This is a genomic window from Bradyrhizobium sp., assembly GCF_052389815.1.
Lineage (GTDB): Bacteria > Pseudomonadota > Alphaproteobacteria > Rhizobiales > Xanthobacteraceae > Bradyrhizobium.
In genome coordinates, this window is the sequence record NZ_JBQTHN010000068.1 from 1 (window position 1) to 51,010 (window position 51,010).

The 51,010-nt window shown below is 65.0% G+C and carries 46 protein-coding genes; 24 read left to right on the forward strand and 22 right to left on the reverse strand.

The annotated features are described in order from the left end of the window. Positions 1-604, reverse strand: a 604-nt coding sequence (locus ACT4OC_RS11730; RefSeq protein ID WP_444839153.1) for a cupin domain-containing protein, incomplete at its 3' end; no start/stop codon positions are given. A 98-nt stretch (positions 605-702) separates the two neighbouring features. Between ACT4OC_RS11730 and ACT4OC_RS11735 the strand changes: the two genes are divergently transcribed. Then, positions 703-1,464 (forward strand): GntR family transcriptional regulator, encoded by a 762-nt coding sequence (locus ACT4OC_RS11735; protein ID WP_444839154.1) that lies wholly within the window; start codon positions 703-705, stop codon positions 1,462-1,464. 2 nt (positions 1,465-1,466) lie between these two features. On the opposite strand, the gene ACT4OC_RS11740 is transcribed toward ACT4OC_RS11735, so the two are convergent. Together ACT4OC_RS11740 and ACT4OC_RS11745 are read right to left on the reverse strand one after the other, a co-directional pair. Next, a complete protein-coding gene (locus ACT4OC_RS11740) occupies positions 1,467-2,354 on the reverse strand; it encodes a sigma-70 family RNA polymerase sigma factor (RefSeq protein ID WP_444839155.1) in 888 nt (295 codons plus the stop codon). A 14-nt stretch (positions 2,355-2,368) separates the two neighbouring features. Then, a complete protein-coding gene (locus ACT4OC_RS11745; RefSeq protein ID WP_444839156.1) occupies positions 2,369-2,677 on the reverse strand; it encodes a hypothetical protein in 309 nt (102 codons plus the stop codon). Between the two features lie 190 nt (positions 2,678-2,867). Between ACT4OC_RS11745 and ACT4OC_RS11750 the strand changes: the two genes are divergently transcribed. After that, positions 2,868-4,142, forward strand: a complete 1,275-nt coding sequence (locus tag ACT4OC_RS11750) for an NAD(P)/FAD-dependent oxidoreductase (protein ID WP_444839157.1) — start codon at positions 2,868-2,870, stop codon at positions 4,140-4,142. Positions 4,143-4,298: 156 nt separating this feature from the next. Here the strand turns inward: ACT4OC_RS11750 and ACT4OC_RS11755 are convergent, their stop codons facing one another. Genes ACT4OC_RS11755 through ACT4OC_RS11765 form a run of 3 tightly spaced genes read right to left on the reverse strand, consistent with a single transcriptional unit; the run spans position 4,299 to position 7,096 of the window. Continuing rightward, positions 4,299-5,510, reverse strand: a complete 1,212-nt coding sequence (locus tag ACT4OC_RS11755; protein WP_444839158.1) for an ABC transporter substrate-binding protein — start codon at positions 5,508-5,510, stop codon at positions 4,299-4,301. A 28-nt stretch (positions 5,511-5,538) separates the two neighbouring features. Further along, positions 5,539-5,862 (reverse strand): 2Fe-2S iron-sulfur cluster-binding protein, encoded by a 324-nt coding sequence (locus tag ACT4OC_RS11760; protein ID WP_444839159.1) that lies wholly within the window; start codon positions 5,860-5,862, stop codon positions 5,539-5,541. A 10-nt stretch (positions 5,863-5,872) separates the two neighbouring features. Continuing rightward, a complete protein-coding gene (locus ACT4OC_RS11765; protein ID WP_444839160.1) occupies positions 5,873-7,096 on the reverse strand; it encodes a cytochrome P450 in 1,224 nt (407 codons plus the stop codon). A gap of 80 nt (positions 7,097-7,176) precedes the next feature. Here ACT4OC_RS11765 and ACT4OC_RS11770 point away from each other — a divergent pair, with 80 nt between their 5' ends. After that, complete coding sequence (locus ACT4OC_RS11770) at positions 7,177-7,707, forward strand: MarR family winged helix-turn-helix transcriptional regulator (RefSeq protein ID WP_444839161.1); 531 nt, start codon at positions 7,177-7,179, stop codon at positions 7,705-7,707. Between the two features lie 253 nt (positions 7,708-7,960). Here ACT4OC_RS11770 and ACT4OC_RS11775 read toward each other — a convergent pair whose 3' ends face one another. Beyond that, positions 7,961-9,166 (reverse strand): ABC transporter substrate-binding protein, encoded by a 1,206-nt coding sequence (locus ACT4OC_RS11775; protein ID WP_444839194.1) that lies wholly within the window; start codon positions 9,164-9,166, stop codon positions 7,961-7,963. A gap of 140 nt (positions 9,167-9,306) precedes the next feature. Between ACT4OC_RS11775 and ACT4OC_RS11780 the strand changes: the two genes are divergently transcribed. Continuing rightward, positions 9,307-9,795 carry a MarR family winged helix-turn-helix transcriptional regulator gene (locus tag ACT4OC_RS11780; RefSeq protein ID WP_444839162.1) on the forward strand — a complete coding sequence of 163 codons (489 nt, stop codon included), beginning with the start codon at positions 9,307-9,309 and terminating at the stop codon, positions 9,793-9,795. A gap of 45 nt (positions 9,796-9,840) precedes the next feature. Here ACT4OC_RS11780 and ACT4OC_RS11785 read toward each other — a convergent pair whose 3' ends face one another. Then, positions 9,841-11,520, reverse strand: coding sequence for a tannase/feruloyl esterase family alpha/beta hydrolase (locus ACT4OC_RS11785; RefSeq protein ID WP_444839163.1), 1,680 nt, complete (start codon positions 11,518-11,520; stop codon positions 9,841-9,843). A gap of 165 nt (positions 11,521-11,685) precedes the next feature. Beyond that, the gene (locus ACT4OC_RS11790; RefSeq protein ID WP_444839164.1) at positions 11,686-13,542 is read right to left on the reverse strand and encodes a feruloyl-CoA synthase; all 1,857 of its coding nucleotides are present in this window, start codon (positions 13,540-13,542) and stop codon (positions 11,686-11,688) included. 241 nt (positions 13,543-13,783) lie between these two features. Here ACT4OC_RS11790 and ACT4OC_RS11795 point away from each other — a divergent pair, with 241 nt between their 5' ends. Next, a complete protein-coding gene (locus tag ACT4OC_RS11795; protein WP_444839195.1) occupies positions 13,784-14,200 on the forward strand; it encodes a MarR family winged helix-turn-helix transcriptional regulator in 417 nt (138 codons plus the stop codon). A gap of 8 nt (positions 14,201-14,208) precedes the next feature. Here ACT4OC_RS11795 and ACT4OC_RS11800 read toward each other — a convergent pair whose 3' ends face one another. After that, positions 14,209-15,351 (reverse strand): hypothetical protein, encoded by a 1,143-nt coding sequence (locus ACT4OC_RS11800; protein ID WP_444839165.1) that lies wholly within the window; start codon positions 15,349-15,351, stop codon positions 14,209-14,211. A 353-nt stretch (positions 15,352-15,704) separates the two neighbouring features. Between ACT4OC_RS11800 and atzF the strand changes: the two genes are divergently transcribed. Beyond that, entirely contained in the window at positions 15,705-17,498 is a 1,794-nt protein-coding gene (gene atzF / locus ACT4OC_RS11805; protein ID WP_444839166.1) for an allophanate hydrolase, read from the forward strand. Positions 17,499-17,579: 81 nt separating this feature from the next. Here atzF and ACT4OC_RS11810 read toward each other — a convergent pair whose 3' ends face one another. The 8 genes from ACT4OC_RS11810 to ACT4OC_RS11845 all read right to left on the reverse strand — a co-directional run bounded on the left by ACT4OC_RS11810 (position 17,580) and on the right by ACT4OC_RS11845 (position 25,872). Next, on the reverse strand, positions 17,580-18,320 hold the full coding sequence (locus ACT4OC_RS11810; RefSeq protein ID WP_444839167.1) for a GntR family transcriptional regulator: 741 nt from the start codon (positions 18,318-18,320) through the stop codon (positions 17,580-17,582). Continuing rightward, positions 18,317-18,718 (reverse strand): oxalurate catabolism protein HpxZ, encoded by a 402-nt coding sequence (gene hpxZ / locus ACT4OC_RS11815; RefSeq protein ID WP_444839168.1) that lies wholly within the window; start codon positions 18,716-18,718, stop codon positions 18,317-18,319. The genes ACT4OC_RS11810 and hpxZ overlap by 4 nt, the downstream gene beginning before the upstream one ends. Before the next feature lies 1 nt (position 18,719). Next, the gene (locus ACT4OC_RS11820) at positions 18,720-20,096 is read right to left on the reverse strand and encodes an AtzE family amidohydrolase (protein ID WP_444839196.1); all 1,377 of its coding nucleotides are present in this window, start codon (positions 20,094-20,096) and stop codon (positions 18,720-18,722) included. Between the two features lie 28 nt (positions 20,097-20,124). Continuing rightward, positions 20,125-20,307, reverse strand: a complete 183-nt coding sequence (locus ACT4OC_RS11825) for a DUF4089 domain-containing protein (RefSeq protein ID WP_444839169.1) — start codon at positions 20,305-20,307, stop codon at positions 20,125-20,127. A gap of 20 nt (positions 20,308-20,327) precedes the next feature. Next, the gene (locus tag ACT4OC_RS11830) at positions 20,328-22,097 is read right to left on the reverse strand and encodes a dipeptide ABC transporter ATP-binding protein (RefSeq protein WP_444839170.1); all 1,770 of its coding nucleotides are present in this window, start codon (positions 22,095-22,097) and stop codon (positions 20,328-20,330) included. Between the two features lie 94 nt (positions 22,098-22,191). Next, positions 22,192-23,094: an ABC transporter permease gene (locus ACT4OC_RS11835; RefSeq protein ID WP_444839171.1), complete on the reverse strand. Its 903-nt coding sequence runs from the start codon at positions 23,092-23,094 to the stop codon at positions 22,192-22,194. A gap of 9 nt (positions 23,095-23,103) precedes the next feature. Beyond that, entirely contained in the window at positions 23,104-24,117 is a 1,014-nt protein-coding gene (locus ACT4OC_RS11840; protein ID WP_444839172.1) for an ABC transporter permease, read from the reverse strand. A gap of 135 nt (positions 24,118-24,252) precedes the next feature. Beyond that, positions 24,253-25,872, reverse strand: a complete 1,620-nt coding sequence (locus tag ACT4OC_RS11845) for an ABC transporter substrate-binding protein (RefSeq protein ID WP_444839173.1) — start codon at positions 25,870-25,872, stop codon at positions 24,253-24,255. A 637-nt stretch (positions 25,873-26,509) separates the two neighbouring features. Between ACT4OC_RS11845 and ACT4OC_RS11850 the strand changes: the two genes are divergently transcribed. Next, entirely contained in the window at positions 26,510-27,223 is a 714-nt protein-coding gene (locus ACT4OC_RS11850) for a hypothetical protein (RefSeq protein WP_444839174.1), read from the forward strand. A gap of 97 nt (positions 27,224-27,320) precedes the next feature. Here the strand turns inward: ACT4OC_RS11850 and ACT4OC_RS11855 are convergent, their stop codons facing one another. Together ACT4OC_RS11855 and ACT4OC_RS11860 are read right to left on the reverse strand one after the other, a co-directional pair. Further along, entirely contained in the window at positions 27,321-27,977 is a 657-nt protein-coding gene (locus tag ACT4OC_RS11855) for a tetratricopeptide repeat protein (protein WP_444839175.1), read from the reverse strand. Further along, positions 27,967-29,760 (reverse strand): ABCB family ABC transporter ATP-binding protein/permease, encoded by a 1,794-nt coding sequence (locus ACT4OC_RS11860; protein ID WP_444839176.1) that lies wholly within the window; start codon positions 29,758-29,760, stop codon positions 27,967-27,969. Before ACT4OC_RS11860 ends, ACT4OC_RS11855 begins: the two co-directional genes overlap by 11 nt. Positions 29,761-30,246: 486 nt before the next feature. On the opposite strand from ACT4OC_RS11860, the gene ACT4OC_RS11865 reads away from it, so the two are divergent. The 3 genes from ACT4OC_RS11865 to ACT4OC_RS11875 are packed head-to-tail and all read left to right on the forward strand — an operon-like array spanning position 30,247 to position 34,967. Further along, the gene (locus ACT4OC_RS11865; protein ID WP_444839177.1) at positions 30,247-33,501 is read left to right on the forward strand and encodes a type 2 lanthipeptide synthetase LanM family protein; all 3,255 of its coding nucleotides are present in this window, start codon (positions 30,247-30,249) and stop codon (positions 33,499-33,501) included. 50 nt (positions 33,502-33,551) lie between these two features. Next, positions 33,552-33,755, forward strand: coding sequence for a hypothetical protein (locus tag ACT4OC_RS11870; RefSeq protein ID WP_444839178.1), 204 nt, complete (start codon positions 33,552-33,554; stop codon positions 33,753-33,755). Positions 33,756-33,791: 36 nt separating this feature from the next. Continuing rightward, positions 33,792-34,967: an acyltransferase family protein gene (locus tag ACT4OC_RS11875; protein WP_444839179.1), complete on the forward strand. Its 1,176-nt coding sequence runs from the start codon at positions 33,792-33,794 to the stop codon at positions 34,965-34,967. A gap of 14 nt (positions 34,968-34,981) precedes the next feature. On the opposite strand, the gene ugpB is transcribed toward ACT4OC_RS11875, so the two are convergent. Further along, a complete protein-coding gene (ugpB, locus tag ACT4OC_RS11880) occupies positions 34,982-36,283 on the reverse strand; it encodes a sn-glycerol-3-phosphate ABC transporter substrate-binding protein UgpB (protein ID WP_444839197.1) in 1,302 nt (433 codons plus the stop codon). A 261-nt stretch (positions 36,284-36,544) separates the two neighbouring features. On the opposite strand from ugpB, the gene ACT4OC_RS11885 reads away from it, so the two are divergent. The 14 genes from ACT4OC_RS11885 (at position 36,545) to ACT4OC_RS11950 (ending at position 50,392) form a co-directional block, all read left to right on the forward strand. Beyond that, a complete protein-coding gene (locus tag ACT4OC_RS11885) occupies positions 36,545-37,540 on the forward strand; it encodes a TRAP transporter substrate-binding protein (RefSeq protein ID WP_444839180.1) in 996 nt (331 codons plus the stop codon). 35 nt (positions 37,541-37,575) lie between these two features. Further along, a complete protein-coding gene (locus ACT4OC_RS11890) occupies positions 37,576-39,630 on the forward strand; it encodes an ATP-binding protein (protein WP_444839181.1) in 2,055 nt (684 codons plus the stop codon). After that, positions 39,600-41,342 carry an ATP-binding response regulator gene (locus ACT4OC_RS11895; protein WP_444839182.1) on the forward strand — a complete coding sequence of 581 codons (1,743 nt, stop codon included), beginning with the start codon at positions 39,600-39,602 and terminating at the stop codon, positions 41,340-41,342. The genes ACT4OC_RS11890 and ACT4OC_RS11895 overlap by 31 nt, the downstream gene beginning before the upstream one ends. Beyond that, the gene (locus ACT4OC_RS11900) at positions 41,339-42,076 is read left to right on the forward strand and encodes a response regulator (protein ID WP_444839183.1); all 738 of its coding nucleotides are present in this window, start codon (positions 41,339-41,341) and stop codon (positions 42,074-42,076) included. The genes ACT4OC_RS11895 and ACT4OC_RS11900 overlap by 4 nt, the downstream gene beginning before the upstream one ends. 249 nt (positions 42,077-42,325) lie before the next feature. After that, a complete protein-coding gene (locus tag ACT4OC_RS11905; RefSeq protein ID WP_444839184.1) occupies positions 42,326-42,937 on the forward strand; it encodes a sigma-70 family RNA polymerase sigma factor in 612 nt (203 codons plus the stop codon). Between the two features lie 177 nt (positions 42,938-43,114). Then, complete coding sequence (locus ACT4OC_RS11910) at positions 43,115-43,315, forward strand: hypothetical protein (RefSeq protein WP_444839185.1); 201 nt, start codon at positions 43,115-43,117, stop codon at positions 43,313-43,315. Between the two features lie 290 nt (positions 43,316-43,605). Then, positions 43,606-44,295 carry a cytochrome c biogenesis CcdA family protein gene (locus ACT4OC_RS11915; RefSeq protein ID WP_444839186.1) on the forward strand — a complete coding sequence of 230 codons (690 nt, stop codon included), beginning with the start codon at positions 43,606-43,608 and terminating at the stop codon, positions 44,293-44,295. A 17-nt stretch (positions 44,296-44,312) separates the two neighbouring features. Continuing rightward, a complete protein-coding gene (locus tag ACT4OC_RS11920; RefSeq protein WP_444839187.1) occupies positions 44,313-44,867 on the forward strand; it encodes a thioredoxin family protein in 555 nt (184 codons plus the stop codon). A gap of 63 nt (positions 44,868-44,930) precedes the next feature. Beyond that, complete coding sequence (locus tag ACT4OC_RS11925) at positions 44,931-45,932, forward strand: hypothetical protein (RefSeq protein WP_444839188.1); 1,002 nt, start codon at positions 44,931-44,933, stop codon at positions 45,930-45,932. An 84-nt stretch (positions 45,933-46,016) separates the two neighbouring features. Further along, positions 46,017-47,423 carry a cytochrome ubiquinol oxidase subunit I gene (locus tag ACT4OC_RS11930; protein WP_444839189.1) on the forward strand — a complete coding sequence of 469 codons (1,407 nt, stop codon included), beginning with the start codon at positions 46,017-46,019 and terminating at the stop codon, positions 47,421-47,423. Beyond that, positions 47,420-48,430, forward strand: a complete 1,011-nt coding sequence (cydB, locus tag ACT4OC_RS11935; protein ID WP_444839190.1) for a cytochrome d ubiquinol oxidase subunit II — start codon at positions 47,420-47,422, stop codon at positions 48,428-48,430. Before ACT4OC_RS11930 ends, cydB begins: the two co-directional genes overlap by 4 nt. After that, on the forward strand, positions 48,430-48,558 hold the full coding sequence (locus ACT4OC_RS11940) for a DUF2474 domain-containing protein (RefSeq protein WP_444839191.1): 129 nt from the start codon (positions 48,430-48,432) through the stop codon (positions 48,556-48,558). Before cydB ends, ACT4OC_RS11940 begins: the two co-directional genes overlap by 1 nt. A gap of 142 nt (positions 48,559-48,700) precedes the next feature. Further along, positions 48,701-49,294: a L,D-transpeptidase gene (locus tag ACT4OC_RS11945; protein ID WP_444839192.1), complete on the forward strand. Its 594-nt coding sequence runs from the start codon at positions 48,701-48,703 to the stop codon at positions 49,292-49,294. 60 nt (positions 49,295-49,354) lie between these two features. Then, positions 49,355-50,392: an amino acid ABC transporter substrate-binding protein gene (locus tag ACT4OC_RS11950; protein WP_444839198.1), complete on the forward strand. Its 1,038-nt coding sequence runs from the start codon at positions 49,355-49,357 to the stop codon at positions 50,390-50,392. Positions 50,393-50,680: 288 nt separating this feature from the next. Here ACT4OC_RS11950 and ACT4OC_RS11955 read toward each other — a convergent pair. Beyond that, on the reverse strand, positions 50,681-51,010 hold a 330-nt coding region (locus ACT4OC_RS11955), incomplete at its 5' end, for an acyl-CoA dehydrogenase family protein (RefSeq protein WP_444839193.1).

Here is a 51,010-nt window from a genome sequence, read left to right on the forward strand (position 1 = left end):
CGACCTCCTGCTGCATCTTCGGGTGCACCGCATAGAAATTGGCCTCGAGGCAGTTCACCAGGGGAATGTCGAGACCGTCCTGCCAGATGCAGGGCGTGCCGTCGCCGGCGACGCCGTGCTCGTGCCAGGTACCGTTCGGCGTCAGCACGAAGTCGTTGGCCCCTAACGTCAGCTTATGCCCGTCGACGACGGTGTAGGCGCCCTCGCCTTCCATGATGAAGCGCAGCGCGGATGCTGAATGAGCGTGCGCGGACGCCACCTCCCCCGGATGCATCACCTGCAAGCCGGAATAGAGCCAGCCGACGGCGGCCGCGTGTTCGCGCCGTCCCGGATTGTTCAGATAGATGACGCGGCGGCCGGCCTTTTCCGGCGACACCAGTTCGACCGAGCGCAGCACATGCCGGCGCAGGTCCTCATAACGCCACAGCACCGGGACCGACGAGGATTTCGGCTGCCACGGCTCGATCTTGTTGGCGACGGTCCAGAGCGCGCCGGCATCGAGGCCTTCGAGCTCGTCGTAATAGGCGAGCAGCTCCGGCGTATCCTCGACATTGGCGCGGCCGGCGACGTTTTCCCGATGGTTTTCGCGGCGTGCTGTTGCCATCTCGCTCTCCCCGGATATAGGATCATATAAAATCAATTCCATTGTGGACGCAAGATAGAATTTTCGAAAATATGGCTTCTAATCGAAAGACTGGCCGCATGGTCCGGGACCAACCGGCCGGGGCAAGCGGACACCGAACGGCCAGCGAGGGCGGCGGCGAGCCAGCCACGTTGGGCGAGATGGCCTATCAACGGCTGCGCGCCGACATCGTCGTCGGTACGTTCACGGCCGGAGAGCCGCTGCGGCTGGAAGCGCTGCGGCAGCGTTACGGGCTGAGCTTCTCGCCGCTTCGCGAAGCCTTGATGCGGCTGCAATCGGAACGGCTGGTGCTTTCGACCGCGCTCCGCGGCTTCTCGGTTGCACCGTTGTCGCGCGAAGAGATCGAGGACGCGACGGAAACGCGCATCCTGATCGAAAGCGAGGCGCTGCGCCGGTCGATGCGCAGCGGCGACGACGACTGGGAAGCCGGCATCGTTGCCGCCTTCCACGCGCTGAACCTGCAGGTCGAACGGCAATCGCGCGCTTCCGGAAAGGTAGAGACGGCCGACCTGTTCGCGATGGAGGAGCGGCATCATCATTTCCATCGCGCGCTGATCGCGCGTTGCGCCTCGCCGCGCCTGCTCGATCTCGCGGACCAGCTCTATGTCGAGACGCAGCGCTACCGTCTGCCGAACTATTTCGGCGGCGTGCTGGGCAAGCGACGGCGCGACGCCGCGGCCGAACACCGGGAGATCATGGACGCCACGCTGCGCCGAAGCGAGGACGCGGTCCGCCTCCTGGCCGAGCACTATCGCAAGACGGCCGCCATCATCGAGGCCTCGATCGAGTGGCCGTCGCCTCCCGGCGCGACTGCCAGGTAACGTCACACGCTGTATTCGGCACCGTCGAGGATGTAGCGCGCGTAGCGGAAATCGCGGATGGTGGCGACCATGTCGCCTTCCCAGCCCAGCAACATGAAATATTTCGGCGGCGCGTCGCCCGCGCTCGGGTCGAACACCAGGATGGCCGGACGGCCCTCGACCAGTCCCGGCACCAGGCGCCAGTCGCCGGCGCTCGAGTAATTGCCGAAATATCTGCCGACCTCGGCCTTGCCGCGCATGCGCGTCCTGCCCACGAGCTCGAGCCTGACGTCGTCGGCGATCATGGCGCGGATGGCGTCGAAATCGCGCGCGTTGAAATGGGCGACATAGGCGGCAAGCTGCGCCCGCCCGGAATCGGACAGCACCGGCTGCGGCGCATCCTCGGGCTCCCCCGCGATCTCGCGAAGTTTCGCGCGTCCGCGATGCAGCGAGGCTTTTACCGCAGGCAGGCTCGCATCCATGACGTCGCAGACCTCCTGCAGCGAGCAGCCGAGCACGTCCGCCAGAATCACGCAGGCGCGCTGGGTCTCCGGCAGCCGCATGAAGGTACGCAAGGAGGCACTGGCAATCTGGCGGCTCGTGACCGCATCGAGCTCATCGGCGACCATGTCCAGCTCCGCTCCAACGAAAATCGCGGCCTGCCGGCGCTTCCGGCGCAGGAAGTCCAGCGCCGTGTTGTGCGCGATTTTGAACAGCCAGCCTTCGGGATGTTGCAATGGCCCGGCGGCAGAAAACACCTCGACGGCCTTGACCAGCGCATCCTGCAGCACGTCCTCGCCGTCGATGACCGAGCCCACCATGCGCGCGCAATAGCGATGCAGTCTTGGCCGCATCGCGGTCAGGAAGCGGTCGAGATCGACCGGGGCCGGTACTTGCGCAGGCGAGGTCATGGCATCCCTCGGCATCACGTCTCGTTCAACATTCGATAGTTGCCAACGACCGCAGCGCCGCGCGGCGCCGGCGGTTCCAGGCAACGATCGCGGATTCCGTTCTGGAACTGCTGGAACGCCTTCAGCTTCGGAATCGGACTGGTGCCGTCGTCCGCCGCGGTCTCGACGACGTGCACAAAACTGTCGTCGTCGAGCCGCAGGGTAAGATAGCGCACGCCATCGGGCCTGGCAGCCTGCAATTCGGCAAACACCGCCCTCACCAGCTCGGCATTGCGCTCGGCCGCCTCGGGCTTCGTCTTGTAGCGGATCAGGGTTCGTCGCATGGCCGTCTCCTCGTGTTGCTCACCCCAAGGACGTTTGAGGGGATGAAAAGGATTCGCGGCCGCAATCTTTTTTTTGCCCGGGTGGCCGAATACCGGACAATAGCGGTTCGCTATCGACCCATTGGCGAATGCGCCTTGGAACCGCCCCGCCGATCCATGCATAATCGACCGCGAAGAGGAGCAGGAATCGATGAACGAAACGCCGTCAAAACCCCACCACGTGGTGATCGTCGGCGCCGGCTTCGGCGGGCTGGAGACCGCGTTCCGCCTGAGTGGCGCGCCCGTGACGATCACCATGATCGACCGCCGCAATCATCATCTGTTCCAGCCCCTGCTCTATCAGGTTGCGACCGCTTCGCTGGCCACCTCCGAAATCGCCTGGCCGATCCGCTATCTCCTGCGCGACAGGCCTGAAGTGACCACGCTGTTTGCCAACGTCAACGGCGTCGACGCCGGCGGCAAGCGCGTGCTGCTGGAAGACGGCGGCGCGATCTCCTATGACACGCTGGTGCTCGCCACCGGGGCGCGCCATGCCTATTTCGGCCACGACGAATGGGAGCCGTTCGCACCCGGGCTGAAGACGCTGGAAGACGCCACGACGCTGCGGCGGCGCATCCTCGTCGCCTTCGAGCGCGCCGAGCGCGAGAGCGATCCGGCCAAGCGCGCGGCGCTGCTCACCTTCGTCATCGTCGGCGCGGGACCTACCGGCGTCGAGATGGCCGGCACCATCGCCGACATGGCGCGCGACACGCTGCCGCGCGATTTCCGCAACATCGACACGCGCAGCGCGCGCGTCGTGCTGATCGAGGCGGGGCCACGCGTGCTGGCCGGATTTCCCGAGGATCTCTCGGCCTATGCGCAGCGCTCGCTGCAAAAGCTCGGCGTCGAGGTGTTGCTGGGCGAAGCCGTCACCGAATGCTCGGCGGAAGGCGTGGTCTATGGCGGCAAGCGGCTGGCGGCGCGCACGCTGATCTGGGCCGCGGGCGTGCGCGCCTCGCGCGCCGCCGAATGGCTCGAGGCGCCGCACGATCGCGCCTTTCGATTGCAGGTCGAGCCCGACCTGACCGTGCCCGGCCATCCCGACATCTTTGCGGTCGGCGATACCACGACCGTCAAGGCGCCCGACGGCAATCCGGTGCCCGGCATCGCGCCGGCGGCGAAACAGCAGGGGCGCTATGTCGCATCGCTGATCAAGGCGCGGCTGGCCGGCAGGACGCTGCCGCCATTCCGCTACAAGCATGCCGGCAGTCTCGCGCAGATCGGCAAGCGGCTCGCGGTGATCGATTTCGGCAGCTTCAAGCTGCGCGGCACGATCGCGTGGTGGATCTGGGGCATCGCCCACATCTACTTCCTGATCGGCCTGCGCCACCGGCTCGGCGTCGCCTTGAGCTGGCTGTGGATCTACATGCGCGACCAGCGCCCCGCGCGGCTGATCACGCAAGGCAGCAGCAAGGTGACGAGCTAGTTCGCTCGGTTACCCTTCATGGTGAGGAGCGAGTTCGCGTACCGCGCATCGTCATGGCCGGGCTTGTCCCGGCCATCCACGTCTTTCCTCCACGGACAGAAAGAACGTGGATGCCCGGGACGAGCCCGGGCATGACGGCTGTTGTTGCGGAAACAGCTACTTCACCAATGAACACCCGCCGTCGTTCAGCGGGCGAAACGCCTGCTCGGCGGGAATGGTCGAGATCAGCTTGTAATAATCGTACGGATATTTCGACTCTTCCGGCTTCTTCACCTCGAACAGGTACATCGGGTGGATGACGCGGCCGTCCTGACGAATGGTGACGTCGCCGAACAGCTTGTCCTTGCCCCGAAACTTCTTCATCTGCGGCACGACGTTCTTGGCATCGTCGCTGCCGGTAGCGGCAACCGCGTTGAGATAGGCGAGCGTCGAGGCATAGACGCCGGCCTGGTTGGCGCTCGGCATCTTGCCGTTCATGCCCGGCCGGGCGGCAAAGCGCTTGGCGAAGGCGCGGGTGTCGCCGTCCATGTCCCAGTAGAACGCTTCGAGGATCTGCAGGCCCTGGCCGACCTTCAGACCCATGCCGTGGATGTCGTTCACGAACAGCAGGAACGCCACCATGGTCTGGCCGCCCTGCTGCAGGCCGAATTCGGCAGCCTGCTTCACCGCGTTGACGGTGTCGCCGCCGGCATTGGCAAGGCCGATCACCTTGGCCTTCGAATTCTGCGCCTGCAGCAGCAGCGAGGCGAAATCCGAAGTGTTGAGCGGATGTTTGGCCGAGCCCATCACCTTGCCGCCGTGCTTCGCGATGTAATTGGTGGCTTCCGCCTCGATGCCCTGGCCGAGCGCAAAATTCACGGTGACGAAGAACCACTCCTTGCCGCCGCGCGCCATCATCGCCGCCGCGGTGGCGTTGCCGGTGGCCCAGACGTCGTTGACCCATTGGATGGTGTTGGGCGAGCAGGCCTTGCCGGTGAGGTCGGAGCTGGCCGTCGATGACGCGAGGAACGTCATCTTCGTGTCGCGCACCAGCGAGTTGATGGTGAGGCCGACCGCCGAGTTGGGCACGTCGACGATGGCATCGACGCCATCGACGTCGAGCCATTTGCGCGCGATGGCGGAGCCGACGTCGGCCTTGTTCTGGTGATCGGCGTAGACGATCTCGACCTTGATGTTCTTGCCCCCGCCATTGAAATCTTCAGCCGCCATGCGCGCGGCCTCGACCGAGCCCATGCCGTTGGTGTCCTGGAAGATGCCGGAAATGTCGTTGAGCACGCCGACGCGCACGACATTGGCGGATATCTCCGCATGCGCGAGCGACGCAACGCAGGCCAGCGCGAGCGCGCTGCATAGTCCAAGTTTCTTCATGGTTCCCTCCCCTCGATGTCAGTTGTTGTCAGGCCTGCCGTTCCGGCAGGTGCAGCACCAGGCCGTCGAGTTCGGCCGAAGGCTTGATCTGGCAGGACAGGCGGCTGCTCGCGCGCCGTTCGGCCGCAGTGCCGTCGAGCAGCGCGTCCTCGTCGTCGGCCATCGCAGGCAGCCGCGACAGCCAGGCGTCATCGACATAGACGTGGCAGGTGGCGCACATGGCGTTGCCGCCGCATTCGGCGAGGATGCCGCCGATGTCGTGGCGCGTTGCGGCCTGCATCGCGGTTTCGCCGGCAGTGGCCGAAATGCGCTGCTCGCGACCGTCGGGATGGATGAAGGTGATGGTCGTCATGATCGGCCCGTCAGGCTGGCTTGATGGTGATGGGCAGGCTTTCGAGACCGCGCAGCGTGTTGTTGTAGCGGCGCTTCACCTCGCCCGAGATTTCGATCGATCCGACCTTGCGCGCGAGCGCTGCGAGCATCACCTCGCCTTCGAGGCGCGCGACGAGCTGGCCGACGCACATATGGATGCCGGAACCGAAGCCGACATGGCCCGACGTACGGCGGGCAATGTCGTAGCGGTCCGGATTCTCCCAGCGCCGCGGATCGCGGTTGGCGGCGCCCAGGAACATCAGCACCTTCTCGCCCTCGCCGATGCTGTAGCCGCCGAGCTCGACCTCGCGCGTGGTGGTGCGGAAGAAGGTCTGCACCGGGCTTTCGAAGCGGATGGCCTCCTCGAAGGCATTGCGCGCCAGCGTCGGGTCGCTGCGCAGCTTCGCCAGCTGCTCGGGATAGCGCGCCAGGCAATAGACCGCGGCGCCAATGCCGTAGACGGTGGTGTCGAGTCCCGCCGACAGCAGCGAGCGCACCAGCAGCGGCGCCTCCTCATGGGTGATGTCGCCGGCAGCGGCGCGCGCATGGACGCAAGCTCCGAATCCTCCGGGCGCGAGATTCTCGCGGCGGCATTGTTCGGCGACATAGGCCTGATGCGGCGCCGAACGCTCGATCGCCTCCTGACGCAACCGGTTCGGCGGACCGAACGAGTTGAACACCAGGCTCGCATAGGGCAACAGATGCTCGCGGCCTTCCCGCTTCAGGCCCAGGGCGTCCGGAAAGACCGACAGCGGATAGGCTTCGGCGAGATCGGCGATCGCATCGAAGCTGCCGCGCGCCAGCAGCTCGTCGACCTTGGCTTCGGCGAGATCGGTGAAATGCCCGCGCAGCGGCTTCATCGCGGTCGCCGACAATACCTGGCTCAATACCGCCCGGGCGCGAGTGTGCGCCGGCGGATCCGCCTCCAGGATGATGCTTTGCGGCCGCCATGCCTTCTCCTTAGCGAAATCGCTCAAACCCACGCCACGGCTAGAGCAGAACGTCAGGGGATCGTTCAGCACGGCGTGCACTTCGGCGTGGCGTGCCACGCCATAAACGCCATATTTGTCGAGATAGACGACCGGACCCGCCTCGCGCAGCCTCTCATGCGTCGGGAAGGGATCGGCGAAGAACTCGATCGAGAACGGATCGAAGTCGAGATGCGGCACGTCCGGCGCGGGGCCGCGTCCGGGGGGTATGGCGGTCGCAGTCACTGGGGGCCTCCTGCATAATGTACTTGCGGAGCGGTGCGGGGTGTCTCTATGTCTGAAGACGCAGGAACGTTCGGAAAGCCATGAGCAGCAACAGACAGGCGCGCAACTTGCGGTCTCCCGCGACAGGCCGGGACCCGAAGGTCGAGCTGGTGCTCGATCTCGACCGCTACGTTCCGGCGCTCATCACCTTCATCGCCAACAAGCTGTCGCGCAGCGCGACAGCTCTCTACCAGAAGCGGTTCGGGGTGAACGTCACGGAGTGGCGGATTCTGGCGCTGCTGGCGATCGAGCCGGAAATTTCCGCCGCGCGCATCTGCTACGTCATCGGCTTCGACAAGGGTCCGGTCAGCCGCACGCTGGCGGCGATGGAAGCGCGCGGGCTGGTCGCGATCCGGACCGACCGCGAGGACGGGCGCACCTATTCGATCTCGCTGACCGCCAAGGGCGCGGCGACCCACGACAAGGTGATCGCGGTCGCGCTGGAGCGCGAACGGCGTGTGCTCTCCTGCCTCAGCAAGGCGGAACGCGAAGCCCTGATCGTGCTGCTGCGGCGCGTCCACGGCAATCTCGATGCCGTGACGGGCGCAGGCGGGATCGGCAATCCTGACTGAACGCGTCGCGCCAGCCGTAACCGCGGTTGCGACCCTGTCATCGACGCAGAGATGCGCGCGCGACATCGCGTCGTCGCGCGGGCTGGCGCGCCCGGACATCATTCCCTCCCCTGAGACGACCGGGCCCTTTCGCTTGTCTGCTCAGCCTCGGTCGAAAATCAGTCTCTCACGAATTAGTTGCTTTGGCAACATATAGCGCAAAGAAAAACCGGCGGACCGCGAGAGAGGTTTCGCGGCCGCCGTTCCCGCCCGCCTACTTCTTGACGAGCGGGCAGTTTCCTTCGCTCTCGGGACGAAAGGCCTGATCTCCGGGAATCGTCGCGACGACCTTCAGGAGATCCCACTTGGATTTGGATTCCTCGGGCGACTTCACCTGAAGCAGGTACAGCGGGTGGATCTTGCGCCCGTCGGCGCGGATGACGCCTTTGCCGAACAGGACATCGTCGGTCGGCGTTGCCTTCATCGCCGATACCACGGCCTTGCCATCGGTGGCGCCGCCGACCTTGTCGACCGCTTTCAGGTAATGCAGCACGGAAGCATAGACGCCGGCCTGCATGTCGTTGGGATAGTTGTTCTGCGGATGGCGCTCGGCGAAACGCTTGGCGAAGGCACGGGTGCCGTCGTTGAGATCCCAATAGAAGGGATTCATGATCTGCGCGCCCTGCGCGGCCTTCAGCCCGAGCGCAGGAAGGCCGTTCATGCCGAGGATGAGGCCGACCAGCTTCTGCTTGCGGGTCAGGCCGAATTCCGCCGCCTGCTTCATCGAGGTGATGGTATCGTCGCCGGCGTTGGCAACGCCGACGATATCGGCGCCGGAAGCCTGCGCCTGCAGCAGGAACGAGGCGTAGTCGGCCGTGCCGAGCGGATGGCGCACCGCGCCGAGCACCACGCCGCCGGACGCCTTGACGCCTTCGGCAGCCTGCTTCTCGAGATCGTGGCCGAAGGCGTAGTCGGCGGTGATGAAGAACCACTTCTTGCCGCCCTGCGCGACGACCGCCTTGCCGAGGCCCCGACCATACGCATAGGTGTCGTAGGTCCAGTGCACCGTATTCGGCGTGCACTTCTCGCCGGTGAGCAGCGCCGTGCCGGCGCCGGAGCCGATGAACACCTTGTTCTTCTGCTCGCTCATGCCGGCGACGGCGAGAGCAATCGCCGAGTTGGGCAGGTCGAAGATGGCATCGACACTCTCGGTGTCGTACCAGCGGCGCGCGATACCGACGCCGACGTCGGTCTTGTTCTGGTGGTCCGCGGTGATGACTTCGACGGGCTTGCCGGCGGCCTTGCGGCCGTAGTCCTCCACCGCCATCTGCGCGGCGATCACCGAGCCCACGCCCTGATAGGTCGAAAACACACCGGACTGGTCGTTGAGCACGCCGATCCGGACTTTTTCCTGGGCCTGTGCGGCGCCGGCGAACATTGCGCCGAAGGCTGCGGCGGCCAGCATTACCCTGCGAAACATCTGTCGCATGCTTTCCTTCCCCTATACAAAAGGCAGCCTGAGGGCCGCTTCGAAATTACTTATAAAATATAAGTACTTTTCGGAGATGTCAATTCGCGCGTGAAGGTGCCCGCGCTTTTCAGATCGGAAGGACGGCCAAAGTGCTGAAACGCAAGGGAAACGGCGAGGAGCCGGCTTCAACCCGGGAACTCGATCTCACCAAACTGGAGCAGACGCCGGGCTTCATGATCCGCATCCTGCAGCTGGAAAACTTCGAGGCGTTCTACCCGCATTTCCAGCAACTGAAACTGTCGCCCGTGGAGTATGCGATCCTGGTCACGCTGCGCGACAACGAGGCGGTGACGCAGAGCGAGCTAGCCGGCGTGCTGAAGATGCAGCTGCCCAACCTCGTGAAGATCCTGTCGCGCATGGAGGAGGCCGGCACCATCAGGCGCAAGCGTTCGGCGCGGGACAAGCGCGCCGTCGAGCTTTCGCTCAGCGCGGCCGGCCGCAAGCGGGCCGACGAGGCCAGCCGGCTCGGCGTCAGCTTCAACGCGAAGACGCTAGCGCCGCTGGACAAGCAGGAGCGCGCCGCGTTCCTCGACATGCTGGCTCGGCTGGTCGAGGGATACAAGGCCTCGGCGCCTTGAGCCGCCGGCGAGGATATCGCCGCCCGGCGCGTGTTCGGACACCGCCTACTTGCAGACGAAGCTTGTCGCGTCCTCGATGCTGCCGGATCCTGAAAAGGCAGCATAGGTGGGATAGGGACAAAGCGGCCGCGTTCGGGCCGGGCTCCACGAAGCCGGGATTTCCTTGTTGGCGGGATTGATCGAGGCAATGATCTGGTCGGGGGCCTTGCCTTTCTCTACCCAATCGGTCAGGGCAGTCAACGCGTCGAACTTTTCGAGCGTAATGCCGCCGCCGCAATGTGTGCCGCCTGGCAACGTGAAGAGGCGAACGGAGCCGGCGGCTTCGCCCTTCAGATTGGCGTTCAGTTTCTCGTACCATCGAATCGTGTCGTTGACCGAGAACACCGGGTCGGCCTGGCCGTGATAGATGATCATCTTGTGCCCGGCCTTGCGAAGCGCCGCCAGCTTGGGATCGTCGACCTCCGGGGGCGCCATGAAGTCCATCGCGGACTCCTTGAACATTTCATTCCTGGCGTAGATTTTCGGCGCGTCCTTGTCGAAGTCGTACTTTAGCAGCGCCTCGATCAGCTTGCCGCTGCTTCCTTCAACCGCGATCGGCGGGGTTGAAAAGATGTAGTTGAGCGAAGCCGCCCCCATGGTCGCGATGATGGGATAATTGTTCCAGGGCGCAACCGGGCTCTCCACCTTCCAAGCCCGCCAGTTACCGGTGCCCACGCCGCCATCGGCCGGCCAGTCGGAATAGAGCGCCTCGCCTTTTGAATTTTTCGGTCCGGCAAAGATAGTCTTCAGCGCATCGACCTTGGCCTCGGAGAGGCAACCTTGGGTAACGCCGGATGCACAGGTCAGGCTCTTGAAGTCAAACGCCTTCTGGCACGCCGCCATGTTCGACGTCAGACCATCCTTGATACCGTCGAGGGCGTCACAGGCTTCGATGATTCTGGATGAAATCAGCCGCGCATCGTCCCTGGTGATGGACTTGCGGATGTCGGGGTCGGCTTTCACGAGCGCTTGCAAATCCCAAGCGTGCTGGATCGCGGCACGCGGCAGGTCGAAGCCGGGATTACCCACGAGGAAGCCGTCATAGCTTTCTGCCATTCGTTCGGCCGCAACCATGGTATGGCGTCCGCCGTTGGAGCATCCCGCCATATACGAGTATTCGGGCTTCTTGCGGTAGTGCGCGGCGATGATCTTCTGCGCGATGGGCGCAAGCGTCATGTCTGCGGCGTAGCCGTAGTCGCGCCGCGCCTGCGGATCGAGGCCGAAGGCTGCGCCAGCGGCCAGCCCAAGGGAAGTGTTCGCGGGATCGGAGCCCGAGTGGCCGCTGTCGGAGGACAGCACGGCGAACCCGCGCGCCAGCGGGACCGTCCCGCCGGACGCCATGCCGTCCCGCTTGTCGCCGAGCGCGGGCACGACGACGCCGTCATTGCCTCCATTCACCTGATGCAGGAAGCGGCCGTTCCATTCGACCGGCAGCCGCAGTTCGAACCGGATGGCGTAGGATTTCCCATCCGCACCAACTCGCTGGTTGGCGAGACCGGTAACGATGCAGTGCTTTGGCAGGCCGCTGCCCGCCTCTTGCATTTTGGACGAGCTGATCTCGGCCCCGGCAGTTTCGAGCGTTGTCGTCGCAACCTGAGTGCAGACTTCGCCGTCCGCCTGCGCCGCGGCCGGCAAGCAGGCCACCATCGCGAACGCACCCATCCGCATCCATCCCATGGCGTTCATGCAGGCCTCCCCAGTAACATTGGTTATATTTTATAATTATTACATCAGCCGGCTTCCTTGACAAGTATGGAACGGAATAAGAGCGAATCGAGCGAGGTCGGACGGCCGCACCTGACCGGCCGCCGCGGCCGGTCAAAGATTTCGGCGCGTCGCGCAGGCATGGCCTCAACGACCGCAGGCGATCCAATGTTTGGAAGCGTCGTCGTTGACTTCCACCACTGCCGCCGCCCGCCGCGTCAGCACGGCGCGCTGATTGATATAGCCCTTGTCGGTAATCTCGCCGCCATCGACGGACGCAGGCTCGGCCATCAGCAGCGCACGTGTCGCGTGGCCGGAAGAATTCGGCGTTTGCGCCTTCAGTTTCGCCAAGCCCTGCGCGATTGCTTCGCGCACCTTGTCATGGCCGATCACGTCGTCGGCGCTGGCCGCGTCCGGCAACCCGGCGTGGCTGCGGCAGGCCGCAATGTTCGGGAAGACGAGGAAGCGCACCTCGTCGCCATCGTGGCCGGTGACGACGATGTCCTGCGCCAGCGGCGCGAGCGCAGCAATGCCGGCAACGCGCAGCGTGCCGACACTGACCCAGGTGCCGGAATTGAGCTTGAAATCCTCCGCGACGCGGCCGTCGAAGAACAGCCCGAGCTCGGGATGCGCGGGATCGGCGAACTTCACGGCATCGCCGATCAGGTAGAAGCCTTCTTCGTCGAAGGCCTGCGCCGTCAGCTCCGGCGCCTTCCAGTAGCCGGGCGTGACGTTCGGCCCGCGCACCCGCACCTCCAGCTTGTCACCCGACGGCACCAGCTTCAATTCGGTGCCGGGAATCGGCACGCCGATGTTGCCGGATCGCTTGGCGAGGAAGTGGCAGTCGGTGGCCAGCGGCGAGGTCTCGGTCGAGCCCCAGGCCGACACCATCGGAAGCTTTCGTCCGACGGTCTGCAGCGAAAGCTCTTCCAGCGCGTCCCACAGGTTCTGCGGCAGTGCTGCGCCGGCATAGAAGGCGAACCTGACGCCGCCGAAGAATTTCCTGCGCAGCTCCTCGTCGCCGCGCAGCGCCGCGATCAGCATGTCGAAACCGCGCGGCACGTTGAAATAGACCGTCGGCACCACGCTGCGCAGGTTGGCGAGCGAGGTATTGAACAGCCCTGGCGCCGGCTTGCCGCCGTCGACATAGAGCGTGCCGCCATTGCGCAGCACGAGGTTGAAATTGTGGTTGGCGCCGAAGGTGTGGCTCCAGGGCAGCCAGTCGAGGATGACGAGGTCTTCGCCCGCATCCTCGAGAAAAGTCCAGGTCTGCGCCTTGGCCTCTTGGCTCGAGGTCAGCATGCGCTGGGTGTTGATCACGGCCTTCGGCGTACCGGTCGAACCCGAGGTAAAGAGAAACTTCGCGATCGTGTCCGGCGTTATCGCCGCGAACGCCTTTGCGACGTCAGGCGTTTCCGCCGTCGAGGCGACGTCGGTGAAGGCGATAGCGTCGCCATCGGAAGCACCGCTGACGATCCTGGCCTGATGCAGCGGCTGGATCGCCGCGAGCGCCGCGGCAAACGGCTTCGTTGCGGAGACATAGATCGCGCCGGGCTGCAGCAGCGCGATCATGCTCTTGAGCTTGTCGAAATCCCTGGACATCAGCGAATAGGCGGGCGAGATCGCCGCCACGGGCACGCCGGCATGCATCGCGCCAAGCGCAAGCAGCGCATGATCGACGCTGTTGTCGGACAGCACCGCCAGCGGACGTTCCGCGCTCAGCCCCTGCGCCAGCGCCCAGGCGGCGACGGAGCGCACCTGCCTGAGCGCATCGCGATAGGTCACCGTCGTCCACGGCGCCTCGCGCGTGCGCTCGCCGAGGAAGGCGCGATCCGGCGCCGCGCGCGCCCAATGCTCCAGCCAGTCGCCGACGCAGCGCGCCGCAGGCTTCAACGGGGTCGTCGACCTGACGAGGGTGGCGCCATCGGCGCGGCGCGCGGCGACGATGGCGGGTGTCGCAAACAGGCTGGCGGGATCATCACCGCGGACGGCGGCCATCGTCATGATTTCCTCTCCTCGCCCCGGGGGGCTTGCAGTCTCGTCGCGGGCTGCCTGGCTATAATGTTGGTCAGAACAATTGTTGTCGTCAACAACAATCTTTTCCTCCTGGCGCCGGTGCGCTACAAGGAAACAACGCCGGAGGAAACAATTGTCCAGCCATGCCGTCCACCCGGGAACGGGAATTCCGCTTCGCAAGAAGCGGTCTGCCAAGGGTCAACCGCGGCGGACCGAGCCGGACGAAGCGATCGGCCTTGACGCGCTGGTGGGGCATGCCGGCTACGCCGTGCGGCGCTTCCAGCTCTGGATCTTCCAGGATTTCATCAAGACGCTTGCCGCGGTCGACATCAGGCCGACGCAGTATTCGGTCGTGACCGTGATCGGCGCCAACCCCGGGCTCACGCAGGCGGCGGTCGCCAAGCGGCTCGGCATCGAGCGCGCGCGGCTCGTTCACCTGCTCGACAGCCTGGAGCAGCGCAAGCTGGTCAAGCGTGTGCCATCGGCCACCGACCGGCGCTCGCATGCGCTGCATCTCACCGCGCAGGGCGAGGAGCAGCTGCGCAAGTTCAAACGGCTTGCGGCCGAGCATGAGCGGCATGTCGCCGAGAAGATCGGCAAGGAGAACCGCGAGCGGCTGCTGCAGATTCTTGCCTGCTTCACCTGACGGCGCGATCAGGCCGGAAGGATATCCCCGATCATGGCCCGGCCCTTCTGAACGGCCTGCGCGAGGCGCTCCTTCAGCGATTGCGCCGGACGCAGATCGCCGGAGGCCAGCACATGCGTCAGGGTTCCGACATTGGTCCGGCTGCGTTCGACCTCTTCGTCGAGCGCCGCCGCCACCGCCGCCATCTGCTCGCTCAGCCGCTTGCCCCAGTCGGAATTGCCAAGCTCGATCTGCGTCTTCAGCGCACCCTCGATCGCGTAAATCCCCTGTAGGATGCCCTTGGCGACAGTGACGCGATTGCTTTTCAGGGCAACGGCCAGCAGCAGCCGCTTCTCGTCGATCTGGTCGAGCGCCATCGAAACCACGAGCGCATAGGGCGTTGCCGCGACAGCGGCGGGAGCCTTGCTATCGACCGCCTTGGTCGCGAGATGCAGCAGGTGCCAGGGTGTCGCCAGTCGTCTTGCAACGATCGTCAGGGCGAACGGTATCGCGTCGGCATTCGCCGCCTTCAGCGCCTTCAGTTGGTCGAGGACCTTGGTGAGCGCCGCTCCTTCGAGCTTTACAATCTTCGGCGGAAGACCCTGGCCGAATTTGGTCAACGCCTCGCTGGCGCGAAACACCGTGAACACTTTTGCGAGATCGTCGAAGATCGCCGGCGAGCTCGTGTACATGCCAAGCGCAGAACGCACCATGTGGCTGCCCTCGCTCGAGCGCATGGTGCCGTCCAGATAGCCCAGCGCCTTCTTCTGGAAGCTGAGCGCCAGCTTTTCCGCTTCCTTGGGATTGGCGAGAGCCTTGCCGACATTGGCGATATATTCCCGCGACATCGTCGTCAGCAGCTCGGTCTTCAAGAGATCCCAGATTGGCACGAGCGACCCCCGCGCGATCTGGCCGCTGTTGGCGCGTTCCGGCGCACCGTCGACCAGCACCGGCTCCAGCGGCTGGAAGAACAGACGCGCCGCTTCGTTGCGGCGCTCGTTTCCGCTGGGGAACTCGGCGCGCAGCGAGGCGATCAGTTCCTCCGTGCGAGGAATGGGCTCACCGAGCCCGAGCAGCCGTTCGAGTTCGGCAAGCAGCCGTCCACGCACCTGCGGCGAAAGTTGCGCCAGGTACTCCTTGAGCTGCTCACTCGACCGATCCGGTTGAGCCATCGAAGCAAAGCACCTTTTCCGTGCGCACGTGACGCGCCAGCCAACGGAATGTCGGTTAAGGAGTACCGGGGAAAGGTGAATTTCCGCCGAAGATGCAACCGTCAGTTTGAAGCATTGCGGGCGCTGCAACCGAATACCGTGGCCGCACGCTTCGAGACAGTGACCTGCCTATTTTCTGAGCAAATGCCGCTTTCAACACTCCGGCGACAGAGCGGAGCTCCTCACACAAGCGATTGATCAGAAAACAATATTCCCGAATACCCGCTGGACCATGAGATGTACACAATGGCACGTCGCTTGCTTCGTCCTGACAGGGTCAGCAAGCGGCTTAATGATTGAAAGGGAGGCCCGACGTGCCCGAGACGGTAGCTGCGATCGTGGCTGCACATCGCAACGGATCGGCTTCGCCTGCGGAGACCGTGGCGCGCAGCTATCGGCGGATCCGCGAGCACAACGATGGCGCCATCTTCATCGCGCTGCGCGACGAAGGGGAGGCGATTGCGGAGGCCGAAGCGCTGGCGAAGCAGGATGCCGCCAGTCTTCCGCTGCTCGGCGTGCCCGTCGCCGTGAAAGACAATATCGACGCCGCCGGTCTGCCGACCACCGCTGCCTGCCCGGCCTTCGCCTATCGGCCAGGGCAGGACGCGACCGCCGTGGCGAGGCTGCGCGCGGCCGGCGCCATCGTCATCGGCAAGACCAATCTCGACCAGTTCGCGACCGGTCTCGTCGGCGTGCGCTCGCCCTACGGCATTCCCGTCAATCCGATCCGCGGCGACCTGGTGCCGGGCGGATCGAGCTCGGGATCGGCCGTGGCGGTCGCGGCGGGCCTCGTGCCGCTGGCGCTGGGCACCGACACGGCAGGAAGCGGCCGGGTGCCGGCGATGCTCAACAACATCGTCGGCCTGAAGCCGAGCCTCGGCCTGGTCTCCACATCGGGCGTGGTGCCGGCATGCCGGACGCTCGACTGCATCTCGGTATTCTCGCTTACCGTCGACGACGCGATGGCGGCGTTGCAGGCGATGGCCGCGCCGGATGCCGGCGATCCCTTCTCGCGCAACCGGCCGCTTGCCGGCATGACGTCGTTTCCCGGAAAACTGCGACTCGGCATACCCCGCAAGGGGCAGCTGATCTTCTTTGGCGACTGGCATTCCGAGCAGGCCTATGGCGAGGCGTTGCAGCGCTGGAGCGCGCTCGGCGCCGAGCTGGTCGAGTTCGATCTCGAGCCGTTTTATGAGACCGCGCGCCTGCTCTATGAGGGGCCGTGGGTGGCGGAGCGCTATCTCGTCATCCGCAATCTGCTGGCGTCATCGCCGGAGGCGATCCATCCCGTGACGCGCGAGATCACTGCGGCCGGCGCGCGCCTCAGCGCGGCAGAGACGTTCTCCGCGCTGTATCGCCTGCAGGCGCTGCGCGGCGTCGCCGCGCGCACCTTTGCCGATCTCGACGCCATCGTGCTGCCGACCGCGCCGACGGCGTATTCGACCGCGCAGGTGCTGGCGAACCCGATCGAGCTCAACAGCCGGCTCGGCACTTACACCAATTTCGTCAATCTGCTCGATCTGTGCGGCCTCGCACTGCCCGCGGCGATGCGCGCGGACGGCATTCCCTTCGGCATCACCCTGCTGGCGCCGGCCGGCAAGGACGCGCTGCTTGCGAGCATCGGCCGCGTGTTCCACGCCGATACCGGACTTGCCGTCGGCGCCAAGGGCGTGACGCAGCCCGAGCTGGCGCCGCTGCCTGCGACAACCGATGACGAGATCGCGCTGGCCGTGGTCGGCGCGCATCTGTCCGGCATGGCGCTGAACGGCGAGCTGCAGGCGCTGGGCGCACGGCTGCTGGAAGAAAGCGTCACCGCGCCGGACTACAGGCTCTACGCGCTCGACACCACGCCGCCGAAGCCTGGGATGCTACGCGTCGATGCGGGCGCCGGCAGCGCGATCAAGCTCGAACTGTGGGCGCTGTCGGCGGCCTCCTTCGGCAAATTCGTCGCCGCGATCCCGCCGCCGCTGTCGATCGGCACGATCCGCCTCGCCGGCGGCCGTGGCGTCAAGGGATTCCTCGTCGAGCCGGCGGCGGTGAGCGGGGCGCGCGATATTTCCGCGTTCGGCGGCTGGCGCGCATTCGTGGCGCGGCAGGCGGCGGAGTAATGCGGGCGAATGGCGAGTAGCGAATGGCGAATAGGGACGAGAGCCCCATTCGCCATTTGCTACTCCCTATTCGCCTCGCAACTACACCGACACCGCGTAAAGCTCGTACTCGCCGTGCACCAGCTCGATGTGGGCGCGCATCGCGGCCGCTGCGCCGCTACGGTCGCCGCGCATGATGGCGACGACGACGCGGTCGTGCTCGGCGTGAGACTTCGCCAATCGTCCGAGATTGCGGAACTGGGCGCGGCGGAACGGCTGCACCCGCACCCGCGTCGCCAGCGTCATCTCGGCGATGTAGCCGTTCTGCGAGCCGGCATAGATCGCATTGTGAAAGCGTTCGTTGACGGCGTGGAAGCGCTCGGGATTGCCGGCATGGCTGAGCACGCGCAGCTCTTCGTGAATGGCCTCCAGCCGGGCGCGGTCCACGGCCGGCATGCGCTCGGCGGCGAACCCCGCGCACAGCGCCTCGAGCTCGGCCATCGCCTCGAACATGCCGTTGAGCCGCTCCAGCGTGGGCCGCGCCACCACGGCGCCGCGATGCGCGCGGGCCTCGACCAGGCCGCTTGCCGCGAGCTGCCGCAGCGCCTCTCGCACAGGCGTGCGCGAGACGTTGAAACGCCGCGCGATGTCGGTCTCGTCCAGCGGCGCGCCGGGCGGAAGCTGCCCGCGCACGATCTCGTCGGCGAGCTGCAGGCGAAGCTCTTCCGCACGCGTGACCTTGGCCCGGCCGGGCGTCGGCCGGTCGACGCGGCGCAGCGCCGTTTCGGGGCTGGCGCCGCCGCGAGCCTTGGGAAGATCCTTGGGAAGATCGTCGAGGCTCATGATTTTCGATCCTGCGGTTCGTCGACGATGCTGACATGCGCGGCGACGATTCTCCAACCCTCGGGGAAGCGTATCCACGTCTGCATCTGCCGCCCCACCTTCGCTCCCGCCCATGCGTCGCGATAGAACAGCGTCGAGGCCACCGCGGCATCGCGGCCGTAGGTGGTGATGACGGTCTTGTCGGTCCTGCGCATCAGCCCGATCGGCGAGCGTGCGGCGCGGAACGCCATGATGGATTCATAGCCGTAGAGATTTTCGCCGATGCCGTAACGCAGCGTGCGCCCGTCGTTGCGGAACAGCTCGTCGAGCACGGCGACGTCGTTGTCGACCAGCGCCGTCTCGTAGCGCTGGAACTGCGCGGTGACCTCGGCGAGCACGTCGGGAAGATCGATTTCCATCTCAGAGCCCTCGCGGCGGCGGCGCAGCCGCAACGCCCATCGCCTCCAGCGCGGCTGCCACTCGCAGCGCGACGTCCTCGCGCCAGGGCGCGGCGATGACCTGCACGCCGATCGGCATCGGCTCCAGCGGCACCGGCACGGCAACCACCGGCAGGCCGATGAAGGAGATCGGCTGGGTGTGGATGCCGATATTGGCGCGCACCGGAAGCTCGACGCCGTCGAGCACGAAGGTCGCCTGCCCGATCTTCGGCGCGACGCAGGGCGTGGCCGGCGCAACGATCACGTCGACCGACCGAAACAGCTCCAGCACCTTGGCGCGATACCAGCGGCGGAATTTTTGCGCGCGGTCGACCAGTACCGCCGGAACCATCGCGCCCGCGATGAAGCGGTCGCGCACGGCGGGATCGAAATCTTCCGGTCGCTGGCGCAGGCGGTCGAGATGCAGCGAGGCACCTTCCGTGGTGGTAATGATGTAGGCCGCGGCGCGGGCGCGCGCCGCCTCGGGAATGACGGCGGTTTCCGTCGCGCCGAGCGCCTTGGCGACGCGGGCGATTGCCTCCCGCGCCTCGGGGAAGACGCTCTTCTGGAAGTAGTCGTCGGCGACCGCAACTTTCAATCCGCCGATGCCTTGCGCCAACAGGCCTGTCACCGGCTCGACCGGCCGCGTCGTGCAGGCCGCATCGTCGGCATCGGGGCCCTGCATTGCGTCATAGGCAAGCGCGAGGTCGCTGACGTTGCGGGCGAACGGGCCGAGGTGATCGAGGCTCGAAACGAAGGGATAGGAGCGCGCGCGGGACAGCCGGCCGTAGGTCGGCTTCAGGCCGAAGATGCCGCAGAACGACGAGGGCACGCGGATCGAGCCGTTGGTGTCCGATCCCAGCGCAATCGGCACCAGGCCGCCGCCGACGGCGCTGCCCGAGCCGCCAGAGGAGCCGCCGGTCATCCGCGAGGGATCATGCGGATTGCGCGAGGGGCCATCATGGACGTTCTCGCCGGTGAAATCGTAGGCGTACTCGCCCATGTTGAGCGCGCCCGCCAGCACCGCCCCGGCGGCTTCCATGCGCTCGATCAGCGTGGCGTCGCGCACGGCGGGCGGCCGGTCGCGATTGATCTTCGATCCGGCGCGGGTCGAGAGGCCTTTCACGTCGAACAGGTTCTTCACCGCAAACGGCACGCCGGCCAGCGGGCCGACGCTCTTGCCGGCGGCGATCGCGGCATCGATCTCGCTCGCAGTCGCCCGTGCCCGCTCGGCGGTGACGTCGGTGAAGGAATTGAGGATCTTGTCGTGCTTGCCGATCCGCGCCAGCGCGGCTTCGGTGACTTCGACCGCCGACAATTTTCGCGCAACAACTGCTTGCGCGATCTCGGACGCGGACATGCCGTCTGATGCAGCGGTCATTGCGGTGTCAGGCTGAATAGACACTGGCGGACTCGGCTTCATCTGATAGCGTGAACTCATCGACCAGGCGGCCGAGCCGCAACGACACTTCGAGATTGCCGCGCACCGCCGGCCGCCAGGCGTCCTCCACCCGCAGGCCCAGCGCCTTCGCCACGGAATCGATGTAGTCGTCCAGAGAGTCGGCAGCCATGATTCCTCCCGTCGTTCTTCTCAGACCGGCAGCGGCGGATGCGGGATCGCTTCCAACAGCTCGCGCGTATAAGCGTCCTGGGGATCGCCGAGCACCCTTTCGGACGTGCCTTCCTCGACGATTCGCCCGGCGCGCATCACGATGACACGATCGCACAACAGGCGCACCACATTCAAATCATGGGAGACGAACAGATAGCTCATGCCCATGGACTGCTTGAGGTCCTGCAGCAGATTGAGAACCACCGCCTGCACGGAGACGTCGAGCGCGGCGGTCGGCTCGTCCAGGATCACCAGTTTCGGATGCAGCGCGATGGCGCGCGCAATGCCGACGCGGGCCTTCTGGCCGCCGGAGAGCTGGTGCGGGAAGCGGTCGAGCAGGTTGAGCGGCAGGCCGACGAGGCCGGCGAGCTCCTCGCAGCGGGCGCGCAGCGCGTCGCGGCCCCTGATGTCGCCGAGCTGCAACAGCGGATCGGCAATGGCGCGCGCCGCGGTGAAGCGCGGGTTGAGGCTGTCGGTCGGATCCTGGAACACCATCTGGATGCTCTTGCGCTGCGGCAGCCGCGCAAAGGCCTGCGGCAGGATGGTGCCGATCTCCTCCCCGTCGAACACGATACGGCCGGAGGTCTGGTCCAGCAGGCGCATCACCATCATCGAGGTGGTGGACTTGCCGCAACCGGATTCTCCGACCAAGCCGACGCTCTCGCCATGGCCGACCGAAAAGCTGATGCCGTCGACGGCGCGGAAGACTTCCTGCTCGATCGGCGGCTTGCGGCTGAACAATCTGCCGAGCACGGCGGTCGCGCCCTGGCGCGGGTACTCCTTGACCAGTCTGTCGACGAGAAGGAGGGGCTTGGAATTCCCGTCACCCCCGGGCTCGACCCGGGGGTCCATCGCCTTGGAAGCGCCCTTTGAAGAGTGACGGATGGCCGGGTCGAGCCCGGCCATGACAGGGGAAACAGCCTCCCCTTCCGGCAACAGATCGCGCAGCGACACGCCGATCCGCGGCGTCGCGCGCATCAGCTTCTTCGTATAGGGGTGCGCGGGCCTGGCGAAGATATCGGCCGATAACGCGGTCTCCACCACATGACCCTTCTCCATCACCACCACGCGGTCGCAATAGGCGGCGGCGAGGCCAAGATCGTGCGTGATCAGGATCGTGGACATGCCGCGTTGCCTCGTCAGCTCCACGATCAGGTCCATCACCGCCTTCTGCGTGGTGACGTCGAGGCCGGTTGTCGGCTCGTCGCCGATCAACAGGCGCGGATTGCAGGCCAGCGCCAGCGCGATGACGACACGCTGGCACATGCCGCCCGACAGCTCGAACGGATAGGCGTGATAGCGCTCGCGCGGGCGCGAGATCTTGACCTGCTCCAGCGCCTCGATCGCCTTCTCGCCGCGACCTGTGACCTGCGACTGCTGCACATGCTGGCGCAGCACGTCCTCGATCTGGTCGCCGACCTTGCGGATCGGATTCAGCGCCGCGCGCGGGTTCTGGAAGACCATCGAGATTTCGCGGCCGCGCAGGTCGCGCATCTCGCTTTCGCTCGCCGCCTTGACGTCGATGCCGGAGAACGTCACCGAGCCCTCGGCGATCCTGCCGGCGCGGTCGAGGATGCGCATCACGGCATAGGAGGTCACCGACTTGCCGGAGCCGGACTCGCCGACGATGCCGAGCGTCTCGCCCTTGCCGACGGTGATGTCGACATGCTGCACGGCCTTGACGATGCCGCGGCGGGTGGTGAATTCGACGGTGAGGTCCCTGACGTCGAGCAGCGGTTGAGCTGTCATCCGTGCCTCTCGCAGAGTGCGTCACCCCAAAAAGTCGAAAACAACCCCATGCAAAGTAGAAGAACGGTAGTTTCGTACCGCGCCGGGCCCATCATCACGTCCTCCGCTGCGGATCGACGATGTCGCGCAGGCCGTCGCCAAGCAGGTTGAAGCAGAACACCGCGATCATCAGCGCAAGGCCGGGGAACAGCGCGATCCACCATTCGCCCGACACCATGAAGCCGGCGCCTTCGGCGACCATGATGCCCCATTCGGCCGTGGGCGGCCGAACGCCGAGGCCGATGAAGGACAGGCCCGCGGCGTTGAGGATGGCGTAGCCCATGGTGAGCGACATCTGCACGATCATGATCGGCATGATGTTGGGCAGGATGTGCACCAAGAGGATGCGCGTCTCGCCATTGCCCGACAGCCGCGCCGCCTGCACGAAGCCGGCGTTGCGGCGCACATTGGCCTCGGCGCGGGCGACGCGGGCATAGAGCGGGAAGTTCACGATGGCGGTGGCCAGGATGATGTTCTGCACTGAGTTGCCGAGCGCCGCGACGATGCCCATCGCCAGCACGAACAGCGGGAAAGCCATGATGGTGTCGGCGATGCGGCCGACGATGCGGTCGGTCCAGCCGCCGAAATAGCCGGCGGCGACGCCGGCAAGGCCACCCATCAGGAAAACCAGCGCGACGGAGCTGACGGAGATGAAGATGTCGAGCCTCGTTGCGACAACAACGCGGCTGAAGATGTCGCGGCCCAATTGGTCGGTGCCGAACCAGTGCGCCGCCGACGGCGACTTCAGCGCCTGCGCGGTGTCGGAGGCGAGCGGATCGTACGGCACCACATAGGGGCCGAACATCGCGGCAAAGAGAATGACGACCAGCAGCCCGAAAGCGAATGCGGTGACCCTGTTCTCGCCGAGCACGTATCTGGTGTGCTCGATCATCGAGACGAGGCCGGATTTGCGCTTGGTCTCCTCGGCCGGGACGGAGTCGGCGGTGACGCTGCTCATGCTTTTTCCTCAGCCCTCCAGCCGGACGCGCGGATCGATCACGCCGTAGAGAATGTCGATGAACAGATTGAGCAGCACATACATGACCGCCATGGTCAGCACGAAGCCCTGCACCGGCGCGAAGTCGGAGGCGATCAGCGCCTCCACCGCATAGGAGCCGATGCCGGGCCAGGCGAACACCTTCTCGACCAGCACGTTGGCCCCCAGCAGGAACGAGAACACCATCGACAGCGTGGTGATGACCGGCAGCATGGCGTTGCGGAAGGCGTAGGTGACGACGACGGTGTGCGGCGACAGCCCGCTGGCGCGCGCGGTGCGCACGAATTCGGACGCCAGCACCGCCAGCATCGAGGCGCGGGTCATGCGCGCGATCGGCGCCAGCGAGAAGATCGCGAGCGTCGCGGCGGGCAGCACCAGCTGGCTCAGCGCGGAACGAAATGCTTCGAGGTCGCGCGCGATCAGGGTGTCGATGAGGTAGAAGCCGGTCACGGTCGGCGGCGCGCTGTAGAACACGTCGAGCCGGCCGAGCGGCGCCGGCGACCAGCCGAGGCGGAAATAGAAGACATAGACCAGCACGAGGCCGGTGAAGAACACCGGCAGCGACACGCCGGCCGTGGTGGTGACGCGACAGAGATGATCGATCCACGATCCCGGCCGCGTGGCGGCGAGGACGCCGAGCGGCAGCGCGATCGCGATCGAGAAGAACAGCCCGAGCAACGTCAGCTCGGCGGAAGCCGGCAGGCGGTTGCGGATTTCCGTCGCCACCGGCTGGCCCGTGGTCAGCGAGGTGCCGAAGTCGCCCTGGGCGAGATCGCCGGTGTAGCGGACGAACTGCTCGACCAGCGGCTTGTCGAAGCCGAGCTTCTTCCTGATCTGCTCGATCGCCTCCTTGGTGGCGGCGGGACCGGCGAAATAGGCCGCGGGATCGCCGGGCAGCGCGCGCGTCAGCAGGAACGTGACGATGACGACCCCGATCAGGCTCGGGATCGCGAACATCAGCCGCTTGCCGATCATGGTCAGCATGGCGCGCTCGCGCGCCAAGCGAATGGCGAATAGCCGGTGGCGAATAGCGAATAGCGAATGGCGAGTAGAAGATCACCTTTTGCGTTCACCATTCGCTACTCCCTATTCGCCATTCGCCACTCGCCATTCGCCCTCTCACGCCTTCACGAGCGCGCGGTAGTCCAGGCGGCGGTGGAACCAGTACTGATAGCCGGAGACGTTCTTCTGCATCGCAACGTTGACGAAGGGCTGGTACAGCGGGATGCGCGGCACCTCGGCGAAGGCGATGTCGACGAAGCCCTTCACGTCGGCATCGTATTTCGCCTTGTCGCCGACGGAGGCGGCATTGCGCGCGCCGTCGATCAGCTTGTCCATTTCGCCCGACTTGTAGCTCATCGTGTTGAAGATGGAATTGTTGCCGTGATAGCACCAGTAGAAGAAGTATTCGGGGTAATCGAGCCAGCCCGAGAACACGTTGGTGTAGAGCGGCAGCTCCTTCTTGGTGAGCTCGGTGCGCCAGTTGGCGCCGGGAATCTTGTTGATCGTGGTCTTGATGCCGAGCTGGGCGAGGCTCTCCTGCACCAGGATGCAGAGCGGCTCGTTGACGTTGGCAAAGTTCAGGTCGAACGACAGCGTAGTCTCGAAACCGTTGGCATAGCCGGCCTCCGCCAGCAGCGCCTTCGCCTTCGCCATGTCGGTGTTGAACTTGGTCGGCTGCGGCCAGGCCACTTCGGTCGCCTTGGTCGCGGGCGCGCCGAACATCGGATTGCCGAGGCCGAACAGCACGGCGTCTATGATCTTTTGGTATGGGATCGCATAGGCCATGGCCTGCCGCACCTTCGGATTGTCGAACGGCGGCTTGGTCACGTTCATGCCGATATACTGGATGCCGTTGGAGAACGGCAGCGACACCACGTTGAGCTTGCCGTTGGCCTTCATCTCCTGAAAATCCTTGAACGGCAGCTCATAGGAGATGTCGGCATCGCCGCGCTCGAGCAGCGCGCGGCGGTTGCCGGCCTGCGGCACCATGCGCCAGATCACGCGCTTGATCTTCGGCAGGGGACCACCGACCCAGGCGTCGTTGCGCTCCATGATCACTTCGGTGCCGGCGGTCCACTTCGTCACCTTGTATGCGCCGGAGCCCGCGGTCTGCTGCTTGGTGTATTCGAGGCCCCAGGGATCCTTCTCGCTGGCATGCTTCTTCACCAGCTCGGAATTGACGATGCAGGGCACGATGACCGCGAGATCGGGAATGGTGAGGCGATCCTTCTTGGCGAAGTCGACGCGCACCGTATTGTCATCGACGACGACGAACTGCTCGGTCTTGGTCAGCGAGCCCGCGCTCATCTGGAAGGTCGGGAAGCCGCCGACCTTGACGGCGCGGTCGAGCGACCATTTGACGTCCTTGGCTGACACCGGCGTGCCGTCGTGGAATTTGGCGTTCTTCTTCAGCTTGAAGGTCACCGACATGTCGTCGATCTTCATGTCGTCGGCGAGCTCGCCCTTGAACTTGTCGCGGTCGTAGTAGGGCACCCCGCCCGGACCGCTCTTCATCTCGTGGCTGATCAGGCGGTCGTAGCAATTCCACGACACTTCATAGCCGGGCACGTTGGTGCCGACGCCGTGGATGTCGAGGTTGTTGGGGCCGCCTTCGGAGACGATCAGCAGCGTCTCGGAGCGGGCATCGGCTTTTGCAGACGACCAGATTGCCGGTGCCGGCACCATGGCGCCTGCCGCCAGCCCGGAGACAGATCTGAGGAAATCGCGACGCTTCATGGGATGCTCCAAGGCTTTCTGTGAAAATGCCGGAGCGGGATTCGCAAGGATTATGCCAGAGCTTAATGAGGCCCTAACGAACGAATAACATACTGTTATCGCAATGAAATTCCTCCTGATGCCGCCCACCGCGCCTATTTCGCAGGCGCACAGATTGCATACAAAGCGCCGGCTTTGCTCAAAATATAGGCTGACAAATTGGGCGGCCCGATCGTTGTGCGGCGCATTGCTTCAGGGGCAATAGTCCTCGCCATTGATGCGCAGGCAGCGGGGCGAGGCGACCAGCTGCCGCCGGCCGCAGCCGTCGGTCGAGGCAATCTTCTTCAGCGCCCGCAGCGCGGCCATGGTGGGTCGATACCAGAGGTAGGGGTTCGTCCGAGAGCAGCGAGGCGCGGCGCAGCCAGCATCAGGGCCATCAGGCAACGCTTCAGCGCCAAATTCACGTCCGCTCGCAAATAGCCAGATCCCGCGAACAGGCTGCGCGCGCGGCGCGGATGGCCGGCGGCCAGCAAGGCGCCGGGGCCAGGCAAGTCATATTCGCGCCAGCGCGGCGGCGCTGTAACATGCGCCGATATCGCAGTTCAGCGTTTCCGCGCCGCACGGGCGCGCGCATCTGCTGGAAACACGGGTAGATGTCATGGACCCTCAAGCGACCCTGACGTTTCGCTGTCCGAGCGAACTCGACGACATCCTGCCGCGACCGATTCCGGCGGTGTACGGCCTGCCCGACTGGTTCAAGGCCCTGCCGCAAAAGGCGTTCAACCCGACCATGGGCGCCGAGGCCCAGACGGTGAAGAAATGCCCGCCCTTCATCGATGCCATGACGCACGGATTCCTGATTCCGTTGCCCATCGACCTTGAGGTGCGGGACGGCGAATTCTCCTGGAATTTCGAAGTCCCCGAAGGGTTCGTCAGCGAATATTCGCATTCGCCGATCGGGTTTCACGACTCCAGCCAGATCGTCGGCACTCCCTTTTTTGACGAGGATCGCTTCGTCATCAAGTTCAACAATTTCTGGACCATTGAGGCGCCGCCGGGCTACTCGATCCTCTTCACTCACCCGGTCAACCGCGCCGACCTGCCGTTCACGACGCTGACCGGCCTGGTCGATTGCGATACGTTTCACGACAGCCCCATCAATTTTCCGGCGCGCTGGCATGATGCCGCCTTCAACGGAATCCTCCCGAAGGGCACGCCGGTGGCGCAATGCCTGCCGATCAGGCGCGAAAGCTGGACCGGCCGGTTCGAAACGTTTTCCACGGAAGAAGCGGAGCAGATGATCCGGACGCGCGAGGCTATCGGACAGGACGCCGACGTGTACCGAAGGCGTTTTCGGATGCCGAAGCGCTAGAGCGTGATGACTTCTCTTCGAATCGTCATCCCGCTCTAGCTTCTTGTCTGAGCATGATCTTTTCGGAAAACCGCTTCACATTTTTCCGGATCGTGCTTTAGTCTGCCGGCTGCGGCGGTCGCAGAAACCGCGCGGCGTCGCTCGGCCTCAGCCAAAACCGGCCGCGCGAGGCCGCCGAGAGCGAGGTCAGCGCGGTGCCGTAGCGCGCAGTATCACCGCGCGCCGCCGTGCGGAAGCACTCGAAGCCGGCATCAAGCTGGCCAAGCTCCAGCAGACAATGGCCGAGATTAAGCCAGGCCCCCGCATCGTTTGGGCGGATGGCGAGATAGCGCCGAAAGCCTTCCGCCGCCGGCTCATTCTCACCGAGTTCCTGATGCGCCTTGGCAAGGCCGAACAGGGCATCGGGCGCCTGCGGCGAAATGTCGAGCGCCTGCGCAAAGGCGACCCTGGCGCTGGTGCAGTCCCGGCGGGAGAGCTGGGCATAACCGAGCTGGAGGGATATTTCCGGGCTCGAGGGCGCGACCTCAACACCGCGCCCGAGCATGTCGACCGCCTCGTCGTAGCGGCCCTGCAAGGTCAAGGCGTAACCCAGGACGTAAAGCGCGCTGGCGTGGCGCGGATCGGCCTCGAGCACCTCAGCCGCCAACCGCGCCGCGTCAGCGGCACGGCCGTCGTCCAGCGCAAGCATGGCCTGCGCCAGCAAATCGCCGGGGCCGCTGCCGACATTGCCTGCGTCGAAATGTTCATCCACCATCGCCGGTCTCGTTCTGATGACGCCACATGGCGGCATATAGCCCGCTTTTCGCCAGCAAGGCCTGGTGCGTGCCGCGCTCCGCAACCACGCCTCGATCGAGAACGATGATCTCGTCGGCGCCAACGACGGTAGAAAGCCTGTGGGCGATGATCAAGGTGGTCCGATTGCGCGAGACCGTTTCCAGCGCGCCCTGGATTTCCTTCTCCGTCCTGGAATCGAGCGCGGACGTCGCTTCGTCGAGCACCAGAATGCGCGGATTCTTCAGAATCGTGCGCGCGATGGCGACGCGCTGCTTTTCGCCGCCCGACAGTTTCAGGCCCCGCTCGCCGACCTCGGTCTCGTAGCCGTCGGGCGCCGCACGAATGAGCCCGTCGAGTTGCGCATGCCGGGCGGCTTCCTCAACCTCCGCGTCCGTTGCCGACATGCGGCCATAGCGGATGTTGTCGCGCAGGGTGTCGTTGAACAGTACCGTGTCCTGCGGCACGATACCGATCGCCGCGCGCAATGAAGCCTGCGTCACCTCGCCGACATCCTGTCCGTCGATCTGTATTCGGCCCGAAGTCGCGTCGTACAGGCGAAACAGCAGCCGTGCGATGGTCGATTTGCCCGACCCGGATGGACCGACGACGGCGAGAGACTTGCCTGACGGCACGTCGAAGCTGACGCCTTTGAGGATGGCGCGCCCCGGCTCATAGGCAAACACCACATCGTCAAAACGGATCACGCCGCTTCCGGCCTTCAGGGGTTGCGTCCTGGCGCGGTCCTCTATCTCGGGCTCCTCCCCCAGCACCGACAGCATCGCCTCGATATCGGCCGCCGCCTGCTTGACCTCGCGATAGGCGAGGCCGACAAAATACAGCGGCTGATAGAGCTGGAACATCATGGCATTGATCAGCACGAAGTCGCCGACCGTCTTGGTGCCGGCCTTGACCTCGAGCACGCACATCACCATGGCGACGCCGAGACCCGCGGTGAACAAGATGGTGTTCGCCGAATTCGTCACCGACAGCGACGTGATCGCCTTGACGCTCGCCTCCTCGTAGCGCCGCATCGCGGAATCGTAGCGCCGGATCTCGCGGTCCTCGTTGCCGAAATATTTTACCGCTTCGTAATTGATCAGCGCATCGACAGCCCTCGAATTCGCATCCGTGTCGGCGTTGTTCACAATGCGGCGGACGCCAAGCCGGCTCTCGGTCAAACGCCAGGTCAGGACAACGTAGCCCATGACCGTGAGCAGGACGGTGACGACATAGCGCCAGTCGAACTGCCACGTCATGTAGCCGACGATCAGCAGCAGCTCGATGAAGGTCGGCAGCAACTGCATCGCGATCAGCCGGACGATGATCTCGACGCCGTTGCGGCCGCGCTCGAGGACGTGGCTCAGGCCGCCGATCTTTCGCTCGAGATGGAAGCGCAGCGACAATTCATGCAGATGGGCGAAGGTCTTCACCGCCATGCGCCGCACCGCATGCATCGTAACCTTGCCGAACAGGCCGTCGCGCAGTTGCGTCAGCGCCGATTCCAGAATGCGGGCGATGCAATACGCAACGACCAGCGCCGCCGGCGCGCCCAGCAGCCATACCGTCCACTGCGACCCCGCCATCGGCGGCTTTTCGGGATCACCGACCAGCGCGTCGGTGATCAGCTTGAAAAGCAGGGGAATGGAAAGCGTCGCCAGCTTCGTCGCCAGCAGCAACAACAGTGCGACGACCACCCGCAACTGCAAATCCCGCCGGTCGCGGGGCCAGATACAGGGCAGCAACTGGACGATCATGGACGACATCGCCCGCCGTTCCCGGGGCGGAGCAGGCTTGCCGTCATCATCGCTTTCGCTCTCGGCGGTCATTGATTCCCGTGCCGGAATTGACAGCCGGCGGTTGCAGTCTAGACTGGTTAGAGCCCCATTTACGAATGAGGGTGGCGACTTTTTGGGGTTGGCCGTCACCCGTCAAGGTGAGGACATTTTGATGCCTGGCACTGAGAAGAACCGTGAGGTTGGCGTTCGTACATTTGTTCTGCCGCCATTGCTGACACAGCATGCGCTTCCCGCGAACATCGAGGAGGCGAGACGTCCGGCTGCCCGGATGGAGGGATCGTGCAAGAATTCGACGCCAAAGACCCTGAATAACTGCTTTTATCGGGCTCGCGGGCCGTTGGCTCCCGAGTAACGCGAAACTGCCGGACGGTACGATCGACTTGCTCCGCCTGAGGGGGACTTCAGGCGGAGCGGTGTCGTGTTTGCCGCCCGACCGCAGGGAATAGCTCTCCCGTGATCGAACCGACAAGGGGGCCCGGGCCTTTGCTCTCGCCAGATTGGTTCGCAAGAATCGCCGTCGACTCGCTGTCCATCCAGGAAAGGCTCGCGGCCGGCCTCTGCGCGGGGAGCCCGACCGAGCCGCCAGAAGCCGCCGCAAGGCTGAAGGCATGGCGAGGCGCCGCGGCCGAGGGCGACGAGGCCCTGTTCGTCGCGCGGCTTGCGCGAGACAGGCTGGACCCTGCCGGCGCCCGATGTCTGTTGGGACGCCCCAAAATCCCCGCGGATTTCGAACTGCCCGAATGGTGTCATGTCCTCCGCCGGGTGCTGGATGCGACGCCGCGCTTGCGCGACGCTGCGCTTGCGCCGGACGCGGCAAGGACTTTCCCCTATCTGCGGCCTCACGACCCGCTGCCGTTCGAAGAATTGTTCGTGCCGTTTGTCGAAACGGCGTGTGCCCTGCTTTCCGAAAACAGGGCAAGCCCCCTTATCTCCGGCGTGCTGAACATCTTCGCCCGCGACCTGTTGCAGGGGGTTGCCAAGATCGCCGCGCGCGTCCTGACGGTGGAGTTTCGCACCTTTCTGGCAAGCCGCCAGTTCGACGATGACGGGGATGCGGATGCCGCACCGGGTCCGGACTCGCGCAAGCAGTATCGCCGCTTCGTCGCGGCAACCTACCGGGATGGCTGGTATCAGCTGTTCGAGGAAAATTGCGTCATGGCCCGGCTGCTGGCGACCGCGCTGGCGCAATGGGTTCGCAACGTCGGCGAATTCGAGAAACGGCTATCCGATGACCTCTCCGAAATAGAGCGGACATTCGGCCGGGGCAAGCCGGCGGGTCGGCCCGTCGCAGCGGAGACCGGCCTTTCCGATCCGCACGACGGCGGCCGCGCGGTGATCTCGGTCGAATTCTCGTCCGGACTCAAGCTCATTTACAAGCCGCGGAGCCTCGGCGTCGAACGCGCGTATTTCGATTTCGTCGCCGCGATCAATCGCATCGACGTCCTCTTGCCGTTTCGGATCCTGACGATTCTCGATCGCGGCGATTATGGCTGGGTCGAGTTTGTCGAACACAGATCGTGTGTCACGGACGAGGAAATCCGCCGTTACTATCGCCGGTCGGGAAATCTGCTTTGCCTGGTCTATGCTCTCAACGGCAGCGACTTCCATTTCGAGAACCTGATTGCCGACGGCGAGCATCCCGTGCCGATCGATCTGGAGACGATCTGTCATCACCGGATCGAAATCGGCGGCGCTCCGGACGAAATGACGGAGCGGCTGCGCCTCTCCGTGCTGGGAACGGACCTGCTGCCCGATCCGGTCAAGCTGGGTCATCAGTACTTCGATATTTCTGCGTTTGCACATTCCGACGCGGAAGAAGGCGAAGCCGACGTTTTGATATGGAAATACGTCAACACCGACGGGATGGACTATGTTTACGAAAGGCAGCGGCCACAAACCGCCGGCAATCTGCCGAAACTGAACGGCAAGACTGCCATTCTGGATGACTACACCGACATCATCCTGGAAGGTTTCGAGGAGGCCTATCGCTTCCTGCAGCAGAAGTCCGATCTGCTGCTCGACGAGAATGGGCCGTTGCGCGCGATGTTTTCGCACCATTCCCGGTTCATCTACCGATCGACCGCTTTGTATTCGCTGATCCTGCAAAGGGCGCTGCATCCCGCCCATGTCCGCGACGGCGTCGATTTCGCCATCCAGTTCGAAGTGCTGGCACGGAAGCTGATCGAGGCGCCGGATCGGCCGATGACCTGGCCGCTGATAGAAGCCGAGACGGCTTCGCTCTGGCAACTGGACATTCCGAGATTCACCGCGCGCGGTGACGAAACCGCCCTGAGACTGGGACCTGACAATTCGATAGCCGGGTGTTTTGCCGATTCCGCGTGGAGCGCTACACGGGCGAAGATCAGGGGGCTGAACGAAGCCGACCTGCGTTGGCAACTCAGCCTGATCGCCGGCTCCTTCGATGTCCGGAGCGCAAACCTTGGTGCCGATCCGGCAGCAGCACCGGAAGAGTTCGGCGATATCGAACCCTTGGGCGAAGACACGCTGCTCGCCGTCGCCATCGACCTGGCAAACGAGATCGAAGCGAAAGCTTTCCGCCAGAACAACGGCGACCTTGGCTGGATGGTGCTGCATTATTCGTCGGCGGCCGAGCGATACACCCTGCAGCCGATGGAGAACGATCTCTACAACGGCCGTGTCGGTGTAGGCCTGTTCTTTGCTGCGCTGGAAGCATTCCTGCCGGGGTCGGCATACCGGGCGCTGGCCCACGCCGCGCTGAATCCGGTGCAGCGCTGGATCAGGACCGCACCCGACACCGAACTGGCGGAGTTCGGCTTCGGTGGTTATGACGGGCTGGCCTCGATTGCCTATGGACTGACCAAAGCGGGGCAGCTTCTGGGAGAGGACGACCTGATCGCGGATGCAGCGATTGCAGCGCGGCGAATTCGCACCACGCAGATCGAAACGGACGAGAGGCTGGACGCCATGAGCGGCGTCGCCGGCGCCATTCCCGCTTTGCTGGCTTGCTACGCGGCGACCGCCGACGAGCAGATTCTTGCCACTGCCATCGCATGCGGCCGCCACCTCTTGCAGCGGCGCGCGCCCGACCCGTTCGGCTTCAGGACATGGCCGACGCTGGAGAAGCGTCACATCACCGGTTTTTCCCACGGCGCTGCCGGCATCGCTTATGCGCTGCTGCAGCTATACAAGGTGACGGGCGATGCCGGGTTCTACCAGGCGGCGGCCGATGCCGTCGGCTTTGAGGGGCGCGCGTTCGTGGCGGACCACAACAACTGGCAGGACTACCGGCGTGCCGCGACCACGCTCGCGCAAGGTCCGAAGTTCTGCATGGCGTGGTGCCATGGCGCACCGGGCATCGGCCTCGGACGGATCGCAGCGCTGGATGTGATGGACACCAGCGACGTGCGGCGCGACATCGCGGCCGCGCTGGCGTCAACCAGCCAGGCCGATCTGCTGCCGCGCGACCATCTGTGCTGCGGCAATACCGGGCTGATGGATACGCTCTGCAGCGCGGGTGAACGATTTTCGGAAGGCGGGTGGTCCCGCAAGGCGCGGCAGCTCGCAGCCAAAACCGTTGCGCGTGGCAACAGGCGCGGCAGCTTCAGCATCGCCTTCGAGAACGGCTTCTTCAATCCCAGCCTGTTTCAGGGAACTGCAGGCGTCGGCTATCAATTGCTGCGGCTGGCCGATCCGGCAAGAATTCCTTCGGTCCTGCTGCTGAATTGATCGAAGCTCACGGCCCATCAACGCGGAGTTCGGCAATGCACGAGGATATCTTGACCGAGGAAGAGTTGAAGCGCGCCGTGCAAAGGGTATTCCGGCTCTCGCAGACCGATCCGGAATTCCGCGCGATTTGCCTGAGCAATCCCAACGAGGCGATACAGCGGATCACCGGGAAGACGGTCGCCCCCGGCATCAGGATTCAGTTCCTTGATTCCGTCCCGGACAAGGCAAGTGACCCCGGCGGCGCAGGGAAGTAATCCACTTTGGCGTCTGACGCCGAAAAAGGCTGCGACATGCTCGAGGCGAACCGCGCCAAGCTGATCGAACTGGAGGCGCTTCGCGGCATCGCGGCATCGATCGTGCTGTTGCACCATTTTCTGCTGGTCGTTGCACCGCGACTGCACGGACGGAATTTTCCCGACGATCCCATTGCATTGGTGCGGACACCGCTGTTCGCGCTGGTCAATGGCACCGCCGCCGTCTCGATCTTCTTCGTGCTGTCCGGCTTCGTGCTGACCCTGCGCGCCATGGAGCGGCAAGACTGGCGCCAGCTCGTTGCCGGTGCCGCCAAGCGATGGCCGCGGCTGGTTCCCCTGGTGGTGACGACAAATATCCTGTCGGCGGTATTCGTATTGCTCGGCCTCTATCAGGACCGCACATGGTTCGGCACGGGGGTCTTCGATCCGGATCTATCCGTCGTCCGGAGCGCGTTGATCGACGGCCTGTTCACGACGTTCTTCCATGGCAGCGCCCGCTTCAACACGGTGCTGTGGACCATGCACTACGAGCTGTTCGGCAGCTTTGCGGCTTACGCGACCGCGCTCATCCTGATCTTCCAGAGATCGTTCGCGCTCGCGATGCCGACCGGCACGATCGTGCTGGTGCTGACCGCGGCCTACACCGGAGATGGCGGCGTCTATTATGCCACGATGGTTTCGGGAGTTTTGATCGCGCGCATCTACATGGAACGCGACACCGTCGCCGTCGCGCTGGCTTTCATGCATCCGTGGCGCGCGCCGATCGTGCTCGTCACCGCCGCCCTCGCGATCGTGCTTTGCGGCTACGAGGGATACTCCAGGCCCACAGGCTTCTATGCCTTCATGGCGCCGTTCGCTTCGCCGGAAATGGAACCCGTTCTGCACGGCATCGCCGCGGTTGCGATCGTGGCGCTGGCCCTGTTTTGCGAACCGCTACGCAAGCAACTGGCGCGGCCGGCCGCAGCGCTGCTGGGCCGGCTGTCCTTTCCAATCTATCTGGTTCATCTGCCGATCTTGCTCGCGCTCATTGCACCGGTCCATTCCAGCCTTGACGCCAATCTCGGCGCCATGGTCGCGGCACCGGTGGCGTTCCTGCTCTTCGTCGCGCTGACGCTGGCGGCCGCCTACCCGCTCGCGCGCTTCGACGAGTGGTGGGTTCGCAAGCTGCACGAGATGACCTCGCGCGTGGTTACCACAATGCGTGCGGCATGATACGCCGTTGCAACTCACCGGTCCGGATTGGCGCGCTCGAACTGGCGCAGCAGGCGGTTGCCGCGTTCGACCGCCGCATCGAGCGCGGCCTTCGCACTCTTCTTGCCGTTGAAGGCGAGCTCGAGCTCGTCCTCGATGGCATCGCGCACCAGCACGAAGGAGCCGAGCCGCACGCCGCGCGAGTTCACCGTCGGCGGCTTCATGGTGACCGCCTCGATCGAGATCGCGGCGCCCGGATTGCGGTCGTAAAAACCCTGCGATCGCGTCAGGTCGTAGGCCGCGCGCGTCACCGGCAGATAGCCGGTGTTCTGGTGCCAGGCCGCCTGCACCTCGGGCCTGGACAGGAAGGCGAAGAATTTCGCGACGCCGGCGTATTCCGCACGCGGCCGGCTGCGCAGCACCCACAACGTGGCGCCGCCGATGATGGTGTTCTGCGGCGCGCCCGCCACGTCAGGCCAGTACGGCAACATGCCGTAGCCGACCTCGAACTTCGAGTTCGCTCTTATGTCGGCGCGCGTTGCCGACGAGCCGATGAAGATGCCGCACTCGCCCTTCTGAAAGCGCGGCTCCGCCGACTGCCCGCGGCCGCTGTAGTCGTAGACCTTGGTAGCCTGCCATTCGGCGAGCTGGCCGATATGCCGCACCACCAGCGCATTGTTGAAGGTCAGTTCCGCATCGAGCCCCGCAAAGCCGTTCGAGCTGGTCGAGATCGGCGCATTGTGGAAGGCGGAGAAATTCTCGATCTGGATCCATGACGGCCACGACGTGGTGAAGCCGCAAGGCGCGCCCGATGCGCGCAGCCGCTTCGCCGCAGCGCCGATCTCCGGCCAGGTCTTCGGTGCGACTTCCGGGTCGAGCCCGGCGGCGCGGAACAGATTCTTGTTGTAATAGAGGATCGGCGTCGAGGCATTGAACGGAAACGACAGCATGTTGCCGGCGACGTCGGAATAATAGCCGGTCACCGCCGGCAGATACGCGCTCGGCGAGAACTCCTCCTTCTGGTCGCGCATCAGCTCGAACACCGGATAGATCGCGCCGCGCGCCGCCATCATGGTGGCGGTCGCGATCTCGTTGACCTGCACGATCGCCGGCTGGCTGCGCGAACGAAACGCGAAGATCGAGGCCGTCACCGTCTCCGTGTAGTTGCCCTTGTAGGTCGGGACGATGCGGAAGTCGGTTTGCGACGCGTTGAAATCGGCGGCGAGCTTCTCCAGATGCTTGCCGAGCTGGCCCGACATCGCGTGCCACCACTGGATCTCGGTGACCGCATGCGCCGGAGAGGCAACAGCGATGGCGACGGCGCCGACGGCGGCGATTGCGGCGGCGAGCCGCAGCAAGAACGTTCGAACCCGTTTCACGGCACCATTCCCTCGGGCGATTCTCACGACGCGGCTTCTTATCAGGCGTTCCTGACTAAGTCCGCCCGCTGCTGGTTGCAATCGGAAACGCTACACGCGCCGCACAATTAACGAAATCAACCAAAACCTCGGCAGGATAGCCACGGTCGGCCGGCTTCTGCTAAAAAGCGTTGAACCTTTTCCTTCCTCCACAGACTCCATCACCAAGGGGATGAGTGTTTGAACGTGTTTGGCCGCGCCCGACTGCAGCGGACAGTGGTTGTTGTTGCCGCGCTGCTCTTGACGGCCGGCTCAACCACCGCCCTTGCGCGCGAGTTTCGCGCCGCCGACACCCAGAACGAGGACTATCCGACCGTCCAGGCGCTGCGCTTCATGGGCCGCCAGGTCGCGGAACGCAGCGGCGGCCGCCATGAAATCAAGGTGTTCCATTCGCGCCAGCTCGGCGAGGAGAAGGAAACGCTGGAACAGACCCGCGCCGGGGCCATCGACCTCAACCGCACCAATGTGGCGCTGATCGGCAACCTCGTCCCGGCGATGAACGTGCTGGCGCTGCCATTCCTGTTCCGTTCCATCGAACATATGCAGAAGGTGCTCGACGGGCCGATCGGCGACGAAATCCTCGGCAGCTTCGAGCCCTACGGCTTCGTCGGCCTCGCCTTCTACGATTCCGGCGCGCGGTCGATCTACAACAGCAACCGCCCGGTCCGCTCGCGCGCCGACCTCGAGGGCCTGCGCATCCGCGTGCAGCAATCCGAGCAGATGAGCGCGATGATGCGCGCGCTCGGCGCCACCCCCGTAGAACTCCCGTATGGCCAAGTCCTGACCGGACTTGCGACAAAGCTGATCGACGGCGCGGAAAACAACTGGCCCTCCTTCGTCACCACGGATCATTACAGGCATGCCGGCCATTACACGCTCACGGAGCACACGATGAGCCCGGAAGTGCTGGTGATGTCGCTGAAGGCGTGGGAGACGCTGCCGGCGGAAGACCGCAGGATCTTCCGCGAGGAGGCGCGGCGCTCCAGCCAGTTCATGCGCGAAAAGTGGCGCGACCTCGAGGAGCAGTCGCGCAAGCAGGCGGAAGCGGCCGGCGTCGTCATCGTGACCGACATCGACAAGCGCCCGCTGGAGGCGGCGATGACCGGCATCTATGCCAGGGCGCAGCAGGACCCTGCTTCCGCCAAACTGATCGAACGTATCCGCAAGGTGGAGTGAAAGCAGCTTTGGCACTGACCAACCACGACGGCACGATGGAACGACCGACGAATTTCGTCGGACGCGCCCGCGTCCGCATCGTCCAGCTGGTCCGCGCCGTGCCGATCCGCTGGCGCATCCTGTCGATCGCGCTGCTCAATTCCGCCGTGGTGCTGGTGCTGGCGGCGCTGATCTGGAACGGCGCCAAGGTGCTGGGATCGGCCTGGGAGGACGTGCGCCAGGTGCGCGAGTCCGACAAGATCCTCGCCTTGCTGGAGAGCGAGACCAGCCGGCTGCAGAACCTGATCCACCGCTACATCAACCAGCCGAGCCCCGAGCTGTTCGCCGAGATACTGCTGCTCCGCGAGGCCGTGCTCGGCACGCTGACCACGCGCGCGGCGACCGACCCGATGCTGTCGGGCTCGGTGGAGCAGCTCGAGCGCGTCACCAGCCGCTTCCTCGACGGCTTCGGCGAACTGCGTGCCGTGCAGGCGAAAATCTCAAAGATCTATGACGAGCAGGTGCTGGGCCCGGCGCGCGACATGGCCGGGCTCTATTCGATCATCGAGGGCGCCACCGGCAATCGCGAAGCGCTGATCTGGCCCTCGCTCGGCAAGTCGCGCGAGGCCTTCACGGCGCTCCTGGTCGCCGCCAACGCCTATTATCTCTCGGTCGCCTCCGCCTCGGCCGAGGATGCCCGCCGCAATACCGAGACCATCGAAAAGTCGATTCCGGTGATGACGGATCTCGCCGAAAACGACCTGCAGAAGCTCGCCCTTCAGCGCCTCCTGCAGCGCACGCGCGACCTGCGCGAGGGACTGGCAAAGCTCTCCGGGCAGCTCGCCAGCCGCACCGAGCTGTTGCGCAACACCATCGACGCCAGCCAGGCCGATGCGATCGGCGCCATCGACGATCTGTCCGCCAAGATGCGCCAGCGCGAGCTGAAGGCGCAGGAAACCTTCGACCACACGCTGTCGAACATTTCCCGCCGCGTGACCTCGATCGCGGTGCTGTTCCTCGGCATCATCCTCGCCGCCGGCGTCGTCATCGCGCTGTCGATCCGCCTGCCGCTGCAGCAGATCATGACGTCGATGCGCGCCATCATGAACGGCGACTACGGCCGCGAGGTGCAAGGCACCAAAGCCAGGGACGAGGTCGGCGCGATGGCGCGCGCGGTGGAGGTGTTCCGCGAGAATGCGATCGCCAAGCGCAAGACCGAGGAAGAGCTGCGCAGCTCCAAGGAAAAGGCCGAAGCTGCGCTGCTCGAGCTCAACGCCGCACAGCAGAACCTGATCGACGCCGAACGTCTTGCCGCGCTCGGCGGCCTCGTCGCCGGCGTTGCCCACGAGGTGAACAACCCGATCGGCATCAGCCTGACGGTGGCGTCGAGCTTTGCCCGCCGCGCCGACGCGTTCCAGGCGGAGCTGAACTCGAACCAGCTGCGGCGCTCCAAGCTCGACGAGTTCGTCAATACCTCGCGCGACGCCGCCCAGCAGCTGGTGGCGAACCTGCATCGCGCGGGCGAGCTGATCCAGTCGTTCAAGCAGGTGGCGGTCGACCGCTCGCATGCGGAGCGGCGCCAGTTCAGCCTCTCCGAAGCCACCGACCAGATCGTGGCAAGTCTGCGGCCGGTGCTGAAGCGGTCGGCCATCCAGCTCTCGGTGGACGTGCCCGAGGGCCTCCTGATCGACGGCTATCCCGGCTCCTACGGGCAGATTTTAACCAATCTGTTCCTGAACGCCGCGAACCATGCCTTCGCCGACCGGCGTTCCGGCACCATCTCGATCTCGGCGCGCCCCCGCGGCGGCGACGATGTGGAGATCATTTTCGCCGATAACGGCGCCGGAATGACGCCGGACGTGCAGCGGCAGGCGTTCGACCCCTTCTTCACCACGCGCCGCAACGAAGGTGGCACGGGACTCGGCCTGCATATCGTCTATAACCTCGTCACGCAGCAACTGGGTGGTCGCGTTCTCCTGGAGTCAAGGCTAGGACAAGGCACCACTTTTCGCATTATCATGCCGCGGGTCGCCCGGGGCGACCCGACGGTAGTCGACGAAGCAGCGGACGGAACCGAGCAATGGCCGAACAGGACGATGTCCTCCACCTGATCGATGATACCGGGCACGCCCCGGAGGCCTCGTCCGCTCGCAAATGGAAGATCGCCGTCATCGACGACGATGCCGCCGTGCACGAGGGCACCCGCTTTGCGCTGAGCGACTACAATCTCAACGGCTCCACGCTGGAAATCCTGTCGGCCTATTCGGCGGCCGAGGGGCGCAAGCTGATGCGCGAGCACCCCGATATCGCCGCCGTGCTGCTCGACGTGATCATGGAAACCGACGTCGCCGGCCTCGAGCTCGTCGAATACATCCGCAGCGAGATCAAGAACGAGACCGTGCGCATCATCCTGCGCACCGGCCAGCCCGGCCAGGCGCCGGAGCGCCGCGTCATCGTCCAGTACGACATCAACGACTACAAGGCCAAGACCGAGCTCACGGCCGACAAGCTTTTCACCTCGCTCACCGCGGCGCTGCGCAGCTACCAGCAGCTCGAGCGCATGGTGCAGACCCGGCGCGGGCTCGAGATCATCATCGACGCCGCCTCCACGCTGTACGACTTCAAGTCGATGCAGCGGCTCGCCGAGGGCGTGCTGACCCAGCTCGCCTCGCTGCTCAATGTCGACTGTGCGGGCATCCTGGTGCTGCGCGACGACGGCGCCGGATCGGAATTTTCCGTGCTGGCCGGCAGCGGCTGCTACAGCCGCTTCATCGGCTCGACCGGCTCGAAGTCGCTCGATCCGGACCTGCGGCAGATGGTGGAAGCCGCCTTCCAGCGCCGCAAGAACGAGTTCGCCGACCACCGCAGCGTGCTTTACCTGCGCACCGGCAGCGGCCGCGAGGTGGTGGTGCTGCTGCAGGCCGAGCGGCAGCTCTCCGAGACCGACCGTGCGCTGGTCGAGATCTTCTCGAGCCGGCTGTCGATCGCCTTCGACAACGTCATCCTCTACCAGCAGCTGCACGAGGCCAACACCCAGCTCGAGGATCGCGTGGCGCAGCGCACCCGCGCGCTGATGCAGGCCAACCGCCGCCTCTCCTCGCAATGGCTGCGGCTGCAGCGCGCCAACAGCTTCAAGAACGAGATCCTCGGCACCGTCGCGCACGACTTGAAGAATCCGCTCGGCGTGATCCTCGGCCGCACCGAAATGCTGACCGAGCTGATCGGCGCCGGCTCGCCCAAGGAGAACGTCACCGCGCAGGTCGAGCATATCCGCGACGCCACCAGGCGCCTGACCACGATGGTGGATCACCTGATCTCCGACGCGATGGCCGACGCCTTCGACATCACCATCCGCCGCGAGCCGGTCGACGTCGCAGCTCTCGTCTCCGAGGTCACCGAGACCAACATGCCTTCGGCCGTCAACAAGCAGCAGACCATCAGCGTCTCGGCGCCGCCGAACTTCGTCACCATGTGCGACGCCGACCGCATCCGCGAGGCGATCGACAATCTGGTCAGCAACGCCATCAAATATTCGCCGATCGGCGGCAGGATCACGATTGCCGTCAGCCATGAGGGCCCCAACACCGCGATCCGCGTCTCCGACCAGGGCGCGGGCCTGTCGCCGGAAGACCTCGGCCGCCTGTTCGGCCGGTTCCAGCGGCTGTCCGCCAAGCCCACCGCCGGCGAAAGCTCGACCGGGCTTGGGCTGTCGATCGTCAAGCGCATCATCGACATGCATGGCGGCCATGTGACGGCGCAGAGCCAGGGGCCCGGACAGGGTTCGACCTTTACCGTTACATTGCCCGCGACAGAAGCGTCATGACCCAGAACCCGCATATCATCATCGTCGACGACGAGGCGCCGGCCCGCGAGATGGTCGGCGATTACCTCAAGATGCACGGCTTCAACGTGACGCTGTGCGACGGGGGAAAGAGCCTGCGCGGCGCCATCGAGAACGGCGTGCCCGATCTCGTCGTGCTCGACCTCAACATGCCCGAGGAAGACGGGCTGTCGATCATCCGCGACCTCAAGAGCCGCATCAACGTGCCGGTGATCATGCTGACGGCGACCGCCAGCCCGATCGACCGCGTCGTCGGGCTCGAGCTCGGCGCCGACGATTACGTCGCAAAGCCCTGCGAGCTCAGGGAATTGATGGCGCGCATCCGCTCGGTGCTGCGCCGGAGCACCGCCGCCAAGGCGCCGGCCGCGGAGGCCGGCGGCGCCAAGGCCGCCAAGGACCAGCTGGTGCGCTTCGGCACCAAATGGCTCGACCTCGAAGCGCAGGCGCTGCGCGACGATGAGGGCAACGAGCATCCGCTGACCGCCTCCGAGTTCGGACTGTTGAAGGTGTTCGCGGCCAATCCCAAGCGGGTGCTGTCGCGCGAGCGGCTGCTGGAGCTCGCCAATGCGCGCGATGCCGAGGCCTTCGACCGCGCCGTGGACCTGCGCATCATGCGCATCCGCCGCAAGATCGAGATCGACCCGGCCAAGCCGGCCGTGATCCGCACCATCAGGGGCGGCGGCTATTTGTTTTCGCCCGCCGGCGACAAGGCCTGATTCCAAAGACGGCTTGGACGCGGCAGCGGCTCGGGCGGTTCAAATCGAGTTCCGGGACGTCTCCAATTTTCCGCATATTGAAATCATTCACATTTTTGCCTCGAATGTTTCGTCGCGGGGCTCCCGACGAAACAATTCTCTCCCCCGCGAAACCATTTTCCGCTTTTCGCGCAGACATCCCGAAACGCGCCTTAACTATCACTCCTCCCAACGAAACGCCGCCCAACGGCGCGAACCGGGAGCCTGTCAATGTCGAACGTCATCGCCATCAACGCCGCAGCCAGCAAGCACATCGACGCTGCGCGCGCGACATCGGACGAGAAGCTGCTCGCGGAAATCGCCAAGGGCGGGCGTACCGCGATGCACGTGCTTTATTCGCGGCACAACGTTCGGGTCTATCGCTTCGTGCTGCGTATCGTGCGCGACACCACCATGGCGGAAGACCTCGTCAGCCAGGTGTTCCTGGACGTGTGGCGGACCGCCCGCCAGTTCCAGGGCCGTTCGCAGGTCTCGACCTGGCTGCTGTCGATCGCCCGTTTCAAGGCGCTGACCGCGCTGCGCCAGCGCCGCCATGAAGACATCGAGCAGGAAGACGTGCTGGAGATCGCCGACGGCGCCGACACGCCGGAGGCTTCGCTCGACCGCGCCTCGACCAGCGCCATCCTGCGCGCCTGCGTGGCAAAACTGTCGCCGGCGCATCGCGAGATCATCAATCTCGTCTACTATCACGAGAAGAGCGTGGAGGAGGCCGGCGAGATCATCGGCATCCCCCAGAGCACGGTGAAGACGCGGATGTTCTACGCCCGCAAGCAGCTTGCGGATTTGCTTAAGGGCGCCGGCGTCGAAAGCCTCGCTGCGTAAAGAACAGTATTTTCAGATAGTTACAGAGCAAAAGGCCCGGGAAACCGGGCCTTTTTCGCGCCCTGCCGGTTACGGCGAACGAAACAATTGAAACAATTGGCGACATCACCCGGAAAAACACAGCCCTTACACAGATAGCCACTGACGAAGCGCCAACCACCGACAAGGGAGACCGAAATGCTGAAGCCGTCCTTCCGCTACTTCATTATCCCGCTCGGTGCGATCTCTACGCTAGCGACCCTGTCGGCCCAGAGTGCCGCCCCCCGCGCCGACCGCGGTCAGGGCACGATGATCGTCCGGGAGCAGGTCGTGGATTGCAGCGCCAAGTCTCCTGGCGAGGTCTGCGTGATCTCCTGGGGCAGCGAATCCCCACGCTGAACGGAATTTCAGACGACCGGTTTTCTACCGACCAATTTCTACCTCCCAAGTTGCCTCCAACGACCCGGCCGGGATGCCCCCCAGCCGGGTCGCTCCACGTTTGGGGCTCACGCTGCCGCGCTTGCCGGGCCGACAAGCGTCACGGACACGTGACGCCTGCGCGCCGTAACGGCTGCGGGCGCGGCCGCGTAGAGAATCGCGAACGGCCCTCGATTCTTGATTTGACGCGTTTTCTTCACGCGAACTGGCATCCACTTCGCTTGAAAACGCTCCAACGGACTTTTTCGCGAATGCTCGACCTCCCTCTCGCTTTGCTCGCCGGCGTCGTCACCATCGCCGCGCCTTGCACGCTGCCGATGCTGCCTATCCTCCTCGGGGCATCGGTCGGCCAGACCGGCAAGGCGCGGCCGGTGACGATCGCGCTCGGCTTCGTGCTGTCGTTCTCGCTCGTCGCGCTGGCGCTGAGCGCCGTCACCCGCGTCTTCGATTTCGATCCCAACGTGCTGCGCAGCGCCGCGGCGATCCTGCTCGCCGGCTTCGGCCTGCTGATGCTCTGGCCCGCGCCGTTCGAGCGGCTGGCGGGCCGGCTCGGCGGATTTGGCGGCGTCGGTGCTGCGTCCGACCCGGGCCTGTTCGGCGGTTTCGTGCTCGGCGCCACGCTCGGCCTGGTGTGGACGCCCTGCGCCGGCCCCGTGCTCGGCTCCATCCTGACGGTGATCGCGACGTCGAAGGACACCGCATGGGCGAGCACGCTGCTCGTGACCTATGCCATCGGCGCGGCGATCCCGATGCTGGCGATTGCCTATGGCGGGCAAGCCGTCACCACCCGCGTGCGCAGCCTGGCGCGGATCGCGCCGCAGCTGCAGCAGGGCTTTGGCGCGGTCGTGATCGGCTTCGCCGCGCTTTCTTACTTCCAGTACGACACGCTGTTCGTGGCGTGGCTCACCCGGTTCTATCCCAACGGCCAGATCGGCCTGTAACTTATCGGAGACCTCCCATGTCCCTGCGTTCATTTGCCGGTGCTGTTTTGCTGATCGCTTCCGGCATCGTTCCGGCGCTCAGTGCCGAAGCGCCGCGCGGCGCCAATGCCCCGTTCGACGTCGCCGCCGCACAAGCCACCGCGCCGAACTTCGTCGGCATCACCAACTGGTTCAATTCCCCGCCGCTCGACATCGCCAGCCTGCGCGGCAAGGTAGTGCTGGTGGACTTCTGGACCTACGGCTGCGTCAACTGCGTCAACACGCTGCCGCACGTCACCGCGCTCTACAGGAAATACAAAGACCGCGGCCTCGTCGTGGTCGGCGTCCACACGCCCGAATTCCCGTTCGAGCGCTCGGCCGGCAACGTCAAGGCCGCGCTGACGCGGCACGGCATCACCTATCCGGTAGCGCAGGACAACGATTCGAAGACCTGGAACGCCTACCGCAACCAGTATTGGCCCGCGCAATACATCGTCGACCAGAACGGCAAGATCGTCTTCCAGCACGCCGGCGAAGGCCAGTACGAGGAAATCGAGCGAACGGTTGCAAGGCTGCTCGGCGCCAACAGCTGACGGCAACCACGACATTGTCAGTCTGCGGTTGCGCCCCTGCGGCTTGACGCGACGGGGCCGGTCGTGATGTTTGCCGCTGCCATGGATGCTGCGGCAAACCCGGATGAAGTTCGGCTGCGCAAGGGGTCCTCGCTCAGGGAAAGGCTGGTCTGGGCGGGCTCCGGTGCCCTGGTCTTGCTCATTCTCGTCCCTGGCCTGCTGACCTGGGCCTCGGGCGGCCCGCCATTCGTCGCCGCGTTCGCGGCCGCGCCGCTCGGCTTGTTCCTGATCGGCGTTGCCGCGCTTGAGCGCAACGTGGCCTGGATCGTCACGCGGGACGGCATCCTGATCGGCGAGCAGCGCCCGCTTGGGCGGGTGCACAAGCGAATGATCGGCAATCGCGACATCTCGAACGTCCGCGTCCGAAAGAACAGGTTCAGCTATCCCACGAGTTTCAGCCTCGCCTGCGAGCTTGCATCGGGGGATGTCCTGCTCTCGCCACCCTTGCCCGACATCACGCGCGTCAACGAAACCACGGCAACGATTGCGCGATTGCTCGGCCTTCCCGATATCGCGCCCGTCGAAAACCCGCTCGATGTCGTCAACGCCGAGATCGTGCTGGGCTCGCCGGCCGGCCTCAATTTCGTTCGCGCGCTCCGAGTGATCGTACCGGTTCTGGCGGGTTCGTGGATCCTGCTGTTCCTCGTCGCATTGCGGATCGGTGAGTCGAAGCTGGCGCTCGGATTGCTCCTGCCGCTCGGTGCGATCGCCGCCTTTGCACTTTACCGCTCCGCGCACCGGCTCGCCGGCGCATTGTGGATCATTCGGCACGGCGAAATCCAGATCGAGCGAATTGCGTGGAACGGCCGGCAACATGCCGAGACGATCCGGGCAGATGACATCGCGGCGATCGAGGTCGACAAGCCGGACTCCGAGGCCAGGGCTCGCACCGTCAGCATTCGACTGCATACCGGGCGGACGTTCCGCAGCCCGACAAGGCACGACGAAAAAGGCGCACGTGCCGTGCGCGCCGAAATCATTCGGCGCCTGAATGTTCCTCCGGATGCCGGGAAATCGGTGGGATAGCGGACCCCAGCTGCAAAAGGCGCGGTACTGCCGTCGCATCCGGCGTGATAGGGTTGCCGTGGAAGCAACGATGGGTGGTCAGCGATGCTCGAAGGCTGGGACGCCATAGTACTGGCGCGGGCGCAATTTGCCTTCACGATGTCGTTCCACATCGTGTTTCCCGCCTTCTCCATCGGGCTCGCCAGCTATCTCGCGGTGCTGGAGGCGCTCTGGCTGTGGACCGGGCGCGAGGTCTTCATCAACCTCTTCAATTACTGGCTGAAGATCTTCGCGGTCGCCTTCGGTATGGGCGTGGTGTCGGGCATCGTGATGTCCTACCAGTTCGGCACCAACTGGTCGGTGTTTGCCGACAAGACCGGCCCGGTGCTTGGCCCCTTGATGGCCTACGAGGTGCTGACCGCGTTTTTCCTCGAGGCCGGCTTTCTCGGCGTCATGCTGTTCGGCCTCGATCGCGTCGGCCCGCGCCTGCACTTCATGGCGACGCTAATGGTCGCGATCGGCACGCTGATCTCGGCATTCTGGATCCTCTCCGCCAATTCCTGGATGCAGACGCCGACGGGCCACACCATGAATGCGGCCGGGCAGTTCGTCGCCGCCGACTGGCTGAAGGTGATCTTCAACCCGTCCTTCCCCTACCGCCTCGTGCACATGGTGCTGGCCGCCTACCTCACCACCGCCTTCGCGGTCGGCGCGGTCGGCGCGTTCCATCTGCTGCGCGACCCGCATCAGGCCGGCGCGCGCGTGATGTTCTCGATGGCGATGTGGATGGCGACCGTCGTGGCGCCGATCCAGATCGTGGCCGGCGACCAGCACGGCCTGAACACGCTGGAGCATCAGCCGGTGAAGATCATGGCGATGGAAGGCCATTTCGACAGCCACAAGCACGGCGCGCCGCTGATCCTGTTCGGCTGGCCCGACCAGGCCGCGGCACAGGTGAAATACGCGATCGAAATTCCCAAGGCAGGCTCGCTGATCCTGAAGCATTCGCCGGATGCGCCGCTTGCCGGCCTCGACACCGTGCCGCGCGAGAACTGGCCGCCGGTTTTCATCGCCTTCTGGTCGTTCCGCATCATGGTCGGCATGGGCCTGCTGATGGCGGGACTCGGCTTGCTCAGCCTGCTGATGCGCATCCGCGGCACGTTCTATCAATCGCGCCTCTTGCACATCTGTTCGGTGGCGATGGCGCCGTCGGGCTTCGTCGCGGTGCTGGCGGGCTGGGTCACAACCGAGGTCGGCCGGCAGCCGTTCACGGTGTACGGGCTGCTGCGCACCGCGGACTCGGTCTCACCGCTCGCGGCGCCCGCGGTGGGCTCGTCGCTGATCGGCTTCATCATCGTCTATTTCACCGTGTTCACCGCAGGCGTCGTCTATATCCTGCGCCTGATGGCGGCCCCGCCGCACCCGGGCGAGGAAGGCCCGAGCCATGAGGTTCCTTCCCACGCTGCCGGCATCACGCCGGCTGCCGGCGCCGTGACGGGAGCGATCCGATGAACTTCGCCGTCGATCTCGCCATCGTCTGGGCCTTCATCATCGCCTTTGCGGTGTTCGTCTATGTCGTGATGGACGGCTTCGATCTCGGGCTCGGCATCCTCTTTCCGCTGTTTCCCAGGAAAGCGGACCGCGACGTCATCATGAACAGCGTCGCGCCGGTCTGGGACGGCAACGAGACCTGGCTCGTGCTCGGCGGCGGCGGGCTGATGGCGGCCTTCCCCCTCGCCTATGCCGTGCTGATGCCGGCGCTCTACACGCCCATGATCGCGATGCTGCTCGGACTCGTGTTCCGCGGCGTCGCCTTCGAATTCCGCTGGCGCGCCACCAGGGAGCGCAACCTGTGGGACAAGGCCTTTGCCGGCGGATCGCTGCTGGCGACGCTGGCACAGGGCATCGCGCTCGGCGCCATCCTGCAGGGCGTTCAAGTCGAGGGCCGGCACTATGCCGGCGGCTGGTGGGACTGGCTGACGCCGTTCAGCGTCCTGACCGGCATCTCCCTCGTGATCGGCTATGCTCTGCTGGGCGCGACGTGGCTGGTGATGAAGACCGAAGGCGAGCTGCGCGACCGTGCCTACGGCCTGTCCTGGGCGCTGCTGTTCGCCATGCTGGGCGCGATCGGCGCGGTGAGCATCGCCACGCCCTTCCTCAACGTGCAGTACACCCAGCGCTGGTTTACCTGGCCCAACATCGTCTTTACCGCCCCGGTGCCGCTGGCGGTCGCCGCCGTCACGGTGCTGCTGCTGCGGGCGCTGGCCAGGAAGCATGACTACCAGCCGTTCTTCCTGTCGCTGATCCTGTTTGCACTGTCCTATGCCGGGCTCGGCATCAGCATGTACCCCTACATCGTGCCGCAGAGCATCACGATCTGGCAGGCGGCCGCGCCCGAGAACAGCCAGATCTTCATGCTGGTCGGGGTGGCCGTGCTGATCCCGCTGATTCTCGCCTATACCGCCTGGGCCTATTACGTGTTCCGCGGCAAGGTGCAGGCCGGGGGTGGATATCATTGATGCGGGTCAAGCCCCCGCAGCGCCCGCTGGCGCAGCGTTTACTGTGGTTCGCGGCGCTCTGGCTCGCCGGCGTCGGCACCGTGGCGCTGCTCTCGTTGCTGCTCAAGCTCTGGATTTCTCCGAAATGACGGGTTTACGATGCGAATCCCCGAATTCATGGCATTCCGGCGGCCTCAGATTCGCCCTAAACTTGCCATCAACCGGACCCTGAGATTGGATGGTTCCACAGCGCGATTGATTTGCCGCGCGCCCTGCCAAGGAGAGCTTTGCATGACGAATTTCCGTCACCTGACCTGGATGTTGATCGCAGCCTTCGGTCTCGTGTTTTCGACCGTGCAAAGCCATGCCCAGAAGCGACCCGATGCCGACGAGCCCGGCCTGGTTGCCGACGATGCTTACGAGCTGCAGCCGCAGTACAGGAAGCAAGTCGTTTACTACCGCACCAACGAGGCGCCGGGCACCATCATCGTGGTGACCGCCGAGCGTCACCTCTACCTCGTGCAGGGCAACGGCCGCGCCATCCGCTACGGCATCGGCGTCGGCCGCGAAGGCTTTCAGTGGCAGGGCCTGGTGAACATCACCCGCAAGGCGGAATGGCCGGACTGGACCCCGCCGCCGGAGATGATCGCCCGCCAGCCTTATCTGCCGCGCTTCATGGCCGGTGGGCCCGGCAATCCGCTCGGGGCGCGCGCCATGTATCTCGGCACGACGGTCTACCGCATCCACGGCACCAACCGTCCCGACACGATCGGCACCGCCGTCTCCTCCGGCTGCTTCCGCCTGGTCAACGCCGACGTCGCCGACCTCTATGAGCGCGTGCCCGTCGGCACCAAAGTCGTCATCCGCCAGAAGCCCGAGCTATAACCGGCGCGGGCTCGCCGCGCCGGCCGATCCATTTCCCAAAATTCCTGTGAGAGAAAAATGATGCGCACATTCCGGGGCGGCCTGCTGATCGGGCTCGCCATCGCAGTCGTGGTTGCCATTGGCGCGATCATCTACGAATTCTACGACACGCGGACGTTGCGGCGCACGGTGCGGCGCGGCGAGGTGCTGTGCGGCGTCAATGCCGGCCTGCCCGGCTTCTCCATCCCCGACGACAAGGGCAACTGGACCGGCTTCGACGTCGACTTCTGCCGCGCGGTGGCGGCCGCGATCTTCGACGACCCGAAGAAGACCAAGTTCGTGCCGCTCGACGCCAGCGAGCGATTCACCGAGCTGCAGAAGCGCAAGATCGACATCCTCTCGCGCAACTCCACCTGGAGCATGGCGCGCGAGACCAGATACGACCTGTATTTCCCGGCGGTCGCCTATTACGACGGCCAGGGTTTCATGCTGCCGGGCTCGCGCAAAGTCGATTCCGCGCTCGACCTCAACGGCAGCAAGGTCTGCGTGCAGGCGAACACGACGACCGCGCTCAACCTCGTCGACTATTTCCGCGCCAACAACATGAAGTTCGAAGAGGTCAAGCTGCCGAAGCTGGACGACGTCGTGAAGGCCTACAATGAAGGCAAGTGCGACACCCTGACGGCCGACGTGTCGCAGCTCTACGCGCTGCGGCTCAACATGGCCAAGCCCGGCGATCACGCGATCCTGCCCGACGTCATTTCCAAGGAGCCGCTCGCCCCCGTGGTGCGCCAGCGCGACGACGACTGGATGATGATCGTAAAGTGGACGCTCTATGCGATGATCAACGCCGAGGAGCTCGGCATCACCTCGAAGAACATCGACGAGGCGCTGAAGTCGAAGAAGCCGGACGTGATGCGGCTGGTCGGCAACGAGGGCAATTACGGCGAACAGCTCGGCCTGCCGAAGGACTGGGCGGTGCGCATCATCCGTCACGTCGGCAATTACGGCGAAATCTACGACCGCAATATCGGCAGCGAATCCAGGCTGCAGATTCCGCGCGGCATGAACCAGCTCTGGAGCGCCGGCGGCATCCAGTACGCCCCGCCGATCCGGTAAGCGTCGGCGCTGCGCCCTCACTTGTCGTCACCCGCGAAGGCGGGTGACCCAGTACGCCGCGGCCCATCGTTTAGCCGCTGAGTCTCTGGAATACTGGATCGCCCGGTCGAGCCGGGCGATGACGACTGTTGTTGGGGCAACGCTGCCACACCCACCGTCATTGCGAGGAGCGCAGCGACGAAGCAATCCATCTACCCGTTTGCCGAGCTGTGGATTGCTTCGCGGAGCCTGTCATCGGGCCGCGCCTTGCGCGGACCCGTTGGCTCGCAATGACGGAGTGAGAGTCCCTCAATAACTCCTTGACCTTGCCAGCTGGTCGGCGTGAAAATTCGCGTCGCCGAACAATTCCTCGCAGACCCGCGCGCGCTTCATGAAGAAGCCGATGTCGAACTGGTCGGTCATGCCCATGCCGCCATGCATCTGCACGCCCTCCTGCACGGCGCGCGTTGCCGTGGTGCCGGCCTTGGCCTTCGCCACCGCCACGGCGGACGCCGCCTTGTCGATGTCGGCATCGAGCGCCTGCAGCGCCTTCAAGGTGGCGGCGCGGGAAATCTCGATGTCGACATAGAGCTCGGCGGCGCGGTGCTGCAGCGCCTGGAATTCGCCGATCAGCTTGCC

Coding starts and splice junctions, on each gene's coding strand:
- ACT4OC_RS11735 (WP_444839154.1), top strand. CDS start 703: ATGGTCCGGGACCAACCGGCCGGGGCAAGCGGACACCGAACGGCCAGC.
- ACT4OC_RS11740 (WP_444839155.1), bottom strand. CDS start 2,354: ATGACCTCGCCTGCGCAAGTACCGGCCCCGGTCGATCTCGACCGCTTC.
- ACT4OC_RS11745 (WP_444839156.1), bottom strand. CDS start 2,677: ATGCGACGAACCCTGATCCGCTACAAGACGAAGCCCGAGGCGGCCGAG.
- ACT4OC_RS11750 (WP_444839157.1), top strand. CDS start 2,868: ATGAACGAAACGCCGTCAAAACCCCACCACGTGGTGATCGTCGGCGCC.
- ACT4OC_RS11755 (WP_444839158.1), bottom strand. CDS start 5,510: ATGAAGAAACTTGGACTATGCAGCGCGCTCGCGCTGGCCTGCGTTGCG.
- ACT4OC_RS11760 (WP_444839159.1), bottom strand. CDS start 5,862: ATGACGACCATCACCTTCATCCATCCCGACGGTCGCGAGCAGCGCATT.
- ACT4OC_RS11770 (WP_444839161.1), top strand. CDS start 7,177: ATGAGCAGCAACAGACAGGCGCGCAACTTGCGGTCTCCCGCGACAGGC.
- ACT4OC_RS11775 (WP_444839194.1), bottom strand. CDS start 9,166: ATGTTTCGCAGGGTAATGCTGGCCGCCGCAGCCTTCGGCGCAATGTTC.
- ACT4OC_RS11785 (WP_444839163.1), bottom strand. CDS start 11,520: ATGAACGCCATGGGATGGATGCGGATGGGTGCGTTCGCGATGGTGGCC.
- ACT4OC_RS11790 (WP_444839164.1), bottom strand. CDS start 13,542: ATGACGATGGCCGCCGTCCGCGGTGATGATCCCGCCAGCCTGTTTGCG.
- ACT4OC_RS11800 (WP_444839165.1), bottom strand. CDS start 15,351: ATGGCTCAACCGGATCGGTCGAGTGAGCAGCTCAAGGAGTACCTGGCG.
- ACT4OC_RS11810 (WP_444839167.1), bottom strand. CDS start 18,320: ATGAGCCTCGACGATCTTCCCAAGGATCTTCCCAAGGCTCGCGGCGGC.
- hpxZ (WP_444839168.1), bottom strand. CDS start 18,718: ATGGAAATCGATCTTCCCGACGTGCTCGCCGAGGTCACCGCGCAGTTC.
- ACT4OC_RS11820 (WP_444839196.1), bottom strand. CDS start 20,096: ATGTCCGCGTCCGAGATCGCGCAAGCAGTTGTTGCGCGAAAATTGTCG.
- ACT4OC_RS11825 (WP_444839169.1), bottom strand. CDS start 20,307: ATGGCTGCCGACTCTCTGGACGACTACATCGATTCCGTGGCGAAGGCG.
- ACT4OC_RS11830 (WP_444839170.1), bottom strand. CDS start 22,097: ATGACAGCTCAACCGCTGCTCGACGTCAGGGACCTCACCGTCGAATTC.
- ACT4OC_RS11835 (WP_444839171.1), bottom strand. CDS start 23,094: ATGAGCAGCGTCACCGCCGACTCCGTCCCGGCCGAGGAGACCAAGCGC.
- ACT4OC_RS11840 (WP_444839172.1), bottom strand. CDS start 24,117: ATGCTGACCATGATCGGCAAGCGGCTGATGTTCGCGATCCCGAGCCTG.
- ACT4OC_RS11845 (WP_444839173.1), bottom strand. CDS start 25,872: ATGAAGCGTCGCGATTTCCTCAGATCTGTCTCCGGGCTGGCGGCAGGC.
- ACT4OC_RS11850 (WP_444839174.1), top strand. CDS start 26,510: ATGGACCCTCAAGCGACCCTGACGTTTCGCTGTCCGAGCGAACTCGAC.
- ACT4OC_RS11855 (WP_444839175.1), bottom strand. CDS start 27,977: ATGGTGGATGAACATTTCGACGCAGGCAATGTCGGCAGCGGCCCCGGC.
- ACT4OC_RS11860 (WP_444839176.1), bottom strand. CDS start 29,760: ATGTCGTCCATGATCGTCCAGTTGCTGCCCTGTATCTGGCCCCGCGAC.
- ACT4OC_RS11875 (WP_444839179.1), top strand. CDS start 33,792: ATGCTCGAGGCGAACCGCGCCAAGCTGATCGAACTGGAGGCGCTTCGC.
- ACT4OC_RS11890 (WP_444839181.1), top strand. CDS start 37,576: ATGGAACGACCGACGAATTTCGTCGGACGCGCCCGCGTCCGCATCGTC.
- ACT4OC_RS11895 (WP_444839182.1), top strand. CDS start 39,600: ATGGCCGAACAGGACGATGTCCTCCACCTGATCGATGATACCGGGCAC.
- ACT4OC_RS11900 (WP_444839183.1), top strand. CDS start 41,339: ATGACCCAGAACCCGCATATCATCATCGTCGACGACGAGGCGCCGGCC.
- ACT4OC_RS11905 (WP_444839184.1), top strand. CDS start 42,326: ATGTCGAACGTCATCGCCATCAACGCCGCAGCCAGCAAGCACATCGAC.
- ACT4OC_RS11910 (WP_444839185.1), top strand. CDS start 43,115: ATGCTGAAGCCGTCCTTCCGCTACTTCATTATCCCGCTCGGTGCGATC.
- ACT4OC_RS11915 (WP_444839186.1), top strand. CDS start 43,606: ATGCTCGACCTCCCTCTCGCTTTGCTCGCCGGCGTCGTCACCATCGCC.
- ACT4OC_RS11920 (WP_444839187.1), top strand. CDS start 44,313: ATGTCCCTGCGTTCATTTGCCGGTGCTGTTTTGCTGATCGCTTCCGGC.
- ACT4OC_RS11930 (WP_444839189.1), top strand. CDS start 46,017: ATGCTCGAAGGCTGGGACGCCATAGTACTGGCGCGGGCGCAATTTGCC.
- cydB (WP_444839190.1), top strand. CDS start 47,420: ATGAACTTCGCCGTCGATCTCGCCATCGTCTGGGCCTTCATCATCGCC.
- ACT4OC_RS11940 (WP_444839191.1), top strand. CDS start 48,430: ATGCGGGTCAAGCCCCCGCAGCGCCCGCTGGCGCAGCGTTTACTGTGG.
- ACT4OC_RS11945 (WP_444839192.1), top strand. CDS start 48,701: ATGACGAATTTCCGTCACCTGACCTGGATGTTGATCGCAGCCTTCGGT.
- ACT4OC_RS11950 (WP_444839198.1), top strand. CDS start 49,355: ATGCGCACATTCCGGGGCGGCCTGCTGATCGGGCTCGCCATCGCAGTC.